37 protein-coding genes (1 of these 37 running past the window's edge) are annotated in these 57,671 nt (G+C 56.1%); 16 read left to right on the forward strand and 21 right to left on the reverse strand.

All coding sequences use genetic code 11. The annotated features are described in order from the left end of the window. Positions 1 to 1,102 precede the first annotated feature (1,102 nt). From ABEA92_RS29295 to ABEA92_RS29340, 10 genes are all read right to left on the reverse strand, one after another. On the reverse strand, positions 1,103 to 3,079 hold the full coding sequence (locus ABEA92_RS29295; RefSeq protein ID WP_345689069.1) for a glycoside hydrolase family 127 protein: 1,977 nt from the start codon (positions 3,077 to 3,079) through the stop codon (positions 1,103 to 1,105). 48 nt (positions 3,080 to 3,127) lie between these two features. After that, a complete protein-coding gene (locus tag ABEA92_RS29300; protein WP_345689071.1) occupies positions 3,128 to 4,747 on the reverse strand; it encodes an MFS transporter in 1,620 nt (539 codons plus the stop codon). A 120-nt stretch (positions 4,748 to 4,867) separates the two neighbouring features. Then, the gene (locus ABEA92_RS29305) at positions 4,868 to 6,061 is read right to left on the reverse strand and encodes a kappa-carrageenase (RefSeq protein WP_345689073.1); all 1,194 of its coding nucleotides are present in this window, start codon (positions 6,059 to 6,061) and stop codon (positions 4,868 to 4,870) included. 56 nt (positions 6,062 to 6,117) lie between these two features. Further along, positions 6,118 to 7,620, reverse strand: coding sequence for a family 16 glycosylhydrolase (locus ABEA92_RS29310; protein ID WP_345689074.1), 1,503 nt, complete (start codon positions 7,618 to 7,620; stop codon positions 6,118 to 6,120). A gap of 164 nt (positions 7,621 to 7,784) precedes the next feature. Then, positions 7,785 to 9,185, reverse strand: coding sequence for a sulfatase-like hydrolase/transferase (locus tag ABEA92_RS29315; protein ID WP_345689076.1), 1,401 nt, complete (start codon positions 9,183 to 9,185; stop codon positions 7,785 to 7,787). A gap of 11 nt (positions 9,186 to 9,196) precedes the next feature. Further along, a complete protein-coding gene (locus ABEA92_RS29320; protein ID WP_345689078.1) occupies positions 9,197 to 10,288 on the reverse strand; it encodes a sugar kinase in 1,092 nt (363 codons plus the stop codon). After that, entirely contained in the window at positions 10,285 to 10,941 is a 657-nt protein-coding gene (locus tag ABEA92_RS29325; RefSeq protein WP_345689080.1) for a bifunctional 4-hydroxy-2-oxoglutarate aldolase/2-dehydro-3-deoxy-phosphogluconate aldolase, read from the reverse strand. The genes ABEA92_RS29320 and ABEA92_RS29325 overlap by 4 nt, the downstream gene beginning before the upstream one ends. A gap of 21 nt (positions 10,942 to 10,962) precedes the next feature. Then, a complete protein-coding gene (locus ABEA92_RS29330) occupies positions 10,963 to 12,390 on the reverse strand; it encodes an NAD-dependent succinate-semialdehyde dehydrogenase (protein WP_345689082.1) in 1,428 nt (475 codons plus the stop codon). 6 nt (positions 12,391 to 12,396) lie between these two features. Then, positions 12,397 to 13,662, reverse strand: coding sequence for a mandelate racemase/muconate lactonizing enzyme family protein (locus ABEA92_RS29335; protein WP_345689084.1), 1,266 nt, complete (start codon positions 13,660 to 13,662; stop codon positions 12,397 to 12,399). A gap of 330 nt (positions 13,663 to 13,992) precedes the next feature. Beyond that, positions 13,993 to 15,327: a DUF1559 family PulG-like putative transporter gene (locus ABEA92_RS29340; protein ID WP_345689086.1), complete on the reverse strand. Its 1,335-nt coding sequence runs from the start codon at positions 15,325 to 15,327 to the stop codon at positions 13,993 to 13,995. Between the two features lie 355 nt (positions 15,328 to 15,682). Between ABEA92_RS29340 and ABEA92_RS29345 the strand changes: the two genes are divergently transcribed. After that, complete coding sequence (locus ABEA92_RS29345; RefSeq protein ID WP_345689088.1) at positions 15,683 to 16,393, forward strand: FadR/GntR family transcriptional regulator; 711 nt, start codon at positions 15,683 to 15,685, stop codon at positions 16,391 to 16,393. A gap of 764 nt (positions 16,394 to 17,157) precedes the next feature. Here the strand turns inward: ABEA92_RS29345 and ABEA92_RS29350 are convergent. From ABEA92_RS29350 to ABEA92_RS29360, 3 genes are all read right to left on the reverse strand, one after another. Then, positions 17,158 to 21,531 (reverse strand): hypothetical protein, encoded by a 4,374-nt coding sequence (locus ABEA92_RS29350; RefSeq protein WP_345689090.1) that lies wholly within the window; start codon positions 21,529 to 21,531, stop codon positions 17,158 to 17,160. 394 nt (positions 21,532 to 21,925) lie between these two features. Next, the gene (locus tag ABEA92_RS29355; RefSeq protein ID WP_345689092.1) at positions 21,926 to 22,504 is read right to left on the reverse strand and encodes a pyroglutamyl-peptidase I; all 579 of its coding nucleotides are present in this window, start codon (positions 22,502 to 22,504) and stop codon (positions 21,926 to 21,928) included. Positions 22,505 to 22,600: 96 nt separating this feature from the next. After that, the gene (locus tag ABEA92_RS29360) at positions 22,601 to 23,653 is read right to left on the reverse strand and encodes an exonuclease domain-containing protein (protein WP_345689094.1); all 1,053 of its coding nucleotides are present in this window, start codon (positions 23,651 to 23,653) and stop codon (positions 22,601 to 22,603) included. Between the two features lie 392 nt (positions 23,654 to 24,045). Here ABEA92_RS29360 and ABEA92_RS29365 point away from each other — a divergent pair, with 392 nt between their 5' ends. Both ABEA92_RS29365 and ABEA92_RS29370 read left to right on the forward strand, forming a co-directional pair. After that, the gene (locus ABEA92_RS29365) at positions 24,046 to 30,129 is read left to right on the forward strand and encodes a cadherin domain-containing protein (protein WP_345689096.1); all 6,084 of its coding nucleotides are present in this window, start codon (positions 24,046 to 24,048) and stop codon (positions 30,127 to 30,129) included. A gap of 76 nt (positions 30,130 to 30,205) precedes the next feature. Then, positions 30,206 to 32,176: a RecQ family ATP-dependent DNA helicase gene (locus ABEA92_RS29370; protein WP_345689098.1), complete on the forward strand. Its 1,971-nt coding sequence runs from the start codon at positions 30,206 to 30,208 to the stop codon at positions 32,174 to 32,176. Here ABEA92_RS29370 and miaA read toward each other — a convergent pair. The 3 genes from miaA to hisI form a co-directional block, all read right to left on the reverse strand. Next, a complete protein-coding gene (gene miaA / locus ABEA92_RS29375) occupies positions 32,173 to 33,159 on the reverse strand; it encodes a tRNA (adenosine(37)-N6)-dimethylallyltransferase MiaA (RefSeq protein ID WP_345689100.1) in 987 nt (328 codons plus the stop codon). The two genes, ABEA92_RS29370 and miaA, sit on opposite strands and share 4 nt — an antisense overlap. A gap of 285 nt (positions 33,160 to 33,444) precedes the next feature. After that, complete coding sequence (locus ABEA92_RS29380) at positions 33,445 to 33,909, reverse strand: RidA family protein (protein WP_345689102.1); 465 nt, start codon at positions 33,907 to 33,909, stop codon at positions 33,445 to 33,447. Between the two features lie 142 nt (positions 33,910 to 34,051). Beyond that, positions 34,052 to 34,456, reverse strand: a complete 405-nt coding sequence (hisI, locus tag ABEA92_RS29385) for a phosphoribosyl-AMP cyclohydrolase (RefSeq protein WP_345689104.1) — start codon at positions 34,454 to 34,456, stop codon at positions 34,052 to 34,054. Between the two features lie 407 nt (positions 34,457 to 34,863). On the opposite strand from hisI, the gene ABEA92_RS29390 reads away from it, so the two are divergent. After that, a complete protein-coding gene (locus tag ABEA92_RS29390) occupies positions 34,864 to 35,451 on the forward strand; it encodes a glycosyltransferase family 2 protein (RefSeq protein ID WP_345689106.1) in 588 nt (195 codons plus the stop codon). Positions 35,452 to 35,530: 79 nt separating this feature from the next. Here ABEA92_RS29390 and ABEA92_RS29395 read toward each other — a convergent pair whose 3' ends face one another. Beyond that, positions 35,531 to 36,538 (reverse strand): extracellular solute-binding protein, encoded by a 1,008-nt coding sequence (locus ABEA92_RS29395; protein WP_345689163.1) that lies wholly within the window; start codon positions 36,536 to 36,538, stop codon positions 35,531 to 35,533. 20 nt (positions 36,539 to 36,558) lie between these two features. Between ABEA92_RS29395 and ABEA92_RS29400 the strand changes: the two genes are divergently transcribed. Further along, positions 36,559 to 37,833, forward strand: coding sequence for a hypothetical protein (locus tag ABEA92_RS29400; RefSeq protein WP_345689108.1), 1,275 nt, complete (start codon positions 36,559 to 36,561; stop codon positions 37,831 to 37,833). Between the two features lie 151 nt (positions 37,834 to 37,984). On the opposite strand, the gene ABEA92_RS29405 is transcribed toward ABEA92_RS29400, so the two are convergent. Then, a complete protein-coding gene (locus ABEA92_RS29405) occupies positions 37,985 to 38,269 on the reverse strand; it encodes an STAS domain-containing protein (protein ID WP_345689110.1) in 285 nt (94 codons plus the stop codon). A 757-nt stretch (positions 38,270 to 39,026) separates the two neighbouring features. Here ABEA92_RS29405 and ABEA92_RS29410 point away from each other — a divergent pair. After that, on the forward strand, positions 39,027 to 41,393 hold the full coding sequence (locus tag ABEA92_RS29410) for a DUF1588 domain-containing protein (RefSeq protein ID WP_345689112.1): 2,367 nt from the start codon (positions 39,027 to 39,029) through the stop codon (positions 41,391 to 41,393). 8 nt (positions 41,394 to 41,401) lie between these two features. Further along, positions 41,402 to 42,742 carry a DUF1552 domain-containing protein gene (locus ABEA92_RS29415; RefSeq protein WP_345689114.1) on the forward strand — a complete coding sequence of 447 codons (1,341 nt, stop codon included), beginning with the start codon at positions 41,402 to 41,404 and terminating at the stop codon, positions 42,740 to 42,742. A gap of 3 nt (positions 42,743 to 42,745) precedes the next feature. Here the strand turns inward: ABEA92_RS29415 and ABEA92_RS29420 are convergent, their stop codons facing one another. Then, entirely contained in the window at positions 42,746 to 43,462 is a 717-nt protein-coding gene (locus ABEA92_RS29420) for a hypothetical protein (protein ID WP_345689116.1), read from the reverse strand. Between the two features lie 117 nt (positions 43,463 to 43,579). On the opposite strand from ABEA92_RS29420, the gene ABEA92_RS29425 reads away from it, so the two are divergent. From ABEA92_RS29425 to ABEA92_RS29445, 5 genes are all read left to right on the forward strand, one after another. Continuing rightward, positions 43,580 to 44,245 (forward strand): phosphoribosylanthranilate isomerase, encoded by a 666-nt coding sequence (locus tag ABEA92_RS29425; RefSeq protein ID WP_345689118.1) that lies wholly within the window; start codon positions 43,580 to 43,582, stop codon positions 44,243 to 44,245. A 215-nt stretch (positions 44,246 to 44,460) separates the two neighbouring features. Next, positions 44,461 to 45,801: an adenosylhomocysteinase gene (gene ahcY / locus ABEA92_RS29430; protein ID WP_425572522.1), complete on the forward strand. Its 1,341-nt coding sequence runs from the start codon at positions 44,461 to 44,463 to the stop codon at positions 45,799 to 45,801. A gap of 360 nt (positions 45,802 to 46,161) precedes the next feature. Next, complete coding sequence (locus ABEA92_RS29435) at positions 46,162 to 47,574, forward strand: DUF1015 domain-containing protein (RefSeq protein ID WP_345689122.1); 1,413 nt, start codon at positions 46,162 to 46,164, stop codon at positions 47,572 to 47,574. A gap of 1,235 nt (positions 47,575 to 48,809) precedes the next feature. Continuing rightward, positions 48,810 to 49,610 carry a DUF3592 domain-containing protein gene (locus ABEA92_RS29440; protein ID WP_345689124.1) on the forward strand — a complete coding sequence of 267 codons (801 nt, stop codon included), beginning with the start codon at positions 48,810 to 48,812 and terminating at the stop codon, positions 49,608 to 49,610. Between the two features lie 160 nt (positions 49,611 to 49,770). Continuing rightward, positions 49,771 to 51,084 carry a hypothetical protein gene (locus tag ABEA92_RS29445; RefSeq protein WP_345689126.1) on the forward strand — a complete coding sequence of 438 codons (1,314 nt, stop codon included), beginning with the start codon at positions 49,771 to 49,773 and terminating at the stop codon, positions 51,082 to 51,084. Between the two features lie 86 nt (positions 51,085 to 51,170). Here the strand turns inward: ABEA92_RS29445 and ABEA92_RS29450 are convergent, their stop codons facing one another. Then, positions 51,171 to 51,737, reverse strand: coding sequence for a hypothetical protein (locus tag ABEA92_RS29450; protein WP_345689128.1), 567 nt, complete (start codon positions 51,735 to 51,737; stop codon positions 51,171 to 51,173). 619 nt (positions 51,738 to 52,356) lie between these two features. Between ABEA92_RS29450 and ABEA92_RS29455 the strand changes: the two genes are divergently transcribed. Both ABEA92_RS29455 and folK read left to right on the forward strand, forming a co-directional pair. After that, positions 52,357 to 52,701 (forward strand): ArsR/SmtB family transcription factor, encoded by a 345-nt coding sequence (locus ABEA92_RS29455; protein WP_345689130.1) that lies wholly within the window; start codon positions 52,357 to 52,359, stop codon positions 52,699 to 52,701. 74 nt (positions 52,702 to 52,775) lie between these two features. Further along, on the forward strand, positions 52,776 to 53,873 hold the full coding sequence (gene folK / locus ABEA92_RS29460) for a 2-amino-4-hydroxy-6-hydroxymethyldihydropteridine diphosphokinase (RefSeq protein WP_345689132.1): 1,098 nt from the start codon (positions 52,776 to 52,778) through the stop codon (positions 53,871 to 53,873). A gap of 23 nt (positions 53,874 to 53,896) precedes the next feature. On the opposite strand, the gene ABEA92_RS29465 is transcribed toward folK, so the two are convergent. Beyond that, positions 53,897 to 54,112: a hypothetical protein gene (locus ABEA92_RS29465; protein ID WP_345689134.1), complete on the reverse strand. Its 216-nt coding sequence runs from the start codon at positions 54,110 to 54,112 to the stop codon at positions 53,897 to 53,899. Positions 54,113 to 54,235: 123 nt separating this feature from the next. Here ABEA92_RS29465 and ABEA92_RS29470 point away from each other — a divergent pair, with 123 nt between their 5' ends. Both ABEA92_RS29470 and ABEA92_RS29475 read left to right on the forward strand, forming a co-directional pair. After that, positions 54,236 to 54,931 carry a cytochrome c3 family protein gene (locus tag ABEA92_RS29470; protein WP_345689136.1) on the forward strand — a complete coding sequence of 232 codons (696 nt, stop codon included), beginning with the start codon at positions 54,236 to 54,238 and terminating at the stop codon, positions 54,929 to 54,931. A 123-nt stretch (positions 54,932 to 55,054) separates the two neighbouring features. Then, positions 55,055 to 57,671, forward strand: the 5' portion of a protein-coding gene (locus ABEA92_RS29475; RefSeq protein ID WP_345689138.1) for a TAT-variant-translocated molybdopterin oxidoreductase. Its footprint extends 845 nt past the window's final position; the window shows 2,617 of its 3,462 coding nt (coding positions 1-2,617); it begins with the start codon at positions 55,055 to 55,057; its stop codon lies off the right edge, out of view.

Raw genomic sequence — 57,671 nt, forward strand, 5'->3', positions numbered from 1 at the left:
CCAGAGTGCGACACAATCTCTGCAAGTGTGCCGGCCTCCGGCCTTGCGGTGTAGGTCGCCTCTAAACCGTTGGCTAACGCCAACGGCAGTTCATGTGTCGGCCTCCGGCCTAGTTCGCTCGCGATGACTTCGGCAGTCTTGTTTCGTTGACGTGACCGAAAGACCAAGTCAGCAGCGGCTCGCCGTGACCAAGTTTGGACGTGCCTGCGTTCCCCATTTTTTAACCTTCCATGTTTTAACCTTCCTGCGAATCTCCGACTTAAGCCACTTCGCGGATGGCCAAAATGTCATGCAAACCTCGAGTTAAGATCTTCGAAACTCGCGAGTTCCAATGCGTTCGATGCGTTCGCCATCAGTTGCTTCGAGTAGATTTGTTTTGACAAACGGGTTGGCCTTAAAAAAGGTTAAAAGATGAAGAGTTAGAAAATGGGGAAGCACGAATGCTCCGTCGTGGTCGCCAGCCTCTGCGGCTTCTTCATCTTCCTGTCACCCATTTTCCTGTATACCCCCGTTACGCGGGTCTGCAGGAGTCTTTCCGGTCTATTTGCCGCTTTGGCTAACGTTGAGATGCCACCATCCACGCTCGGGCGAGCGTAGCTACCCAGCGGCAAACGTCGGGCAAAAACATAGCCCAGAGTGCGACACACTCTCTGCAAGTGTGCCGGCCTCCGGCCTAGTGCGCTTGCGATGATCGAACCAATGTTGGGCAAGAAAATGTCATACCCCATGATTCGAAGTGTCACCTCGTCAGCGATATGGTCTTGAGCTGATTAGTTCAGACAAACGGGTTGGCCTTAAAAAAAGGTTAAAAGATGAAGGGTTAGAAAATGGGGAAGCACGAATGCTCCGTCGTGCTCGCGAGTCCTTACGGCATGTTCATCTTCCTGTCACCCATTTTCCTGTCTACCCTTGTGCGCAGGTCTGCAGGAGTCTTTCCGGTCTATTTGCCGCATTGGCTAACGCGGTGATGCACCATCCACGCTCTGGCGAGCATAGCTACCCAGCGGAAAAGGTGTCGGCCTCCGGCCTTCTATGCTCGCGATGACATCGGCAATCTTGTTTCGTCGAGGGGAGAGTGCCAGCGACGCTGACGCTTGCTCTTCTAACAGGGCTGTCCAACGTGAGGATGTTTCCACACCAGGGGTAGCCACACCGTCATCTCGGCTTCGCCGCGATTCGACCAAGCATAATAGGGGACGAAGCGTACGCGGGCACTTGTCCACTCGGGCGTGCCCATGGGTGCATACATCGAGTCGCGTGAGTCGGACTTCAGCAGTACCTCGCCGGTAAGTGTGGTTGCCCCGTCGAGCAAACTGGGATCCTGCTGTTTCTCGAACTGAATATCGCTCGGCAAATAGACATCCAATGTACTTGCGTCCTCGGGTAGATCCGGCGATTCAACACAGTACACTAGCGGCCCGACTTTGACCGCAGTTTGATTGCGAGTTTCTTCGATCAACGGATGCCCCTTCATCAGCCGCACTTCCATCGGAAGTTTTAGCTCGATCGTATCGCCGGACTGCCAAGATCGCTCGATCCGTGCGTATGTGCTGGCGATGATCGGTACCCCGGCGTCTTCGCCGTTGACCCGCAGCGTGCACTCGTCCGCCCATCCCGGAATCCGCACAAGAATCTCAAACGGCGAATCCTTGCACGAATCGATGGTGATTTTAACGTTGCCGTTCCATGGATAAGCCGAATCTTGATGAAGTATCAAATCCGATCCATCCGCTAGCTTCGTTTCCAGTCGGTTGCCGCCATACAAATTCACAGCGACGCCGTTTTTTGCGATGCTGTAGGCCCAACACGACAGCTTGGCGATGGTGCGTACCAAGTTCGGTGGACAGCAAAAGCACTCGATGTAGGGTTTGCGACAGGCCGACTCGGTACAATCCCGATGGTCTTGATATTCGCGTTGCCCCTTGTTCATTCGCAGCGGATTGGCATAAAAGTAGTGCTTGCCGTCGGCGCTAATGCCGACCAACGCGCTGTTGTAGGCAACCAATTCCATGACGTCCGCGTACTTCGCCTCGCCTTTGATTCCCAGCATTCGGAAATTGAACATCGCGTTGGCAATGTTGGCGCAGGTTTCATTGTAGGCCGTCGAATTCGGCATCAGGTATTGCTCGAGGAAACCTTCCTCAATCTTGTCGCGACGTGTCGAAGCGCCAAAGTGAGCCTGTCCCACCGCGCCGGTCACATACATTTTCTTGTTGCACACATTGTCCCATAGTCGATCCAGTGCATCGATCAACGCTTGCTCGCCGGTTTCGGCGTAGACATCGGCAGCGCCAGCGTAGTAGTACAAGGCCAATACCGCATGGCCCACGGCCTCGGTCTCTTCACGCAACGGCACGCGTTCTTGGACCATGTCGCCGATCGGGTATCCCTCGGTGCTCGAATCCTCGACGACCTCGTACTTGCCCCGATTGTTGATAAAGATTTCCGCCAACTCCAAATAGCGACGATCGCGGGTTGTGCGGTAAAGTTCGGTCAATCCCATGATCTGAGATTGATTGAACCCAAACCGCCCTAGTTCTCTGGGTTGCGGCTGAAACCGTTTGTAAAGCAGATCCGCATTCCGAATGGCAATCTCTAAAAAGTTCGTCTTGCCGGTGACACGGTGATGAACACAGGCACTTGTGTACAAATGGCCGCAATTGTACATCTCGTGGTACTTGCGATTCGAAAAATGCTTGATCCCATCGATCTGGATATTGGTGTGCAGGTATCCATCGGCCTGCTGAGCCTTGCCGATGATCTCGATCACTTGGTCTAGTTCGTCAACGATCGCTTGGTCTTTGTTGACCGCATAAACATAGACGGCTGCTTCCATCCATTTAAAAAAATCACCGTCATGCCAAGCAAATCCTTGGTGTTTCCCCTGTTTCAGCCCGGCTGCGATTTTGAAGTTGTTCAATCCGTGGCCGATATCGCCTTTCAACAGCGATCCCATGTGGGGCACCATCACCTCGGTGCATTGTTGGAACTTTTCCGCCCAAAATCCTTCGGTCCAACGGCACTGGCCGATACCAATACTTCGGAGTTTGATGTGGGGACTTTGTGATGTGTCAATCATGATGGAACTATTTCTCTCTTAAGATTTTGGTTGCGGCTTTGTGATCCATCACGCCGATGCCCTGGACTGCAAAGCATCCTGGATCTCTTCGATGCTCATGTTCTTGGTTTCTTTGAGAGTGAAGAACAGAACCATCAATCCGGCGAATACGGTTGCAGCATAAAACAGAAAGACCGCCGACATCCCCCAGCTTTCGAGTTGCCGAGGAAAAATGAACGAGATCAGCCAACTGGTCAAACTGGTGATGATCGTAAAAAAGGGAATCGCGATGCCGCGAACCGACACTGGAAAGATCTCTGAGAAGAGCACCCACATCACCGGCCCGACGGAAAAGTGAAAGGCGGCAATAAAACTCAGGATGCCTAGCAACACCATCTTCGCATTGATCTTGATCGATGCATCAAGCAATCGCCCTTCGCGTTTCGCAGCACCATCCTTGCCAAGTGCATCTCGGATCGCCTGTTTGAACGCAACATCGCTTTCGTATTCGATGCCTACCAAAGGTCCCAGACGTTCGGCGTCCGTCGATACCGCTCGCGACGCCAGATCCGAATTCGCTTCGTTCGGTTCTTCCGCTGCCATTGCAGCGACGGTGGCTTCATCGACGACATAGCGTGCTTGGTGAAACGCGTACGAGCAGAGCCCCAGGCTTGCGATGATCCAAATCATTCCCCAAATGATCAACGGACGGCGTCCAAGACGGTCGACCAATAACAATCCTAAAACCGTGAAGACGATACTGGTCAAACCAACCCAAATGGCCTGTTGAAACGCCGCGTTGGAACCGATCCCGAGCTGCTTGAAAATCGTCTGGGCATAGAACAGCACCGCGTTGATACCGCTGGATTGCTGAGCGATCGCAATTGCCATGGCAATGATAAAGGTAAGCCGCATCGGCTTCCCCAAAATCTCACGCAATTGTGCCGTGATCGAATGATCCTCGGTGCTCTTGTGGATACTTTCGCGAACCTCGGCAACATGTGCATCGATTGCGTCGTTGGGCATCAGTTTTCGCAGCGTCCGCTTTGCATCCTCGTCACGGTGTTGGTAGATAAACCACGCTGGGCTTTCAGGAATCACCAACAGCAGAAAAAACCAAGCGATGGCAAATGGAATTTCCGAACCAAGCATCCAACGCCATGTGTGATCCGCAAGCCCGAGATCGAGCGTCCACGAAGCACCGGAGGTGGCCCAATGGTTAATCAGATAGTTAACAAAGTAGGCACCGGAGAGTCCGATGACGATATTGATCTGTGTCATCGAGACGAGTTTGCCTCGCAGTTTTGGTGGAGCAATTTCACCGATATACATCGACGCCAGAGCGATCGAACTAAACGCGAGTCCGCCTAGGAATCGGGCGGCGACCAACGACCAATAGTTTGGAGCCAGTGCCGATGAAACAGCGGAGATTAAATAGAGCGCCGCGATCAGAAGAATGGCCTTCTTGCGGCCAAAGCGATTGCAGATCCAACCGGCAAATGGAAGTGCAATCAGCACGCCTAACAGCGGCGCGCTAACGGCAGCCCCCAATCGTTCGGGTGAGAGAGAAAATTCTTCACTGATATAGTCGATCGTTCCAGAGATCAACGCCGCATCCAAACCGAACAAAAATCCGCCCATGGCGACGATCGTTGAGTAAACCAGAGCGTTTCTCGTAGGGGAATCCATCGGCTGACTTTTTGGCTGTTGGGACTTGGGGGGCGGCTCGCGATCGTGGAATTCGCCATCATTCGACGAAAACAGAGGAAAACGGCAGAATTCCACTACGCTGCATTTCAAAACGGGTGACTAATTCCCGGCCTTCTTTTTGGCAAACCAAGTTTGCCGTTCCAATCCAGACGCAATGCCGTCCTGGTTGGTGTCGAGCTCAGCGAAATTGGCTTCGACTTTTGCTTGATTCCAGGTCCATCCACTCTTTTCCCATTTTGCTTTTTCCATGGCGATAAACTCGTCTTTGCTCATGTCAAATTCTCCGCTCGGTTTCTTCGCAACCGGTTTTGTAGCGGCGGCTGAGTTTTTCTTTTTTGCCGTGGAGACTTGTTTTCCGGAAGTCGAACGGGGCTGCGTTAGGCTGGTATTTCGCCACACACGCACATAGTCGACGCTCATGGTGGTCGGGAAACCTTCTTCAGTGGTTTTTTCGAGAACCGCAACCCGCTGACCATTGACGTAGTTTTCAAACGGCCGCCGCAAACCAAGCGAAAGCGTTACGTGCATCGGAAGATGCCAATAGAGGTTAGGTTTCCTCGCAATTTCCTTTCCGTCGATGTACCACACCACAAAATCTTTGTTGTTTTCAACGGAATACACGTGGTAGTCGTCTCGCGGATCAAACGATGCGTGGTATTCGTTCTTGTTTGTTTGAGGGTGCGTATTGGGACGCATCCACTGTCGCTGGCCGTTTTTGATCAATACGTTATGAAGATTGCAATCGATCATGTCGACGCCGTTGTCTTCTTTTGTTTCCGCGTTCCATTCGCCTTGTTGCAATTCAATGATATCGATCTCGGAATAAGCCACCGTTTCACCGTCTTTGGCAGTGTAACGATTGTCCTCGCCTTTGCTGTGCAACCAGAAAGCGGGCGAAGCACCGGGGAACAATTCGCAGCCTTTCACGCGAGCTTCGAAGTATCCATAGGTGATCGTTTGATGCGTTCGGGCGATTCCTGATTTGTAGGCCAGCTTTGTATTGCCACGTTGATGGTACTGCTGCACCATTTGCAGTTTCAGCGAGCCATCGCTCAGGAATGCGTTCTCTGGTTCCCAGCTCCATGTGCCCCAGTCTTCGGTATCGATATTCCATTTTCGCGTGTCGACTTGATCGCCATCAAATTCGTCCGAGAACTCTGATGCAAAGGCCCAGCTATCCGGATTCGATGCAAACACGTCTCCGACAGGCGATGGAGTTTCCGCGAGCGACAAAGCAGCGGTGCTTGCCAACGTGAACACCACCGAGGCAATAAGGAAGAAGTTGTTTTTCATTTTCAGAGATCTTTCGTTTACAGGATGAGGAGAGGGACGCCGAACTGACTTACGCGTCAGCGAGACTTCGAAGCACGTTGCACAGCGACGTCATCGACATAGATCAAATTGGGTCCGGCTGGGACATCTGATTTATCAAATGAAATCGTGAGTTGATCATTGGCCGAGGCGGGTTGCTGCAACGTGAATCGCCGCGTCACATTGACCCATTGGTCTCGGGGAAGACTCGAAAGATCGATCTCGGCAAGCAACACGTCCGAATCGATCAGGGATAACCGCATCGTTTTGGCGGTACTCTTTGCATCGACTTGGACCTTCACCGCCAATTCGAAATTGCCAGCATCCAAATCGACCGTGCCCTTGGGGCTGGTTGCTACGACGGAGTCGGCCGCCAATTGGCCGTCGGTGCGAAACTTTAGGCTACGTGTGCCTGAGGCAAAGTTCTCGTGCCGAACGATCGACAAATGTTTGGCAGACTGCTCATCGATCTTCCAGAACTGTTGATAGTCATTGTTTTCCGAACTCTCCGGCACAAGATCCAATGGTCGAGGTTGGTCTTGAAACAAGAAGGGGCCCTCAAAGCCAAAGAAAGCACGGTCGAGCAGGTTCGTCCGTGGTTTCTGCCACACTCGCATGTATTCGACTTCGAAGTCGGTCGGCAATTCATCCTGGGTCGGCAATCCGAGCCACACAAAGATTTCCGAGTCCAACCAGATCTCCAGCGGGTTCGTCAACACCCAGTGTTTGCCCTCCTTTGCCTGAGTTGTCTCGTAAACCAATTCGCCATCGATGAAGCACTTCAAGTAATCTTCGCCCCACTCGCACCCGTAGACATGAAAATCATCCGCGGTACGGAAGGGCAGTTTTTTGGTGTAACCAAATTTACGTGTTGGTCGCTTGGCGGGTGGTTGCCAATCGTGGACACTCATCTTGGTGCTGTCGGCGGTGATATCGAGCCCGGGATCAACGACGCCATCGCCATTTGTATCTTTGTTTGGTCGGCCCATTTGCTCGAAAACATCGAGTTCTGATTCGTAGCCGATGGCCCAGAACGCGGCGGTCATTGCCGAATCGCCCGCCTTCGATTTCACCTCCATGTACCCGTTCAGAAACCGTTTGCGGCTGACAACCGCGCCGGTTGTGACCGGAACATCCTTGCCTTTGTGCGTGCGATAGGTATTCCCCTCGTGCCCTTCATCCTTTGCAAAATCAAAATCGGGTTCCCACTGCGAACGAATCTTCAGTTTGCCATCCTCGACGATCACATTGTGGGGGGCAAACTGCGATGGGGCACGGCCTTTCCAAATGTAATAATCGCCTCCTGCACCTTCGACGAACCATTTTGACGAATCGATTTCGTCGCCTTCGAATTCATCACTGATGTCTTTCCTGAGCACCCAGTTCCCCATGTTGGTTGGATCAGAAAACGGCAGCACGTCCTCGCTCGAACCCGCCGCGCTGCTTGGCAACGAGCCGACCTTGGCATCCTGAGCCATACTCGCGCTCGACAGTAGCGACAACACTGCGAGCAATATGAATGGGGGCTGATTGATTTTCATTGGATTGCATCGGTTGGTGAAACGGGCTGGTTTTAATTGCCGGTGGCCATCAGGGTCGAATCATCAAGATTCCGAAGTTCGGTTGGTTTATCCGTTCACGAGTAGCCTTCTCTCGCCGCGCTGCGTGAGCAAGCGGCGAGGCGGATTCGTTTTCGGGACGACGCTTAGTAATCCTTGGTGGGCGGTTTGCGGAATTCGGTCGCTCGCCGCGCCGACCATCCTTCCTCGGCTCGTCGTAACATGAAAAGTGGACGTTGCAGTTCAAGTTCCCAAGCAAAGTGTTTCTTGAATAGCTCTCGCACCAACTCGGGGTGCACGGCCGCCAAATCATTCTGTTCGGCCGGATCCTTGGCCAAATCAAACAGTTCGGCAGGTCGATCGGGGTACCGCAATAGTTTCCAGTCCCCATGACGTATTGCACCGCGAGTTTCCATTTTCCAGTGCAACGTTTGGTGTGGCCGCCCCGACTTTTCGCCGCGCAGATAAGGAAGCAGGTTGACTCCGTCGAGCCCTTCTAGCGCCGCCGGATCACCACCACCGGCCGCCACGAAAGTCGGGATCAAATCCAACGTGATAGTGGGTGCGTCGTAGACGGCGTCCGCTTTTAACGCCCCCGGCCACGAGATGATGCCCGGCACACGGATTCCACCTTCGAGCTGAGTCGCTTTCACGCCGGCGAGCGGGTAATTGCTCGATCCGTTTTTGTCCATGGGCCCGCCATTGTCGTTTGAAAAGACCACCATGGTGTTCTCGCGAAGTCCAAGTTTTTCGATCTTGTCCATGATTTGGCCGCAAGCTCGGTCCATCGACAGCATCATTTGAGCGGCGATGCGACGATCCCCTTGAAGATGCGGAAACGTATCCTTGTCCTGTGGATCAGCTTCCATCGGAGTGTGAACCGCGTTAAACGACACATAAGCAAAGAATGGATTGTCTTTATTGCGTTGGATGAACTCGCACGTTTCGTCGGCTAGCACGTTGGTCAAATACCCTTCGTGTTCTTGGTAGTTCTCAAATCCTCGCTCCATCCAATTCTCGTGCGCAGTGCGACTAGGGTCGGGATAGGCGAAAAAGCTACGAGCCCCGCCACGAAAACCATAAAATTCGTCAAAACCTCGCCGCAACGGATGGTATCGATCGGCGACCCCCATGTGCCATTTGCCAAAGACCGCAGTGCGATAGCCAAGGTCCTGCAGGTAATTGCCCATCATCTTGATGTCGGTCGGCAACCCCATCTCGTCGTCCAACAGTTTGCTGTGCGGACTCATGATTCCGGGCACATTGATTTCTTCGTAACCAAACCGTTGTTGGTAGCGGCCCGACAGCATGCCCGCCCGCGATGGTCCACAGGTCGCTCCGGTCACATAAAACTGCGAGAGCCGGATGCCGGATTTGGCTAGTTTGTCCAAGTGGGGCGTTTTGAAATGATGGCTGCCGTGAAACCCAAAATCGCCATAGCCGGCATCGTCTGCAAACAGCAACACGATGTTTGGCTTCGCTGGCGTGTCGGCCAACGCCGCCACCGATCCCAGCACCACGAAGAACATTGCAATGATCATTTTCATGTTTAAAATCCTTACCGAATCACACGGCCCGAAGCCGAACCGCCCATCAAGGCTTCGACTTCGCTTCGCGTCGAGTAATTAAAATCGCCTTTGATCGAATGCTTCAAACAGGATGCCGCAACGGCAAAGCGAAGCGCCGTCGGCGCCTCACTAAGCTCCGGTGTCGTGAGGGCAAAAATGAGCCCTCCGGCAAAGGAGTCACCGCCGCCAACGCGATCGACGATGTTTTTGATCTCGTAGGATTGGTAATTCCCACTCGCATCGAGTGGCGCGAAATAAGGTCGATCGTCGGCAGCGTCAAACAACATCGCGCCCCAGTTGTTATGGGTCGCCGAGATGCTTTCTCGCAGAGTGATCGCCACCTTGCGAACGTTTGGAAATTGTTTCACCACTTGCTTTGCCACATCGGGATAATGTGACGTGTCTAATGATCCCGCATGAACGTCGGTGTCCCCGGCTTGGATGCCCAACACGTCGTGGCAATCTTCCTCGTTGGCAATCACCACATCGACAAAGGGCAGAATGCCCTTCATCGTCTCTTGGGCGAGTTGTCGTGCCGACTTTGATGTGTCCCAGTTCCACAACTTTGCCCGAAAATTCAAATCGATCGAGACGGTCGCACCGGCCGCTTTGGCCTTTTTCGCAGCAACCCGTGTCGCCTCGGCAGAGTTCTCTGACAGCGCCGGCGTGATCCCGCTTAGATGCAACCAATCGGCCCCTGCAAAGATCGAATCCCAATCGTACGCTTCGGCCGGCGTGATCGCGATTGCCGAATCGGATCGGTCGTAAATCACCTTGCTGGGACGCTGATTGGCACCCGTCTCTAGAAAATACAGTCCTAATCGCCCCTTCGCGGTTCTTAGCACATAGCGAGTGTCAATACCAACGGCGCGAAGCGAATCCATCGTTGCGTCCGCTAAATCGTGCTGCGGCAACGCGGTGACATAACGTGCTCGCCCACCGAAGTTACAAATTGACGCAGCCACGTTCGCTTCGGCCCCCGCATAGGTCACCTCGAGCGACCGCGTTTGCCGCAAACGCAGATGCTCGGGCGAAGCCAACCGGCACATGATTTCTCCGAAGGCAACCACAATCCCACTCATCGCTTGACACTCTCCTTAACTCGTTTGATGACGTCCGCAGCGCGAGCGCTAATGCCCGTCCAAGCTTGGCTTTCCACCAGCTGTTTATTGACGATCCACGATCCACCAATGGCCAACACGTTGGGTTCCTGCAGGTACAGCAACATGTTGTCGGCATTGATTCCGCCGAGTGGAAAGTATTCGATATTCAAATGCTTGTAGGGCGCTGACATGCTTCGCAGGTACTCGATGCCGCCACAGGGTTCGGCAGGAAAAAACTTGACAAAGCGGCATCCCAACTCGATTGCCAATTCGAGATCCGTCGGCGTCGCGATCCCCGGAGCAAAAGGCAGCCCCGCTTGTTGTGCCGCACGAACGACGCGTGGATTCGTCCCAGGCGCCACTCCGAATGCCGCTCCGGCCGCGTGAACTTGTTTCGCCGTCTCAGGGGTCAAGATGGTGCCGACACCGACTAGCATTTCTGGGAACTCGGCGCAGATCGCACGCACTGATTCGATGCCTGCGTCGGTACGCAAAGTCAGCTCGATCGCGTCAATCCCGCCATCGAGCAAGGCTCGTGCAATGGGCACCGCATCGGCAACACGCTCTACCGAAAATCCGGCGACGACGCCCGAAGTGCGAAGGCGTGAAAGAATTGCTTGGGGAAATTCCATGGAAAGTCTTCATCAAAAAAACTACGGGTTGACCAATACCGAGACTCGTTTGAGAGTCAGGTATTCTTGCAGCGAGTATCGCGAACAATCTTTCCCCACTCCGCTCTGCTTCAATCCACCGTGCGGTAGATGGACGGCGTAGTGGACCTCGTTGACACACACGCTGCCGGCTTCGATTTCCGCAGCGGCTCGAAGTCCTCGTTGCAGATTGGTGGTGTAAACGTAGGCCGCCAATCCAAATTCGCTGTCATTGGCCAATGCGATTTCGTCGTCCGCGCTGCTGAACTTGATCACCGGCAAAATAGGGCCGAAGATTTCATCACAGGTGACATCCATCTCGCGGCTGACATCTCGCAAAATGGTGGGTTCGAGAAAGTACCCTTTGCGGTTGGGTTTGTTGCCGCCACAAACGACCGACGCACCGGATTGTTTCGCGGTTTCGATCAAGGCCAACATGCGGTCACGTGCTTTTTCGGTCAACACAGGGCCCATCAGGGATTCGTCGCCGCGACCGGCGCCTAGCGTAATCTTCGATGTTCGCTTAGCCGCCGCGTCGATGAACCGCTCGTAAACCGACTCGTGTACGAAACAGCGGTTCGGTGACACGCAAACTTGTCCGGAATTCGCAAACTTCAAATCGACAACACTATTGGCTGCGGCTTCGACATCGGCATCGGCATAAACCAGCACCGGTGCGTTGCCCCCGAGTTCGACTGAGAAATGTTTGACGTTGCTGCACGCGGTCTTCATCGCTGCAACGCCAGCCCGTGTCGAACCGATCATCGTGAACATCGACGGGATTTTGCTTTCCAAGAACGGTCGGCTGATTTCATAGTCCGTTCCGCTGAAAACGTTCACCACGCCGTCTGGGATTCCCGCTTCCGATAACAACTGGGCACACCGCAGTGACGCCAGCGGCGTTAGCTGAGACGGTTTGACGATCGCCGTGCAGCCGGACGCCAGTACCGGGCCCAATTTGTAGCCGAGGTTCAACAGCGGGAAATTCCAGGCCAAGTAGCCGACCACGACCCCTAACGGTTGCCGCAGCGTGTAATGTAGGAATCGACCATCGGGATCAGTAATGACTTGTTGATCAATCCGAGCAGCCTCTTCGCAAAAGTATCGCAAACAGGTCGTCAGCATGCCGAAATCGTATTCGGCATTGCCGATCGGTTTGCCGGTTTCTGCGATCAGCAAATCGAGAATCTCGTCGCGATGCTGTTCCAACAACTCGGCGTACTTCAAGATCAACGGCTGACGTTTCGATAGCGGCATACGTGACCACGTCTTGAACGCTCGTTGTGCCGCAGCCAGGGCAAGCTCGACCGCATCGGCGTCGATTTCGGGAACCTGGCCGATGACTTCTTCGCTCGCCGGGTTGACGACCTCAAACACCTTGTCCGACGTGACGGCACGGCCATCAATTAGCAATGGGAACAAGTTTGCCATGACTACCTATGCCTTCACTTCCGTTGAACTGACCACAAACGATTTCATTGCGTCCTGATTGACCTTAACGCCAAGCCCCGGTCCCGTCGGAACCTTTGCGATCCCCTTGTCAATCTCGACCGGAATCTCAAACAACTCGTCACGCAACGCGTTCTCGGTGCGATCGTATTCCAGCAGCGGTGCCGCCGCTTCCTTGCGGCCTGGCTCGCGATATCCCGAGGCAAGGAAATGCGTGGCCGCGGCAAGATTCAGCATCGTGCCCCAGCAGTGTGGCACCACATTGATCCCCATTGATGAAGCCAAATTTCGAATCTTCAGTGCCTCGGACGGACCGCCACAATACGCCAAATCGGGCTGCGCGATCTGCACACCGCCGGTCGACAACAGCCGCTGGAACCCGTAGCGTGTTTGCTCACATTCCCCCGTTGCGATTGGAACATCGACTTTGTCTTGCAACTGGCGAAATTGCTGTTCAAACTCGGGCGACAGCGGTTCTTCGAACCAAGCAAAGTCATGCTCACTAAGCACACGGCCAATTTTGATCGCCTCACTTAAATCGTAGGCGTGATTCGAATCGGCCATCATCGTCATCTTTGGCAAAGCAGCACGCATCGCTTCGATTTGACGAATATCGAACGCGATGTTTTTGCCCACTTTGATTTTCAGTGCTTGAAACCCTTGCGATTCGTAACGGCAGGCTTCGTCGACAATCGATGCGATCAGTTCTTCTTCGGGCATTTCCTTGAAATACATCCCCGTTGCATAACAGGGAATTTCGTCAAAATAACGTCCGCCCATCAAATCCGAGACCGATTGCCCCAAAATCTTGCCGCGGAGATCCCACAGTGCCATGTCGATCCCCGACATCGCTCCCATCATCACGCCGCCACGAGCAAAGTCGAGTGACGCCCGCCACATCGTGTGCCATAGCACATCGGTCGCCATGGCATTCTGGTTCATCAAGCGAGGAGCGTAGAAGTTGGTAATCGCCGCCTGGTAAACCTCTGAGGGTCCGTAGCATTCACCCCATCCGGTCGTGCCATCCGCGGCAACGATTTCGACCCATAGGGTGTTTCGTGTGCTGTAAAACCACTGAGAAAATCCGAAGGGCACCTCGAGGTGGTCTCGCAAATGGTAGGTGCGGATGGCAACGATCCGAGTCGCAGATTGTTTGTCCCCGCTGCTACTGCTTTGATGCGCCGGAGCGTGCACGCGATCCGCCGAATTGGCGGGAGCCGAAAACATGGCCGTTGAAAGATGCTGAGTGTTCATGGCTACTGATCGCTATTTTTTCAAGCGATGAATTGGATTGAGATCGCAGCGAAAGTCGTCGGGAACTTCGGTCGTTTGGCGACACCAAGAAGCCCTCGTTCGACGAGCTCCACGCTGCTGATAAATTGAATCTTCTGAAAAGGCAACGCGAGGCGGCGGCCGCAAAAGACATTTGAAATCTCAGCGGCCAATCCATTCCGCAGTGGCGACACTCAGGTCTCTCCCAAACCAACGGGCCTCACAGGTGAGCCCGAGTTCATTGTATGGGATCCGCGAGCTACCACTGCGGAAAAACCATTGGACGAAGAAACGATCGAGTCCAAGCAGAGTCTACAAGGCCTCTTGGATCGTTTCCTTGGCACCACGAGTCCCCAAGGCGCCCCACAGACCGTAGGGGCTTTGTTGACCAGGTGCACGTGCACCCGTGCCATTGTGTCGAACGAACAATTGGTCCGCATTTCCTGCTTCGATCGAGTCGGTGATGAACTTCACCGCTCCATCGCCCATCAACACATGACATCCACCTTGGTGGCGGCTGCTGGGGGCCAGGTAACCAGGGCACTGTTCGGCTCGCAGATTCGCTTGCGTTGTGATCCCACTATCCGCGTTAGGAGCGAGCAGCGCGGTCGCCGAGTTGGGTGGCAAAATCGTCACCACCGATGTGAAAACAGGATTCCCATCCGCCCAACGATAGCCTCGCAAGTATGCTGCGTTACCCACAAGCGCAACTCCCGACGCCGACCAAAACTGTGGACGATTCGGATCTCGCCCCGTGAAGGCGCCACTTGGCGGGATGGTACTGCCCAATCCTTGTCGTGGTTGCGTGCGTGTATCACGATCACCTATGTCGGTTGCAATTTCACCCGCGATGATGGTGTTTGCCAAACCATCCAAAATGTCACGGAAAGCCGTCTTTTGCTTCGGCACGAACGCTCCACGCTGTCCCGAACGTGTCCACTCGGCTGTATTGGAATTGGATGAATTGTCATCCCGAGCTTGGCCAGCCGAACCGCGAGCCGGGCTGTCGCCAAGACAAGCGGCATAGTTGGTGCGGCCGAAGGCGGGAAGCCCCACACCTGGATCGCTTGGGCAACGAAGCATGGGGATTTCGGTAAACCAAGGACCGTAGTCGCCATCGCCTGGGCCCGAATCGCTAGGGGTCGGTCCCATGGCTTGCCAAACGCCCGCACTGCCATCACTGTCGGGTGCATTGGGATTCGAGATCTGTTCCCACAAAGCTTGTCCTTCGACAAATGGCGTGATCGCAACCAGAAAACTCAGTTCCGACTGATTCGTCCCCGTCGGACCGTTTCCGCCAATTGCGGGGTCAACAAAACTGAACGCGGCACTCGTTGCTCCTGAACTGTTTCGTGTCAGACCACTAAAGCCCGATGTCCCCGACTTGTGAGTGGGCAACTGATTGTAAGCACTATGATAGTTATGAATCCCCAATCCAATTTGCTTGAAATTATTGCTACAGCTCATCCGTCGAGCCGCCTCCCGCGCGGCCTGGACCGCTGGCAACAACAACCCGACCAGGACCCCGATGATTGCGATCACGACCAGCAGTTCCACCAAAGTGAAACCGCTGCGTGCTTTCCCACAATTGCCTACCACCGCCTGCGTTTCCACGTCACTCTTGTTCACAACGTCTCCCTTTCCCATTTGAAACCCTCCGCTCAAAAAGATTTGTTTGGTGGAAACCGATCAACGAGAACCAAGATTCGCCGATCCACCGAATGAATATCACACGCAACCCCACTTAACTCGGCCGGTTAAGCAAAAGCGAATTCCCTTCGAAGCGGCACAATGCTGACGTGCCCGCCACTCGCCATCGGTATTATTGTATGACAATTAGAACGCGTCTAGAGTTTGTTTCCAGAATTCCTCAATATTTTCTTTTTTCCCGACGATCACGCAGTGGCCGCGTTTGGATTGCGCTCGTAAGGTCATAGGGCGGGAAGTTGTCAATTGCGGGTCAAAATCAACACGGCGATCGTAACGCGATGGGTAGTGCAAAATGAAGAAATCGGGGCTTCGCAGAAACCTATGTGGCCAAGTCGTTCACGATTTAGGGCAACGCATTTTGGCCGGCCAATGGGAGCCTGGAACCGCATTGCCTCAGGAGGTGTCGCTTTGTGAGAGCATGGGGGTTAGCCGCACCGTGATCCGTGAAGCGATCAAGTCGCTGGCGGCCAAGGGGTTAGTCGAATCGAAGGCCAAACGCGGAACGATTGTGCAGCCGCCGAACTGTTGGAACTACCTCGATCCCGAAGTTCTCGCGTGGCAGACCCGCGCCGATGGTGATGGCAAACTGCTTTCCTATCTGACCGAATTTCGTCAAACGATCGAGCCAGCTGCTGCTTCGTTTGCGGCCACGCGAGGCAGCGATGAGCACCTGGACCACATCAAGGAAGCATTTGAGCAAATGGAACGGTCGACCGAAGATGTCGAGGCGTTTCTTGCGGCGGACACTGAATTTCATACATCAATTTTGCGCGCGACGGGCAATCCATTCTTTGCCCCGGTGGCGAATCTGATCAGCGTTGCGTTACAAGGAAGTCTACGCGTGACCAATCGTCAGCCCTCTGACAATCGCGTTTCGATTCCCGTGCACGAAAAAGTCATGAAGGCCATTATCGAGAGGAAGCCACGTGCCGCTCGAGCCGCCATGAAAGCACATCTAGACGAAGCAGCGGAGCGAATCGCGGCATCCACTGAACAGCCGTAGGACACCATCGCAATCGTTTACTGCACTCGATCGCACCCGAACGATCATTGACAATCCAGCTTGGTGGAAGGGCGGACCGAAGATAGCGTGAGGCAGTGGCTCGCCGTGACCAAGTTTGGACGTGCCGACGCTCCCTCATTTTCTAACCTTCATCTTTTAACCTTCCTGCAAAACTCCGACTCAAGCCACTCCGCGGATAGCCAAAACGTTGTGCAGGCTTCGATTCAAGATCTTCAGAAGTCGCGAGTTTCAATGCGTTCGATGCGTTCGCCATCAGTTGCTTCGAGCAGATTTGTTTTGACAAACAGGTTGGGCCTGAATAAGGTTAAAAGATGAAGGGTTAGAAAATGGGAACAAATCATTGGTCCGTCGTGGTCGTCAGCCTCCACGGCCTCTTCATCTTCCTGTCACCCATTTTCCGGTATAACCCTTTTAAAGTACTGCTTGGAAATAACTTCGTCATTCGAGTTTGGCTACAAATCACGCGGGTGAAGTGTTTTCTCTGTAGTGGACGAGGCAACGAGTCCTGTCGTGCCACTCAGTCGCTGGGACTCGTTGCCTCGTCCACTACTTCTAAAGCCGGGACTCGTTGCCTCGTCCACTACCTTTAAAGCTGGGTGACCTACGCCGATTCCAGTAACGCTCTAGCGGAACGGCCCGAACGCCACCGGAGGGTTCATGGCATTCGGGAAATATTTTGAAATGACGATGACGACAAACGGAGGCAGCCACCCCCTTTGCGTCAAGTCGATCGCGTCCGAGCGTCATTCACCCACGACTTCCCATCGGCCCCACAACTTGGGTGTTAGTTCTGCTTCGCTCGGTACATCGGCGGTGATCGCGGTGGCTTTATTGGACCAGTAAACTCGCTGATTCGTCTGACCGCCGTTGCCACGCAGCACGCCGAGATCGGCGTGATAGGTTTCGCCGAGCGTAGGCTGCCACTCGAGCACACTCAGCGGCACCTGCACTTCATAATTGCCAGAGCCGTCGCTCGCCAATTTCAGCTTGTCGCTGACATCTTGGACGCTATCCAGATAGATCGTTCGCCATGGACTGCTGAACGCAACCGGTTGTTGGGTCCCAGGAACACTCGCTCGATACAGCAGTGCTCGAGTCTTGCCTTTGACCTGAGTCACCAGCAGTCGCAAGTCGCCGGGGGCCGGTTCCGCACGATCGGCTTTCGCCGCGAGGTCGGTGCCGAGCATGATGTCAAGCGCGCCTCCGGTTTTGAACAACGCTTGCGGCGTTTCACCGCTGTTGGTGAGAAGGTCTTTCTCGTTGGTGCGCCAGGCGGCGAAGAGTTGATCGCCGACAATGGTTACCGCGGCGCTCGCGTCATAAGGACGTGAATCGCTATTGAAGTTTGCCTTGGTACCACGTCGGTCGATGGGTGCCCAGTCGGTTGTCGGCGACCAATCCTCCAGACGACCATCGACCTGCGGCGCGGTGGATCGCAGGGTGACCTTGAGGGTGCCGCTGCCGAGGACCGCTTGACGCGTTGCTTCGGTTTGCACGAACCACTCGCGAGCCTTTGCCAAATCGTCGGTGGTAACCGTCAACGGTTGTGCGGAAATACGACGGATGGAATCGAGACCCGACACTCGCACCAAGCTGACGCGGCCGCCATCGACGACAAAAATTTTCCCATCGACGGTTTGGGTGATGCTGGGCCAAAAGTTTTCATCGTGCAGTGATACGTTGCTGACATCCATGCCACGTACGGCTTGCGGCATCGCCCAATTAGGCCGCAAGCGAATGTCGTGAAATAGCGTCGCCACGAACAAACCATCGGCAGTAAACAAGTACATATTTCCCATGTTGCCGTTGATGGCAAAGATCGAACCTGCGTCGCCGCCCGGGCGGATCCAGCCACCGAGCAATCGCGTGGTGCCAATCACCATGCCGGGCTGGCCCGGAATCGCCGCTTCATGACTGGCGTGCAGACCAGGCCACACATTGGGATAGGTCCAGCGTGCTTGACCGCCCAACGATCCACCCAATCCATAAGGTGAGAATGGTGCCGGAGCAACGGTGTGAATTGTCCAGCCGCCAGGTTCGGTAAGGGCTTGGTCGCCACCGGACGATTGCGGTCGCTGCGAACCGGTCAATAGCACTTGCGGTGCAGCAAGATCGTAAAGCGGAGCTCCGTGTTCATTGAACTTCACGGGAAAAAATTGAACGGTTTGGTTTCCCCAACGAGCAACCACCATCGACAGATCCGACTGGGTGGTGACGCCAGAGCAAGAGATTTGGCTGATCTGAACTTCGCTGGGCTGCGGCAATCCATCACCGTTGGCATCGGACCACGCAAACGCCGCCGGATTACGATTTTCATCTCCTTGTGGGTCCGCCCCCTCGGGCCAACATTCATCAAATGGCTCGGTCTTGAGAATCGGCCACGCGTGAGCATTACCTACCGCCGCAACTAAGTCGACGGTCGCGCCGGCATCTCGCCAAACAAAACTGACGCCGTCTCCATTGGTCGGATTGTGAGTGAAGCAACTTGTGAAATAACGCTCACCGCGACGTGCGTCAGGGTACAACGGCGTATCCGGCGAATACGGACCGTAATGCGCTTCCATCAGAGGCGAAGGCCGATAGAAAACACGGACCAACGTGTCGGTACCGGATTGCCAGTTGAGGTGAAACTCTTGTCCCTTGTAAAAGAAACGAGTCTTGTCGTGCGGATCAAGCACGCCACCGCCACCATATTCGCCGGGACCATAGAACGCCCGCAGCAACTCGGACTGGGGCGACCAAAGTGAGACTCGCTTGGGATGAAAGTCGTTCTCGGCAACCCACAGACGACCTTGGCTATCGATACCGAGGCCGTTGGGATGATTCATGTGCAGCGGATCATACAGACCTGTTTTCGGCTCGCCCGATTTACCAAGCGTGCGTAACAATCTGCCGTCCGGTGAGAAAACCTTGACTTGATGCGAGTGCCCTTGATCGCTGATGTAGTAGTTTGCTTCATCATCCAGGGCGATATGGCGAGGATCATCCAACCCCGTGGCAATGATCGTCTCCGCAGGCGAATCCTGTTTGCCAAAACGCACCAGCTTGGTCCCGCTCAGTGCGAGCAATCGTCCTTGTTGGTCATAGGCCAGCCCGCGTGGGTTTTCGATCGATTGGGTGCGAATCGTCTTTCCGCTGGCAGTTTCGATGAACCGAATTTCATTTTGGCGAATGAGCGAACATGCAATGACACCGTCGTGTGCCGCGATACCCGCCAACACAAACTTTCGGTCGCCGCCATCAAAGTTGACCAGCCTTGGCAGAGGCTGCGTGCCACGCGGACGCTTGTCAGGACGTGGATCATCTCCTAGTTGCAGCTTCAGAATCGGCTTGTCTTGGAAGTCACGCGACTTCGCCGTGATGCGAAGCTCACCTTCCCAGATCGAGGCGATGTAGCAGAGGTGATCCGCGACCGCGCGAGGGCCAAGATCGACGGTCAACGTCGTCGCACCGGTCCAATTTCCCCCGACCCAACCTTGGCCGCCAATCTTTGTGCCGTCTTCGGCCAACCATTGCAAACCATGCCCTCCTTCGGCAACGAAGGCGCCCATAAAGACGAGCGGTTGGCCATCGCGTGTGCGTCGGCCGGGGACACAAGCGATGCTGGTCGGCGGCGTGTAGTTGGTCATCCAGCAACCGGTCTTGTCAGCGGTCTCCCAGGCGGGATGCCCCGCGCTATAAACGCTTTGCTCGTAAGTCAGTTCCAGTGGTTTGCGAGTCAGTCCGCGTACCGTGTAGGTGCCCGGCGAGACAAACCGTGTCGGCAGATGATAGAGCCCATGCTGAGCGGCTTCGGGATCACGCAACAAATCGTCGCTGCCGTCCCACCAAACGACATTCTCACCGGCCGGAAACTCCGTCTCGCTGACAAGATTGCGGACGCGGCGTCCCTGTTCGTCTTCAATCACCAGCGTGACGACGCTTGGCTCGGCAAGCGTGAACTTAACGGGGATGGGAGGCGGAATCTCCTCGCGGATCGCGGGCAAGTCGACCGAAGTGAGCGGTGCGGTATGAAGCGACGTCAGCGCCACGATTTCACCGAGCCAAACACCGCGTCCGTCTTTGATCTTGTTGACCAAATGCGAGTGCGTTGCGGTTGAGCCGCCGGTAATCCGCAAGCGAATGGCACGTGTTTCAATCTCTTGGTCGAACCCGATCCAATTCGCCCCCAACCCCATTGGATAGTAGGGATCGATGGTGTCCGAGGCTGCGACCTTCCGCCAATCGGTCTCCGCAGCCGATCGAATGGCGGTCTCAGGGGAACCAGCAAAGGCATCCACTTCGACAGTTGAAAACTCAGCCCACAATAGACACAGTCCTTCCAGTTTCACCGCGCGCGGCCAAACCATCGTGATGATTTCGGGATGATCCGGCGAAACACGCAGCGCGGCTCCGGACTCACCGTTGTCCCACGGGTGCCATTGCCGATTGTTCGACTGGTCGTTGAGCCGCTCTGCCGCTTCGGGCCGAGCCGTGGCGGTGAGGATACTTTGCGGGGCGAGGTTGGCGAAGCGATCCGAAAGCACCCATGCGCCTCCGAGCCATCCTGCGGGATTTTGATCGGCGGCCTCCGCGACATGCGTGAATCGAATCGCCCGCGTCTTCGTATCAGCAGGGAGCGTCCAAACGTCATAGTCCTCGCGACTGTGGGGACGTTCCGGCGACAAGCGATCCGCCGATTGCCAGTGCGTCTCGTTTCCCAGATCACCGGGGTACGGCGCGTCGGGCTTGAGGACGCTTAGCGTCGCACCGCCACGTACAAGTAGGGTGCCGATACCGATGGACTCGGTGAATGCAATTCGCAAATGTCGCGGGCCGGGGGCACGGTTGGTGCCAAACTGGACACCACGCCAATCGGGGCGTTTGTCGCTTGTCCATAGAATATCGCTCGGCCCATTCTTCGCCGCTTCCATGGGAATCGCCGATTCACGCCCCTCGGCCCACTGCGTGAACGCATCGCGATCGAGCTGCGTGCTATGAATCGGAGTCGCGAACGCCGTGGACTCTGCCGAGTGCACCTCGACTTGGCCCAGCGACAACAGACAAATCAACATTGCCTGTAGGGAGACGAACGCAATCGACCAACGGTGGAATCTCGAGACAGGAATCTCAGACATGATGCTTTGCAATGGGGTGGGAGCCAACGGCGAGAAAGAGATCGCCATAGTTTAGCCAACTTTGAACCCACTTTGGCATCTCGAGCTAAGTTTGTGGACGAGTCCAAAACGACACACAACTCGCTGTTTCCCACTGACAAACCACTGCGGTTGAGCAATTCATGGAGTCAATTTTTTTGCTGAGACCTTTTTCAAATGCACCAAGGTCCGTTGCCGATTTGATGATTTAATCCAATTGCAAATTGCAACAGTGAGTCGTGGGCCGTAAGGCACCGGGTAGCGCATGGACCCCGGCCGCTGACGCGTCGCGGCTCAGCAAATCAACAAGCCGTTGCCGATTTTCGCCACGCTGTGGCTGGCCCGAAGGAAGCTACAACCCGAATCGCAAGCAGCTTTACTGGCCGCTCATCTCTTTGATGATCATGGCCAGTGCGGCGCTGACCATGGGGGTGCTCATGCTGGGCAAGCGATCGACGTCGCGAGCGGCTTGCGCGGGTGAGAGCGGTAGATGCACAAAGACACTTTGCGTCTTCATCGCAAACGAGTGCGAGTAGTGTTGGCTCAAGTACAACGCGGCGTTACACAAGTAGGTGCCTGCGTGATGCGAGACTTCGCACGGGATGCCGGCTTCGACCAATGCGTCACGGCACCGCGGCAAGGGCAGAGCGGATTGGTAGGCGGCTGGCGCGTCTTTTAGTAGCGGGGTTCCATCGCTGCGAACGTTCAATCCGATCGCTTCAAGCTTGATCAGCGTCGCACCGGGCGCTTGGCCAAGGTGGATGGCGATGTCGTAGTCGTCTTGCAAATCCTTTTTTAATTGCACGCTCATCTGCGTTAGATCGACGGGATAACGCCGCGTCGTTAAATCCGCCTGGCCGTCATACCACTGAGTCAGTTCGATCAGCGCCAACCAACTCGAGTTTTCAGTCCATCGATCGTAGGGCTCGAATGCCGTCAGGAGTACACGGGTCACAAATTCATTCCAAGGTGATAACGCTTTGGGCTGGAAATACAGTCACTCGAAAGCATAGGTCACCTGTAAAGATAGTCGGCAAAAACCCCAAAATGTTTATGTCGGAGCGACGACAAAGCCCAAAAATTCATGTTCGCTGACGATCCGAATCCCTCCTCCGGCAGCCTGGACCTCACGTGCCGCCTGTTCCTTAGTGCTAATTGTACGGCCTGATTGGATTGTCCGTTGGTCGGTCTGGCCGACGACCAGCAGGTCGGTTTCGCGAGTCACCGAGCTTTGGCAGGTGCCGCCCAAACGAATCGCCAGCGACTCGGCATCCTCGCGAGAGAGTTGGCGGAGATGGCCGGTGAAGACCACTCGCTGTCCGGCCAGCGGCCGAATGAACTCGGCTCGCACGAACAAACGCTGCAAATCCCACTGCTGTTTCAATTGAGCCTGGACCGCAGTGTTTTCAGCGATGCGGGATTCGGTTCGCGAGGCCGAACCCGTCGAACTGCGTTTGGGGCGGCGAAAATGAGATTTCGATGGGCCGCGTTTTCCCCACGCCCCAGCGACGCCGCGAGAAAGCTTGGTCCGCTGTTCGAGTTCCTCGAGCGTCCCAGCGCCGGCTTGGATCCCGGCCGCCAGCAAAATTTTGGCACAGACCTGCGAATCTTCGAGCGCATCGTGGTGCCGAAACCGGATCCCCAACCAATCGGCCAACGGTTTGAGCCCAAATCGCGGTCGACTAGGCCAAACTTGGCGAGCGATTGCTCGGGTACAGGTGTACTGAAGATCAGGCACCGGAATGCGATGCGTATGCAAACATCCCATCAACACCCCGATATCAAAGCTGGCATTGTGGGCGACAAGGCATTCGGGACCGCTGGCCGATTCGTCGTCGTGATCATCCGCAGTGAGTTTCAGGAACGCGGCGACCTCGGGCCAAAGCTCGCCGAACTCGGGTTGATCACGGACCTGGTCCGGAGAAATCCCGTGAATCTGAATGTTCGCCGGGCTAAAGTAAAACGGCTTGGGGCGGATCAGCCAGACTTTGGAATCGACCACGACACCGTCCCGAACCACGACGCCGGCAAGTTGACAGGCACTGTCGGATCGGTGGGTCGCCGTTTCAAAATCGATGGCAGTGAAATTCGCTGCAAAGTTCATCCCGACCCCGATTCCATGACTTCAAAAACACAATGCCAAAAACTGCAGACACCACAAGATCGCGATAAGATAGAGAGCCAAATCCCGGCGTGGTGATTCGAAGAGGGAATTCCCGCTCTGCCCTTCTCTTACCGATTCCTCATGATTTTAGTTGTTCCCAACGACGGGCATACTTATTCTAAGGGGTCGTTCTCGTTTCGAGAACGACCCTCGCTCCGTTCCTCCTAGCTCGCGATGGCCACACAATCACCTCGCTGAATTGGTGATACACTCTCCTTCTATTCATCCCTTTCTACTTAACGTTCATTGCCATGCCTAATCCTCGAAATCGATTTGCTCGCAGTAATCAACGATCACAGCGGCCCCGACGTCGCCGACGAATTTTAGAAAGATTGGAATCCCGGCAACTGCTGGCGGTTCTGGCGGGCGAGGTTTTCCAGGACGATAACGGCGATGGTATCCACGACGCGGCCGAAGTCGCTGTGCCCAATGTTCGCGTTTACGTCGATGCGAACGACAACAGCCAATTCGATGCGACGGAAGTCGCGGTACAAACCGATGCTCTGGGGCAATACCAATTCGACAACCTTGCTGCGGGGACGCACTCGATTCGGATCGACTCGGGCAACGTACGGCAAACCAGCCCGGGTGCCTATTTCGGCACCACGTTTTCCAACACGCCACTGGGAACGACTCAGCTGTATCAGATGAGCGACAACGGCGACGTGTTTTTGCTCGGGGCTCCACAATCGACGTCGATGCGAGCGTTGATCCGCACCAATGACGGCGAGTTCTATGGAGCGGGATTCCAAGGCGGTGCCGGCTTCTATCGCATTGACCCGCAAACCGGCAGCGAAACGTTGATCTCGCCCGCGGGGTCGGCCGGTTCCGCCGGACTTGCCTACGACCCTTTGACCGACACGATCTACACGCTGTCGCTTACCTCGGGGTCCACCAGCATTCGCACGCTGCATACACTGGACCGCGTCAATGGTACGCTGACCGAGGTTTCGACCAGCGGTCTTGATTTGCCGGGCGGCGTAAGCGATTTGACCTTCGACACCGTCAATCGCCGCGTGGTCGGCTTTGACAACGCAAATGATCGATTCCTGGCGTTTGATCTCAGTGGCACTGGACAACTGTTTGCCACGGCGCAGCAACCGATTGACAGTTTCTCGTTGGCTTTCAACGGGACCGAGTTTGTCATGTTTGACAATGCCGATGCCAACAAGCAGGCGGTGTTGATCGTCAATCCCGATACCGGCGCGGTTTCCAGTGGCTTTAATGCCTCCACCACGCTTGGGTCCGAAGCGTTGATGTATTCCCGGGGAGGCAACATTGCTCACCGCGTGAATTTGGCGGCAGCCGACAGTGTTTCGGGATTTGACTTCGGTCTCGCTCCGCCGCCGCCACCACCACCGGCAGGCACGATCGAAGGCCAAGTGTGGTTTGATGCCAACGAAAATGGGATTCAAGAAACCAGTGAGGACAATTTAGGTGGCATCGAGATCTACATTGATGCAAACAACAATGGCCAATTCGATCTAGGTGAACTCACACAAACCACCGACGATGTCGGGCGTTATGCGTTCACAGATATTCCGGTCGGCGAATACGCGATTCGCCAAGTGATTCCGCGTGGTTTTTACCAATCGTCGCCGAACGCGTACTTTGGCACCGCGTATCCGGCCAACAGCGACAAGACTCAACTATTTGAGATGTCCTTGGATGGGACCGTCCATCGAATTGGGACCCCATCGACTCGGTCGATCTACGGTTTGATTCGGACCAACGACGGCACGTTCTACGGGTCTAATTTTGTCACCGATTCGATCTATACAATCGACCCGATTACCGGCCAAGAGCGGCTGGTCGCGGCGTTGGCCAACCAGATTGCCGCTGGGCTTGCCTACGATGCATCGAGCGACACGATCTACACGGTCACTCGCAGCGTGACCGCCCCGAGTGAACAGCAACTCGCCATTTTTGATCGCACCAACGGCGTGTTGGTCCCGGTCGGCAACTCGCTTGCCGGACTGGGAAACGTCAGCGATTTGACCTTCGACTCGGTCAAGAATCGCATTGTGGGATTCGATAATACAAACGATCGTTTCTTTGCATTCGATTTGCTCGGCAATGGTCAACTGCTTGGCACCACCTCACGAGCGCTTGACAGTTTTTCGTTGTCGTTCAACGGCACTCAATTTGTGATGTTCGATCAAAGCAGCGCAGGGCAACGTGCCGCCGTGTTTGTCAATCCCGACACCGGGCAAGTCACTGCTGGTTTCTCGGCATCCGAAGCGGTGCCGTCCGAGGCGTTGTTCTACTCGCGACTTGGCGATGTTGCCCATCGTGTCACGGTCACCGATCGCGCCGCAATCACCGCTGATTTCGCGTTGACCAACGCGATCATCGGCGTGACGGTGACCGAAACCGATTTCGAAACGGTGTTTTCATCGTCGGTCCGGCGTGACGAATTTCTGGTCACACTGGACACGCGGCCTGCGACCGATGTGGTGATCAACATCACCACCAACCCGCTGCAGCTATCGCCGGTCACGCCCAGCTTGGTGTTTACGCCTGATAATTGGCAAACCCCGCAAACGGTCGCACTGGATTTGGTCGATTCCGCTCCGCTGGGGGCGACCGATATCGTGATCTCGGTCGATGCGACGCTTTCGGATCCCGCTTGGGTCAATTTGCCTGCGTCAACCATTACGGCTCGGATCGAGCCCGAGGTCCGCCCTGGCGAATTGGTGATCAACGAATTCTATGGCGGCACGAATCCCTACATCGAGTTACGAGGCCCCAAGGGGGGCCGAATTGGTGACAACACCTACTTTGTGATTGTCCAAGAGGATTTCTTGGATGAGGGTGAAGTGGCTCAAGTTTTCGATCTGAGCAATCAGCCGCTCGGTGACAACGGTTTCCTCACGATTATCACGTCAGGCAATAACTACGACATCGATCCTGATTCGGCGGTGTTGCAATCGACTACAACCAATTTTTCGGGACTGCCCGGAGGGATTCACACCAGTGACTCGGCTGCATTTTCATCAATCGGCGGCTGGACATACATGCTGGTCCAAAGCGACGTCGCTCCGACGATCGCGGATGATATCGATTTAAACGACGATGGCTTCATTGATGATGACGGTGTCGCGGCCGGGTGGAGAACATTTGACTCGATTTCGATCCACAATTTTGTCGGCGGCCCCGACCTTGCTTACGGAAATATCGTGTTTGTGGACCGAGGTGTGGGGACCTCGCGAATCACCACACGACCAGGTGTTCCCATTGTGTTCAGCAGTGGCGCTGGATACGCAGGCCGAATTGGCGATTCGATTGGCAGCGAAATTGACGACTGGGTTTCAGGCCCAACCCAAGGCTCTTCAACCAACCTAAGCCTCGTCTCGGGCTTCTTTGGCCCTCCGTCGCCGGTGCAGTTCCAAGGTTTGCCACTTGACCATCTGGGCACCAGCAACTTTGTCGGCGGGGTTCGCGGAACCTTGTTCGAAACTCCTCCGCAAGGCGATGGTCCGTCACGCGATCCGGTCCCTGCGGCGGGCTTGACCGTATTTGCCGATACCAACCAAAACGGCACGCTTGATGTATTAACCCATGTCGTTGAACCCGATGACTTGATCACGCGTGATCCGATCACTGGGGTCGTGACCGAAAAGAATCTGCTGCACGCGGCCCCTGGTGTTTCGATCAGCGAAGTGACTTTTGGCGACAACTTTGACGACAACGTAACCTCGGAAAACCAATACAATTTCCCGATTACGCTACAAAACCGTATTTTTGCTCGCGGTGGGATTGATTGGTTCACCAGCAGCAGCCGTCTTCGTTTCGATTTCTTTCGCCCTGCTTCCGCCATCGCCATTGATGCAATTGCAAACGATTCGTCCTTGAGCGTGACGTACGGCCGGCTCGAAGCCTACAACGCGGCAGGACAGTTACTTGGTTTCGTCCGCAGCGACCGGCTGATCAGCAGCGCGCGGCAGACGATTTCGTTATCGTTCCCGACCGAAGAGATTGCCTACGCACTTGCTTACAGCGATAACTTCCAAGGCGGCACCTCCTTTGGACGTTTCGACCGTTTCGTCTACACCCAAAGCGAACCGTTTGACGTGACCGATGAAAACGGGGTTTACGAGATCACCAATCTGTTCCCCGGCTCTTACGACGTCACGGTCGCCGGCACTTCGGGAACCACACCGTTGGTCGGCGCGGCGCCCAAACCGATCGAAGTGACTCGGTACGAGAACTTTGAATTCATCGATGACGTCCGTGGCAATTCTGCGCCAACGGTGCAAAACGAAACCCGATTCACCATCCAAGAGGACATCGCATCCGGAGAAGTCTTCGGTACGATCGTCGCCAGCGACATCGATGGCCAGGAACTTCGATATTCGCTTCTGAACAACACCAATGCCAACGGCGAGGACATTGGTGTGGTCATTCACCCGTTGACCGGCGAGCTGAGCTTTGCCGCGGGGGCTCACCCCGATTTTGAAACCAACCCCGAAGTCCGCTTCAGCGTCTTGGTCACCGATTCGTTAAACGCATCGGCGATCACACGTGTGGTGTTGACCGTTGAGGATGTCAACGAACCACCGGTCGTGAATCGCGAACCACTGTTGATCCCCGAAGGCTCGACCCCAGGCGAGGAGGTCGGTGTGATCGAAGCGGTCGAACCGGACACGGCACGCAATCAAACGTTGACGTTTACGGTTACCGGAGGCACCGCCGCATCGATCCTTGACGTGCATCCCACCACCGGAGTCGTCCGGCTCAAAGACTCGGCAGTACTCGACTTTGAAACCGCCAGTGTGCTGACGTTGGATCTCGAGGTCAGTGACAGCGCGGTCCCACCCGCGGTGACGACCTTCACCAAGCAGATTGTCATCGAGGACGAAAACGACGCCCCGCAGCTTCGCACCACGTCGCTTTCGATTCCAGAAAACACGACAGGCCAAATCGCGAGGTTGCTTGTCAACGATTCGGACATTGGCCAAACGCACCGATTCGAAATCACGGGTGGATCGGGATCAGGGTTGTTCCGGTTGACTCGCGGTGGCGAACTGTTTGTGCTCGAATCGACGAAACTCGATTTCGAGACGAATCCCAGCTACACGCTCGATATCCTTGTCGCCGACAACGGCACTCCGCCGCTGTCGACACGAACCACGATGAATATCGAGATCACCGACACCAACGAATCGGCCACGCTGAACCTCAATAGCGTGGACCTGCCTGAGGACGCCGAAGCGAACGCACTGGTAACCGTTTTGTCGGTGGTCGATCCCGAAGGGGCTGCCGAGATTCACGAGATCGCGATGGTTCCTTCGGATGCTGCGGCGAACTTTGTGTTTGATCCCGCAAGTGGCGAACTGCGTGTCGCGGAAAATGCGAACCTCGACTACGAAACGCGGCGAGTGCTGGAAGTGCAATTCGATATCACCGACACCAGTGGCGAAAGCGCAACGCTTCGTCAAACGCTTCGAGTCCGAGTTTTGGACCGCAATGATGCCCCGGTGATTCTGACGAATCAGTTCAATGTTTCCGAAGCGGCCCAACCAGGCGACGAGGTCGCTGTGATTCGTTTCAGTGACGCCGACCGAGGCGATTCTGTCACGCTGTCGATCAGCGGCGGAACCGCGGAGGGATTGTTTGTCATTAACCCTAATACCGGGACCCTAAGCGTAGCGGCGGGTGCTGAATTTGACGCCGAAACCACGCCCGATCTGACACTCGAAATTCGTGCCGTCGACACCCAAGGCGGCGTGCAGACCAAGACCATCGAGGTGCATGTCAATAACGTCAATGAGCCTCCGGTATTCACGACCACGCTGAATATTCCCAACGCCGAAAGCGGTAAACGGTTCCACTTCCAATTGCCTCCTGATTTTGTCTCGGATCCCGAGGGAGGTTCGTTCACGGTCACCGTATTCGACAACGATGGATTCCTGCCACCTTGGTTGCGATTCGATGCGGCCACGCAAACCTTTAGCGGAACTCCATCGCCGGCGATGGTGGGAAGTTACCCGCTTACGATCCGCGCTTTCGAAGCCGGTTTGATTAACTTGTTCAGCACGTTCTCGTTCACCATCGACGTCGGATTGGGACAAACGCCGTTTAACAAACAAGCTGATCCACTGGATGTGGACGACAACGGCAATGTCACCACCAATGACGCGCTTCGCGTTATCAACTTTATCAATCTCAACGGTACCGGCCCGATCACCACGATCCCAAGTTCGTTCAACGGTTTTGTCGATGTCAACGGCGACAACTTCGTTACCGCGTTGGATGCGCTGCTAGTGATCAATGGACTAAAACTGCGAACGGCTTCGGCTCAACCCGAATTCATCGCATCGCCATCGGTGGCGGCCCAAGGTGAGTTTGATGATCGAGACAAGGCGAACGATTTGGCGCTGGTGGATCTGTTGTCCGAATCGACGCTGTTCTGATCAAGCCCCCTGTTTCTGCTACGATCACCACGATTACGATACCCGTGATTGACGGGGATCGAACGTGGAAGAGGGAATGGAAACTGAGGACTTAGCGACGAACGCTTCCAAATCGTTGGATTTGGAAGCAATCGACCCACGCGAAGTGCTGCGTGAACGTTTCCAACTTCGCTCGTTTCGACGTGGGCAACGGGCGGTCATTCAGCGGCTGCTGCAAGGCCGCAGCGTGGCGGCGGTGTTTCCCACCGGCGGCGGCAAAAGTCTGTGCTATCAATTACCAAGCCTGCTGTTTCCTGGCATCACGGTGGTGGTATCACCGCTGATCGCGTTGATGAAGGACCAGTGTGATTCGCTGGAAAAACGAGGGATTGGCGCGATTCGGCTCGATTCGACACAAACGCCAACCGAGTTTCGTGATTGCATGCGACGCATCCGCGACGGGCATTTCAAATTGTTGTACGTCGCCCCCGAGCGTTTTTTCAACGAGCAATTCATTGCGTCGTTATCCACGCTCGACATCTCGCTATTTGCCATCGACGAGGCGCACTGCATCAGCCAATGGGGGCACAATTTTCGCCCCGACTATCTGAAATTGGCGGATTTGACGCGGCGATTTTCGGCGCAACGCGTGCTCGCGTTGACCGCCACCGCAACGCCGACGGTCTTGGCCGATATCCGCAAAGCGTTCGGGATCGCCCGCAAGGATGCGATTCGAACGCCGTTCCACCGCCGGAACCTGCATTTGCGAAGCATCGTTTTGAGCAGCCAAGAGCAATACCCCCATCTGCGTTCGCAGATCGCTTCGCGGCCCGCCGGCGCCACGTTGGTCTATGTCACCACCCAACGCGCCGCCGAAGACATCGCTCAGCGGCTTTGCGATGACGGCATCACCGCCACCGCCTACCACGCCGGCATGGAGATCAACCGGCGAATGGAGGTGCAACATGCGTTTCAAAAGTCGAAGAAGGACGTGGTGGTTGCCACAATCGCGTTCGGGATGGGCATCGACAAGTCGAACATTCGCTACGTCTATCACTTCCATCCGCCCAAATCGCTAGAGGCCTACGCGCAAGAGATCGGGCGTGCCGGCCGCGATGGAAAAGAATCACTGTGTGAATTGATCCTCGTCCCCGAGGACCGAGTGACGATCGATAACTTTGTCTACGGCGATACGCCTTCGCGATCCGGCGTGCGGCAAATGATCGAGCTGCTGCGAGGCAATCGCGACGAATTCTTTGTCTCACAATATCGCTTGTCCGCCGAGTCTGACATTCGAATTTCAGTCGTCCGTACGTTGCTGACGTACTTAGAACTGGATGGCTATTTACAAGCGACGTCACCTCGCTATGAAAAGTACAAGATCCATCCGATTCTCGATTTCAAATCGATCTTGAAACAGGTTGATGCTCCGCAGCGGCCCTTCATTTCCGCGGTGTTGTCGCAATTAACCAAAGGCCGAACATGGTTCTTGTTAAATGTCACCTTGGCGGCCGATCGCTTGCAAACCGATCGCAAATCGATTGTATCGGCAATCCAGTGGATGGCCGAACAAGGTTGGATCGAGGTCAAAGCCAGCGATCTGGTTCACGGTTACCGATGGATCAAAGAGCCCAAGAATGCGAAGCGGCTAGCCGACAAATTGACCGAGCAAATGGTGCAGCGTGAAACCAGCGAGGTGAACCGGCTTGACGCAGTGTTGCAATTGGCTGCTGCGAGGTCCTGCCAAGCCGCGACGTTGGCGGCCCACTTTGGCGACGAGATGAAACAGGATTGCGGCCACTGCAGCTATTGTCTTGGCGAAGGACCGTTTGAGATCCCGCAGCCATCCTCGCGATCGCTGGGCGGTTCGGCCGCGAGGATCGTTGACGAGATGATCGCTAAATATCCAGACCGCATGGTCACCGCACGACAACGAGCAAAATTCTTGTGCGGGCTATCGACTCCTGCGATGATTCGGTCACGGATGACGCGTGAACCGCATTTTGGAGTCTGTAGCGAAATGCCATTTGCCGACGTGTTGCAAGCGGTGGGCGGCGAACCGGACTAGCGACGCGGCGGTTCGACCAATTGGCGATGGATCTGCTGGGCGATGGATGTTGGATCAAGCGGTTCGCCGACTTCGACCGTGCGAATTTCGGCAAACGACCGGAACCATGTTTCTTGGCGCCGCGCCATTTGACGCGTGTGGGCGGCGATCTCTTGTTTTGTCGTCTCCAGGTCGCCGTGCTGCGACAAACACTCGAGCAGCTCGCGATAGCCGACCGCCTGGGCTGCGGTGCGAGAGAGTTCTCCGTATTTTTCGATCAAACCAGCGACTTCGTCCACCAAACCACTGGCGAACATCTGCTCGACCCGGCGGTTGATCCGGTCGTGCAACTGTTTACGATCCCAGCCCAACCGGAACACGTTGCAGTCGGATGCGTCACGCACCTGATCAAATTGAAGCTGTCGATGGCTCAGCGGTTGCCCGGTATGGTAAGCCACTTCGAGTGCGCGGATCATTCGCCGCACGTCTCCCGGATCAATGCGATGGGCGGCCAACGGGTCCACTTGCTGCAACCGTTTTCGCAGCGCTGCAACTCCAAATCGCTCGACGTCTTCGGCGACCGATTGGCGAAACGCCTCGTCGGCGGGCGGGCCTGGATCGAATCCTCGTAGCACGCCTTTGAGGAACATCGGAGTGCCTCCGACAAAGATCGCAGGCTTCCCCTCGGCCGCGAGCCGGTCGACGATCGCGTGGGCGGACTGCAAGTAGCAAGCCACGCTGAACTCATCCGAGGGATCGACCAAATCAATCAGGTGATGCGGCACCGTCTCGCGATCTTCACGCGTCGGTTTCGCGCTGCCGATGTCCATGTCGCGGTACACGGCCACCGAATCGAGCGACAACACTTCGCCGCCGGTGATCCGAGCCAATTGAATCGCGACCGAACTTTTGCCTGATGCCGTGGGTCCGGTGATCACGATGGCACGATCAACCAGCGGAGGGAACGTGGACGGTTGCGATTGTACGTTCGTCCGCTCAGTCATTTTGCCACAAGCATTGGATCACGAGGCCAGCCTAATCTCATGTTGCTAAGGGGCATCCACGGTGTGTGTGCCCTGGGTCCATTATAAACCGATGTCAAACCGGTTGCGAAATCACGGGACCAATCACGGGACCAATCACGGGACCAATCACGGGACCACCGCCCAGTGCATCACTCAGGCTTGACCCTTGAGGTAGTGGACGAGGCAACGAGTCCCCCTGAGCTGACGAATGAACGGACTCGTTGCCTCGTCCACTATCCTTCGCTGTTTCGTCTTGGATGTCGCTTAGACTTGGACTTCGAAGATGGCTTCGATTTCCACGGCGATTCCACCAGGCAATGCGTTAGTCCCCAGGGCGCTTCGCGCGGCCACGCCGGCGTCTTCGCCGAACACGTCGCGGAACAGTTCGCTACAACCGTTGATCACCGCAGGCTGCTTGTCGAACCCATCGGTACAGCGAACCAATCCGAGCAATTTGACCAACCGAGTGACCTTATCAAGGCTACCCAGATGAGTTTTCAGGGTTGCCAACATACCCAGCCCGGTCAAACGAGCTGCGTCGTAACCGGCTTCGACATCCATATCCAACCCGAGCCGTCCGGTGATCAACGATTTGTTGGGCTTCAGCGGTCCATGTCCTGACAAATAGGCCATGTTTCCTGCGATCACGATTGGCTTGTAGACACCAACAGGTTTGGGAGGTGTGGGCAGTTCGATTCCGAGTTCTTTTAGTTTTACTTCGGCACTCATCTGATTGAAAACTCCGGGTGTTGGTTCGGGAAGGGGCTGGATCGAAAGATGGATTGGGAATGGCGAATCGACATGACGTCGTTCAAATAGCAAAGCGTACCCGGTTCGCGTACGCTTTCCAACGCGTCTGCGGCTCGCATTTTCAAGAAGGCTTTTTTCCGTAAACCGAGTCGGGGTCGACCAGACGCTCGTCAGCGACCACCGCGGTCCCGTCAGCCGCGACCGTGCGAAAGAAACAGCTTTGGAAACCTTCGTGACACGCTGCCCCCTTCTGCTGCACTTTCAAAAGGATCGTATCGGCGTCGCAATCCACGCGAATTTCGACAACCCGTTGCTGGTGACCGCTGGTTTCGCCTTTTCGCCACAGTTGATTGCGACTGCGGCTGAAATAGACCGCGCAGCCCGTTTGCAGCGTTTCCTGCCAAGCTTCTTCATTCATCCATGCCATCATCAACACACGATTGCTGGCAGCGTCTTGGGCGATCGCCGGCAACAGCCCGTTGGCACCACGGCTGAAATCGGGAATCACAGAATCGTCGGTGGACATGGCGAATCGGTATCGTTTTTAAAAAAAGGCGTAAGCGGTGAGCCGTTTGACAAAATAGCCAGTCGGCATGAGGCAGCAAAGACAATGGGCATTATAGAGCGAACCCGCAGCAGCGGAACGACTGGAAAATTCGGATTAATGCCCGCTCACTTGTATTCCGCTGCAGTGGGCTGCCGAAAATCACTAGGACAGCGGAAGCCAGGATCGACATTGTCGGCGACCACCCCGTCACCCCCCAGCGGTAAAGGGGCCTCAACGGCGTGAGCCGTCGACGGTGATTCAGTGCCTAGTGCAGTCGCTCGATCGTGTCAGGTCGCAATCTTGCGGATTGCCAATTCGCTGGCAGCCAATTCGTTGGCGGTGGCTTTCCCCGCACACCGATTTACAGGACCGGAGTTTGATGCATCATGCCTACCCCCTCCAAGCTATCCGTCGTCCTTGTGGTCCGCGATGGTGAAAATCGGATCGTCACCCGAGTCGAACACGTGATCGCTGGATTAGCGAAACTAACGTGTGAAGTGGTGGAGATTGTGGTTGTCGATGATGGCAGCCGCGATGCGACCCCCGAGGTGCTCGACAAATTGCAACGGGCATGCCCGATCGTCCGCGTGGTGCGTCATTGTCGGCCGCGTGGCTTGGAAGCGGCCGGGCAAACCGGACTCGAACGAGCCACGGGCGAATTGGTGTTCATCCAGGAATCCGATGCATCGATTCGCATCGAGGACATGCAGCGATTGTTGGAACTGAGCGAAGATCACTCGGTTGTTGCAGCACGGGCCGAGAGCAAGTCGGAACCGATCGCAGCCGAGTTGCTGCGTCGTCTGCGAGCTTGGGGAACGTCGGCAGACCTGCAGATGGAAAACGCAGCGGATGCCAGCGAAACGTCCTGCCTGCAAATGGTCCGCCGCCCTCATTTGCAGCGGCTGGCGGGCCCGAGCGGAGACCGAATTCGGCTCGAGGGCGAAACGCTACGGACCGCTTCGCTGGTCCATTGAACCGCCATCCGCTAGGCCAAGGCCATCTACTTTGGCCCCAACCGAGTGGCTTTTGTTGCGTAGCGAAATGCTTATCTGATTATTTGCCCAAACCTAATTCGTTCAGCTCGCTGGCCCACGATTCCCAATCGTCTGCGGCGGTCTCGAAATTCGCCTGCATCCACCGCACCGGTGTCTCAGGCAACACCCGTGGCGGAAATTTGCTGTCGCGAAACAGGGGCAATTGGCTGCTGTCGCCCATCGCCAAGCGATCTTCGGTTTCGGGGCGAACCAAATAATCCGCAAGCATTCCGGCGGCGACCGCGTGCGGCGCGTTCTTTAGCACCGCGATCGTATTGGGGATTCGCAGCGTCCCAGGCTGGTCCGAGGCTTGATCGGGATAAACGATTGCCACCGAGCGGCCCAAGTCGCGTTCGATCACCGCATCATCGGTATCGGTTAACCCCCAAGCGACCGTGCCTGCCGAGACGGCTTGGGCAACTTGCTTATTGCCCGAAACGATCACTGCATTGTCACGAATTTGAGTCAACTGCTCGAGCGTCGCTTCACGCCCCTGAATTTCACGCAGCACCGCAAAATGGGTTGCCGTGGTGCCGAACAACGGCCGGGCCATCGCACATCGCCCCTTCCATTTTGGGTCGGCCAGATCGGCAACCGAATCAGGATACTCACTCGGATCTTTGATCTGATCGGTGTTCACCAGCAACACTCGAGCCCGAGCGGCGAATCCACACCACGTCCCATCGCTGGCGATCATGTCCGAGGGCCACTGGGAATCGACATTCCAAGATCGTTTCTCGAGCAGCCCTAACTTCTGCAGTCGCACGGTATGCATGATTTCATTGTTCCAAAACAAATCACACACCGGCGCGTCTTTCTCGGCAATGATCCGGCTGACCAGCCCCACCGTCTTGGTGGACTCGACATCGAACTTGCGAATCACCGTGGTCTCGTGATCCGTCGAACGCTCGAACGCATCCAAGATTGGGGCGGCAAACTCTTCATCAAGTGCCGAATAAACCACCACATCGCTTTCGGCGCGTTGGACACAACCGCTCGCCCCCAGCAGTGCTGAACAAAGAACCAGAAACGAAGTAAACTGAGCGTATGAATGGAACACTATTTCAAATCGGGTTGGCGGTAGGGGTGCTTTTCAGCGGGATGGCTGACGCCACCGGCGCAGACGACTTTCGTAAAGCGAGAGGTCAACATATCGAAATCACCTCGGATGTCGCGTCCGAATCCGAGATCGACCAATGGGTCCGATCGTTTGATACGGCGGTTGACCAATGGCGTGCGTTTTGGGGACTGCCCGAACACGCCCTCGATTCATGGAGTGTGAAGGCGTTTGTGATGCAAGACAAGACGCCTTTCTTGCGTGCAGGTCTGATCGATCCTCGAGTTCCCGATTTCAATCAGGGTTATGCGTTAGGGAATTCGCTGTGGATCATGAAACAGCCAAGCGATTACTACACCCGGCATCTGCTGCTGCACGAGGGGGTCCACGCGTTGGCTGCTGAACAATTTGGCGGGGCCGGCCCTTCGTGGTTCATGGAAGGAACGGCGGAATTACTCTCCACGCACTCCGGTTCCGGCGCGACCACCCAAATCAACCAGCTTCCCGTGGACCGCGAATCGGTTCCTTATTGGGGGCGGCTGAAATTGATCCGACAACGACGCGAAGAAGGCAGCATCCCCACACTCGAAACGGTGATGCGATACCCCGTCAATTTAAACGGCGACGCCGAGCGTTACGGTTGGTGCTGGGCGGCCGCGATGTTGTTGTCCGAGTACGATGAATATCGTGACGTGTTTATCGCCGCGGCACGCAGCGGCCGCGACAGCAGCACCCATTTCACTCGCCAAATCTACCAGCGACTGCTGCCCCAGTGGCCTGCGGTGATCGCCCGTTGGCGATTGATGTGTCACGAATTGGACTACGGATTCGATTGGGAACGTGAACGCGTCGAGTTGGCAGTGGATGATCCGCAATGGAACGGACAACCGATTTTGCAGGACATCGCTGCCGCCAAAGGTTGGCAATCACTCGGTGTCCGCGTTCCCGCCGGAACTCGTTTCAACATTTCAGCCCAAGGGCGATGCGTGATCGCAAAACGCGACAAAGACTGGCAAAGCGAAGCCAACGGGGTCACGATCCAATACGTCAACGGACGCCCGCTTGGACAGCTACTCGCTTGCTTGGTGCCGCTTCGACAGACAAGCCAACCCCGCTGCGATCCGCTCGAAGTCGTTCCGGTCAACGACGCCATCGAACTGCAAACCACGGTTGAAAGCTGGATCGTGCTACAAATCAACGATGACGTGGCCCAGCGAAGCGACAATTCGGGCAGCTACTCCATCAAGCTTTCTGCGGCGAACTAACCAACCTGACCGGGGCCATGCGAATCCTTGCAACGACCCGATCAGGGTGGCGGCGAATAGGTATTTGGCGTGAACGATGTTTTCAGCGAGCACTATGTTCGAGTGAGAACCGAGATGCTTTAGCGAGAACCGAGATGCGTCTCGCCGCCCCTTATCGCATCTCGATCAATCGAGTTAAGCGGGTCAATTCAAAAATGCTACGCAGATTTTCGTCGGCATTTTCGAGCACCAATTTCCGGCCACCTTTGCGGACCAGCAATTGCAAGCGGATCAGCTCGGACAGCTCTTGGCTGGTGATTCGCTCGACCTGAGAAAGATCGACCAGGATTTCTTCGCCGCCCCCCTCTTCCGCCAACTGTCCTGCGACAACGAGCCAATGGACTCGAATTTCCGCACTCGCGGTCGATCGGTGTTGTTGATCCAGTCCGACATTCATTGGTTTCAATCCCGCTTGAATGGGTGAGAAGTGCGACCCGCCATTTCAAAGCATCCCGCATGCCGCTAGGGACAATTCCGACCAGAACGTGAACAACAGCCCACCACCTTCCTGTAACACTAAATAAAGGCACTGAACCAACCACTAAGTTTATCCTTCGGTTTTACGAATACCGCTATCGTGCCTAGGAACGGGGCACACAAGCCTAGATAGCGGGCAAGCAGGGAGATTCCGAGCATTTACAATAAAAGTAACTCGGTTCCGACAGGCGAACACAACACCCCCAAACGGGCCGCAAACCTACACGTTTAGGTCCAGAACGGCGGATCGCAGTGCGAAACTAACCTCCACTACAGCGAGGCCCTGCCAAAACCGCGTTCGGCGGGCAGGTAAGGCGTTTGGGCGGTCAAGAAAAAACTTATCGTGTGCTTTTTGCCTTGCCTTGCTATAATAAAACTCCTACCTGAAATCCCCCCACCCTCAACTTCCACGCACTGAGCTCGGGAAAAACTCCCGTCCCCTGGAACCTGTCCCCCTAGTTCGGTTTGCGATGGCATGAAGTTTGTTGATCTCCACCCTGTTGTTGACTGACCGGTCGTCGTATCCCTGGTTTTCGTCGCATCCCTGGTTTTAGGTGATCACACCCCTGACTTTGCAAACGGACACTGCGGTCGACCTCGCTTGCACTACCAGCGATCAATCCGGTGTCTCCCATACCCGCAACCAACCCCACATTCCCCCCTCTCTGCCCATCACCGTGACTGCTTCCTCTACGATCTGCCGCCTTGTCGTTGCCGCCCTGTGGGGCGTGGTTGGGTATTGCGCTAACGCATCGGCCGCCGAGTCGGCTGATGCGGTGGCATCGCATGGAGCTCGCATTTACGCAGCACAGTGTGCCGGGTGCCACGGCAGCGAGGGTCAGGGTGTCGAGTCAGAATATGCCGCCGCGTTGACCGGCGATTCTTCGATCGGCCAATTGACCGAAATCATCTCGGAAACCATGCCCGAGGACGATCCCGAGTTATGCCAAGGAGAAGATGCCGAGGCGGTTGCGAAGTACATTTTCGAAACCTTCTATAGCGAAGCGGCGCGATTGCGGAACCGCCCGCCTGAAACCACCTTGTCGCGTCTGACGGGCGACCAATTGCGTCAGAGTTTGGCCGACGTGTATGCACGGATTTCCGGCGGCAGTTGGCAGCACGAGGAACGAGGAATCCGCGGCACTTACTTTGACACCCCCAACTGGAAAAACGAGGCCAAGAAGATTGAGCGAACCGATGCGGTTCTCGATTTCGATTTCGGTCACGAAGGTCCAGGCGAAGGGATCGACCCGGCCGAGTATTACATTCATTGGGCCGGTTCGCTGATGGCCGACCGTAGTGGCGAATATGAAATCGTGCTGCGAAGCACTTGCTCATGCAAACTGTACCTCGGCAGCCCGGATCGTATTTTCATCGACAACCATGTGCAATCCGCTGGCCGCACCGAGTTCCGCAAACGGATCCATTTGACCGCCGGTCGCGGCTACCCCATCAAACTCGATTACACCCAGCGTAAACGCAAAACGGAACAACCGCCTGCGTCGGTGTCACTGTCTTGGGTCCCGCCTGGCGGAGTCGAAACCGTCATTCCCCAGCGGCAGCTGATCTCGGCAAGCTTTCCAGCGGCGTTTTCGCTGCAAACCAAGTTGCCACCGGATGACCGCAGTTACGGCTACGAACGAGGCACAGAAATCAGTCGCATCTGGGACGATTCGACGACACAAGCGGCCGTCGAGTTCTCGAAACTTGTCGCCGAAGAACTTTGGCCTCACTACGAGCGAAAGAACCGAAAGAAGCCGAACGAGAATCGCGCTCGTCTGAGAAGTTTTCTCGAGGAAATCGTCAGTACGGCCTTTCGTGGTCCGCTCGACGATGTCACCCGCAAGGTCTACATCGACAAACAGCTTGATGCGACTGACGATGATGCTGAAGCGATTCGCCGCGTGATGTTGCTGTCACTGAAATCACCTCGCTTTCTGTACCCCTTGCTCGATTCCAATCGGTCACCTTCTCAACGGGCGGCGAACCGTTTGGCATTAGTGCTATTCGATTCGCTTCCGGCAGATGAATGGCTACTGAAACAGATCCAAAAGAATGAACTCGAGGATTCTCGAGCGATCGAGCAAGCCGCATGGAAGATGGTCAACGACTACCGCACCCAAGCCAAGACTCGCGACTTTCTAACGCATTGGTTTGAAGTCGCCGACAGCGATGACATCAGCAAAGACGAAGCAAAACATCCAGGTTTTAACGAAGCGGTCCTCAGCGACCTGCGTGCTTCGTTTCATGCCATGATCGACGAAATTGTGTGGAGCGAGACAAGCGATTACCGACAACTGTTTCAAGCGGACTGGGCCTACACGACCCCGCGAATTGCCGCGGTCTACGGCGACGCATGGAAGCCCAAAAGTGCCATCACCGACGCGGCCGACGACCAAGCCAAAGGGCACGAAACGAACCCGCTTGTGCCCAGCGCCGGTGTCCCCGATTCGCATCTTGGACTACTCAATCACCCGCTTTTGATGAGCAAGTTGGCGTACTACCAAACGACATCGCCGATTCACCGAGGCGTTTTCTTGTACCGCCACTTGTTTGGCCGCGTGCTGCGACCACCGAACGCGGCGTTTTCGCCACTGAACGCGGACCTGCATCCGCAATTAACAACGCGTCAACGAGTCGAACTGCAAACCAATGAAGTGAATTGCCAGGTCTGTCACGAAAAGATCAATGGGCTTGGTTTCACGCTAGAAAACTTTGATGCGATCGGTCGTTTTCGCGAAACCGAGAACGACCGTCCGATCGACGCCAGCGGCAGCTACGAAGATCGCAACGGAAACAAGGTCACGTTCAAGGACGCTCGTGATTTAGCAAACTACTTGGCGAAGAGCGAGGATGCTCACCGCGCTTTCGTGGAAGCCGCATTTGAGTACTTCGTCAAACAACCAATCGGAGCCTACGGCCCGGACAAACTTTCCGAACTGACCGAGCGATTCCGAAACAGCGGCTTTAAAGTCCGAGATTTGATTGTGTGGATCGCCGCGACTGCGGCAACGGAACCTGTAACAAGCAACCAAGAAACCTGAGCAGAATCATGATGAACCCGACTCTATCTCGCCGCGATTTTTTGACCAAGCTAGGTGTCAGCGCTGCGGCGGCCAATTTTCTGTTTATCTTGCCAAGCCTTGGTTGGGCTGCGTCGACCTCGGCTCGGAAGCAACGCATTGTTTTTCTGTTCAGCCCGAACGGGGTGATCCCAGCGCACTTTTGGCCTGAGAAGGAAGGCCGCGATTACGACATCAAACGCATCCTCCAGCCGTTGGCGGGATTCAAGGATCAAATGATGACGCTGCACGGCGTGTGCAACAAGATCCAGGGCGACGGCGACGGTCACATGCGAGGCATCGGATGTCTGTTGACCGGCGTCGAATTGTTTCCCGGTGACATCCAAGGCGGTTCGGACACGCCGGCGGGTTGGTCCCAAGGCATCTCGATCGACCAATACCTGAAAAACCAAATGCAGGCGGTCCCCGAGAAACGAACCCGTTTTGGTTCGCTTGAATTCGGCGTCATGGTTCCAGACCGCGCCGACACTTGGACGCGAATGTCCTATGCCGGGCCGAACCAACCGGTCGCGCCGATCAGCGACCCTTACCAAATGTTCGACAAACTGTACGGACAGAGCAAAAATCGCGAATTGCTGGCCAGCGTGCTGGACGATTTGAGCGAAGATTTTCGCCGGGTGGAAAAGTGGATCAGCAGCGAAGACCGGCGGATCCTCGAAGAACATGTCGCGATGGTCCGTTCGGTGGAAAAGGAACTACAAACTGAACTCGAGCAATCGAAAAAGAACGCTGGCGTTGAGCACGCGATTCCTGAGATGCCCGCGAATGTCGAAACCGAAAACGACAACATGCCGCAAATTGCCAAAATGCAAATCGAACTGCTGGTCAACAGCTTTGCAGCCGATTTCGCCCGCGTGGCGACTTACCAAATCACCAACAGCGTCGGCAATGCAAAGATGCGTTGGTTGGGCATCGACGAAGGCCATCACGGGTTGTCACACGAGCCCGACAAGAACGAAACCGCGTATGAAAAACTGATCAAAATCAACACGTGGTACGCCGAACAAGTCGCCTTCCTGGCCAAACGATTGGCGGAAACTCCGGAACCGGATGGAAGCGGATCGCTGCTGGACAACACCACCATTGTGTGGACCAACGAACTCGGCAAAGGCAACTCGCACACGCGGGACAACATCCCGTTTGTAATGATCGGCGGAGGACTCGGGTTTGATACCGGTCGGTCGCTGAAATTCAATCGCGTACCGCACAACCGATTGCTAATGAGCATCGCCGAAGCAATGGGACATCCCACGGACACCTTTGGCAACCCCGATTACTGCGGCGAGGGCAGTTTGACGGGATTGGTTTAGCCGCTAGCTGACGCAGACCCACATCGCGGCGCCGACCAGCATGGCAAAGCAACATTGCCTTGCTCGCACAAGCAGCGGCTGGCTGACACGGAACCAGCTCGGATCGAGCTGGACGACGCAGGATTGACTTGCCCCGCCGCCGCCCGCCGCCCCAAATCGGCTCCCCCACATCGCGGGCGAGATTTGACGCTTCGGAAACGCCACACACCAAGCGGCAAAAACAATCGACACGACCGCGGTAAAAACACAGGCGAAAACAATCGACTGGCCCTGAAAAGCCACCCCTTCGGCCTGGCTTGCGGAATTCGGCAGCCGCGAACCAGAAGGCAATGCTGAAGCGTCTTGCTGATGTGGCAGAGCGACGGCACTGGATGATGAGGGCTGTTCCGTCGTCGGGGTGACGAACGATGTCCGAGCAATCTTGCCAAGCTCGTTCGGATCGCCTACCTGATGCAGCTCGTCTGCTTGTTGCCGCCCGCTAGCTTGCGATTGTGAGGCATAGAACTGGGCGACTTCGGCTTGCCAGCGGGCGACCGCCGCATCGGCTGAAACCGGGACAATCACCGCAGGAATCGACTGGACCACAACCGGCGCGGTCGTGTTGTCGGCCGATTCCGCTTGTCCGCCGACCGGCATCACTTCCATGGCAAGCACAAACGAGGAAATCCCCACCAAAAGGAGGTCGCGGCCTGCGACACGTCGAACCTTCGTTGTCAGCATTCCAATCTCCAAAGCGTGCCGCCAACCTTCCAAAACGAACGAGCTGCGGTGTAGTATCTATCGGTCAGTCGACCTCGGCTGGCCCAGTCATTTGTTCCGGATCGATGTTGGCTTTCTGTGTTTCACATTAAAATTTGCGGCGTTCTACTCAAGACGGACATCGATGCAGTCCATCGAGCGGGGGGCGACGCGGTAGGATTAAACTTTTTCCCCCCTAGCGTTCGCTATCTCGATCCCCAGTCCCCCAGCACCCGCGAACTATCCGCTCACGCCGCGCATCGCCTACTGTTCCGCGTCGGAGTCTTTGTCAATCAACCTGCGGACGCGATACGCGAGGTGATCGACCGAGTCGGACTCGACGCGATCCAGCTTCATGGCGACGAAATGGTTTCCGACGTCGCCGCTTGGGCCAATTTGGGGCTGCCGCTGATCCGAGCGGTAAAAATTCCTGGGGGCAAATTGACCGCAGCGGAAATCGAAGCCCGCGTCCGTCCCTGGATTGATGCCGGGTGCGAGGTTTTGCTCGATGCCGACGCAGGATCGGCACACGGAGGAATCGGCCGATCATTGGATTGGGACTCTCTCAGCGACTGGTCCGCGAAATTTGCCGCCGTCCGCTGGGTCTTAGCGGGCGGTTTGCAGCCCGAGAACGTAGCCGAGGCGATCCGCGTTTCGGGGGCTCGCCGCGTCGATGTCGCCAGTGGAGTCGAGTCACCACGAGGGCAAAAATCGGCCGCGCTGATTGCCGCGTTCTGCGAACAGGCGAGAAATGCTTGGGGCTGATTTGCCTTCTGCGATTTGAAACCCCCACTTTGCCCCGTGCGAAAACCAGACTTTCTGTTTATCATGCGGGCTTGCGTGCGGTTTAGATGACCTGCACCCACCCTGAGAGCCTAAGTGCGTTCGGGGGATTGCGAACCAGCGGGAGTCCCTGTGTTCGGTCCGCAACCCCTCTGACGCGCTTATTCCATCCCCTTTCCCAACATTGGAGTATGCCTGTGTCCCAAGTCGAAACCAACCGACTTCCTTACAAAGTCAAAGACATCAAGCTGGCTGAATTTGGCCGCAAAGAAATCCAGCTTGCCGAAAACGAAATGCCTGGTCTGATGGCACTTCGTGAAAAGTACGGCAAAACGAAGCCACTTTCGGGTGCTCGCATTGCGGGTTGCTTGCACATGACCATCCAAACGGCGGTTCTGATCGAAACGCTGGTCGAACTTGGTGCCGAGGTGACTTGGAGCAGCTGCAATATTTTCAGCACCCAAGATCACGCTGCTGCGGCGATTGCTGCCGCCGGTATCCCCGTTTACGCCTGGAAAGGCATGAACGAGCAAGAGTTCGAATGGTGCATCGAACAAACCCTGCATTTCCCGTCGGGCAAACCGATCAACATGATCCTGGACGACGGCGGTGACTTGACCGCCATGGTTCACGACAAGTTCCCTGAACTGCTGAGCGAAATTCGCGGCATCAGCGAAGAAACCACCGCCGGCGTGCATCGCTTGGAAGTCCTGAATCGTTCGGGCAAACTGCAAGTTCCTGCGATCAACGTCAACGACTCGGCCACCAAGAGCAAGTTCGACAATCTGTACGGTTGCCGTGAATCGCTCGCCGACGGCGTCAAACGAGCCACCGACGTGATGTTGGCGGGCAAGGTTGCCGTGGTTTGTGGCTACGGCGATGTCGGCAAGGGCTGTGCTCACTCGCTGCAACGTTACGGCTGCCGCGTGATCGTGACCGAAATCGATCCGATCAATGCACTGCAAGCCGCAATGGAAGGCTTCGAAGTCACCACGATGGAAGAAGCTTGCAAAGAAGGCAACCTGTACGTCACCACGACTGGCAACAAGGACATCATCCTTGGCAAGCACATGGTGGAAATGCCCGAAGACGCCATCCTTTGCAACATCGGTCACTTCGATACCGAAATCGACGTTGCTTGGTTGGAAGCCGAAGTGGCTGCCGGACGTGCGACCAAAGACGAAATCAAACCATCGGACATCGGTGCCGTTGATCGTTACAGCTTCAAAGAAAGCGGTCGCAGCATCCTGGTCCTCGCCAAAGGCCGCTTGGTTAACCTTGGCTGCGCCACCGGACATCCTAGCTTCGTGATGAGCACCTCGTTCACGAACCAAGTTTTGGCACAAATCGAATTGTGGACTAAACACGGCGAGTACGAAACCAAAGTCTACATGTTGCCCAAAGCACTTGACGAAGAAGTCGCACGATTGCACCTGGGCAAACTCGGTGTCAAGCTAACCACGCTGACGCCAGAGCAAGCTGAGTACATGGGCGTGCCTGTGGAAGGTCCTTACAAACCCGACCACTACCGCTACTAGGTCACCCGACCGCTGCGAAGATCAACATCGAACTCGGCCGTGTTCCTATCGGCCGAGTTTTTTTATGTCTCTGCGGTACGCAGCCGGCGTCTGGGGTAACCTGTTTGCGTGCGGTAACATCAACGCTACACGCCGTAGCGTCCGACGGCGTGTAGCGTTTTTGCAGCGGAACTCGTTGATGAAACGAAAGCATTGACGGCTTATTGATTTAATCCAAATGCAAATCGCAACGGTGAGCCGTGGGCCGTAAGGCACCGGGTCGTGCGTGGGACCCGGCCGCTGACGCGTCGCGGCTCAATAAATCAACAAGCCGTTGACGACTTCCGCTACGCTAGATTAGCACCAACGGCACCCGAAGAAATGTTTCACAGCGTTGCGCCGCAGCGGCGGCGGACGGATGTTTCCCCCGATCTGTTTTCCTCTTCAAACGCGAGTCACACGATGCCACAAATCGCTCCTTTTGCTGCCCTGCGTTACAACCTGGACCACATCGGTTCGCTCTCGGACGTGATCGCGCCTCCCTACGACGTGATCGATCCACAATTGCAAGACCAGCTCTACAAGAAACATGCTGCCAATGTGATCCGCATCATTCTAAATCGCACCGAACCAGGCGATTCAGAGGACGACAAGTACGAACGGGCCGCCAAGTTCGTCAGCCAGTGGAAGAGCGAAGGGGTTTTGAAACAAGACGAAGTCCCTTCCTATTACGTGTACCATCAAGAGTTCACGATTGACGGCCATCAATACACCCGGCGTGGCTTTATGGCACGGGTTCGCATCGAGCCCTTTGGCGAAGGCAACATCTACCCGCACGAAGAAACCCACCCCAAGGCAAAGGTCGACCGACTGAAACTGACCCAAGCCACCAAGCAAAACAATAGCCAAATCTTTGGTCTGTACCCTGATCCTGAAAACGCGATCATCACGCTGCTTGATGAAGCGACCACCGCGATCACGCCGATCGAAACCGTGGATCATCTCGGGGTCAAACACCAGCTCTGGCCCGTTTCGGATCCGAACGTGATTGCGAAAGTCAGCGAGCTGATGCAGGACAAACCAATGTTTGTTGCCGATGGTCACCATCGCTACGAAACCGCAGCAAACTATCGCGATCTGGTCAGCAAGGAACTCGGATCACTCCCCAGCGATCATCCCGCCAACTTTGTGATGACCATGTTGGTAGGCATGAGCGATCCAGGGATGATTGTATTGCCCACCCACCGACTGCTGCGCGGGACCGAGCGATTTTCGTCTGCCGAAATCATGGCACGACTTGCCGGCAGCTTTGACTGCGAGATCGTCGCCGGTGGGCTCGATGCCGCCAACACCGTGTGGTCCAACATGGAATCGGCGGACGACCAAGGGCTGATCGGATTGTACGCCTGCAACGATGACACCTGGGTGTTATGCAAAGCAAATCCGGGAGCCGCTGCGAAAATGGAGACACTCGCGGCCAATCAAAGCAAAGATTGGCGAGAACTTGGCGTCAGCCTGCTGCACCGTCTCGTGATCGACGAACTGCTTCAATCCAAAGGCCACCCCAAACCAACCTACGTTCACGATGCCGACGAATTGGTCGCTGCGATGCGAGGCGAAGGCAGCCAAGCGGAAAGCGATAGCGACGAACCCTATACGCTGGCGGCGCTGGTAATGCCAGCAAAACTGAGTCACGTCGAAGCAATCAGCCTGCACAAAGAGCGAATGCCCGCTAAAAGCACCTACTTCTACCCCAAACTGCTCAGCGGACTGACATTCAACCCACTTTGCTAATCGCAAACCCTATAGAGTCTGCCTGAGCACCCTAAACGCCCTGCAAGGGCGGCATCACCAACGCTTCGGGCGCACCATCGCGAACACCCCCGCAATGCGCTAGTGAGCCGATTGCGACCGTGTGGCGGGCATGAGGGCAGACCTTGAAAAACTAGGCAACCAGAGCTGACTCTGCCGGTTGCAGCGACTAGCCCGACTAGGCATGATTGTACGGTCTGGGAGAACAACTTTGTATTCGCGTCTTCCCAAGAGAAACCCACAAGTCCACGACTACTTAGGAAAGAAACCAATGAAACGACTTTCAATTGCGATTTGCGCTGTTGCTCTATCGAGCATGCTGGTTCCAAGCATCGCACAAGCAGGCCTTTTCGGCTGCAAGCACAAGAACGACTGCTGCGAAGTGGCCCCCGTTTGCGAACCTGTCTGCGAAGCAGAACCGGTATGCTGCGAGCCAGCTCCTGTTTGCGAACCCGCCCCAGTTTGCTGCGAGCCAGCACCTGTATGCGAGCCAGCTCCTGTTTGCTGCCCCGCTCCTCCAGTGGAAGTAACTTGGTGTGTCATCGATCCACGCACATGCTGCCCTGTTGAAGTCACCGCATGCGTTCCCGCCGAATGTGCTGGACAAGTTCCAACCTTGGTCAACTGCCGCAAGGGATTCTTGCACCGCAGCATTTTGACCTACAAGTTCGAGTGCTGCGGCCACTGCGTCGACGTGGTTGTCACCAAGCACGGTCGTGCAATCGTCCGCGGCTAATTCCCGCCACGGCAGGAATTTGAACACGCGAAACACCACCCAGCTCGTTTCGCCGCCCAAACAAAGAGTCGAACCGCCACCGGTTCGGCTCTTTTTTTTTTGCGACTCCTTCCTAAGGCCCCAAAAGGTGCATGGCACCAATCGCTATGGCACCAATCGCTCAAAGATGGCTGGTACCTAATTTCCAGCATCGATATCCTTAATATCCCTGTCATCCCCAGGGGCGGAAACGACTTGACCGCATTTTGCAACGGGAACGAAAGTTGCTTGCCCTGTCTCGCTATCGGTCTCGCTATCGACGGAGCGTCCAATGACAACACTACGCTGCACGTGCGGGCAGACATTTAAGGCCAAACCAGAACTGGCTGGCCAGATCATCACAACGCCTTGTTGCAACACGCGCGTCCGCGTCCCTGCACGCCAGAACGCTCCTGCTGCAACCCCCACGGACCGCATTAACGTCAAATGCAGTTGTGGGCAAATGCTGGCGGTTGCCCGCCCTAAAGGGCCGGTCGAAGTGACGTGCCCGTCCTGCAAGAAGCGTCTGCGTCTGGGCGGGACTGCAACAACGCCTCGAACTCAACCGCCCCCTGAAAACGACAATGTATTCGGCGATCTTCCACCCGCTGGAACACCCCAAGGCTGGACTCCACCAGCGGCACCGCAGGCTCGTCCACCGTCAAGCAGCTTTGCCACAGCACCGCAGCGGACAAAAAGCAATCCGCAGAAGCGATTGCCAAGACTTGGGGTCCTCGAAGATGGTTTCGGGACGCCGATCCTGATCGTTGCCGCCCTCACGTTCTTAGGCATCTTTGTCACGCTGGGAGTCTATTTACTCAGTCAAGCAAGCGACAATATGGCCTTGGCCGCGGCCTCGGAAGACTGGCAGCCAACCGAGGGCAAGATCTTAGAATCCGGATTTACCGTTCGCGGTATCCAAAAGCGGAAACAGGCTGCCACCACGCATGTTCGCTACGAATACAAAGTTGACAATGCCACCTATACCGGAACGACGCTGTCGTTCGAGAAGCAGGATTCGTTCTCGCCTGCGGTGGCCGAAGCAAAGCTGCAGCCGTATCCACCCGGGGCCGATTGCACGGTCTACTACGATCCCCAATCCCCGTCAAACAGCGTGCTAATCAAAGGGGTGCAAAGCAGCAATCAACTCTATTTTTGGTTAGGGCTTGCTTCGATCTTGTGCGGGGTCGTGATGGCGATCGACTGCGGTCTCGGTGCCATCAATGCTCACCGCTTTCCGCCTCCCAAGGTTCCCCTATTCTAAATTTTGGGCACCCCAAATTGGCGTCTTCGATTTGCAACTGGACACTCCACGTGATGGCCTGCGGAGTTTAAGATAGGGGGGTGGGAAGACAATCACCCTGTTCGCCCTCGCGTTTTCTCCTTCCCTTCCAAATCCTGCCTTTCCGCAATAGACGCACACTGTGAACGACTTGGGCGACAAGAATTGGCGAATCCGCGTCGACAACGAGACGCTGGGTCCGTTTTCGGAAGTCGAGATGCGTCATTGGCTGGCAGAGCATCGCGGCAAGAAAGCCGAGGTTCAGCAGGGCCGCAGTGATTGGTACCCGTCTTCGGTGATCTTGCAACGGTTCAAGGAACTGGCACGGACCGGAATCTACCTGCGGGTCAACGGCCAAGTCGAAGGCCCATTCACTCGCCCGCGTTTTGTCCAACGCATGGAACAACTTGGCAACGCCGAGGTGGATGCCAAAGAGGGCAATGACGGATTCTGGGTTTCCGCAAAAGTCATCTTGCGTGAACTCAACCCCAGCCCCATCGTGGTTCCGCAGCGGAGCACCCCGCAGACCAAATCACCGTCGCCTTCACCGACCACCCCGCCGCCGACAGCCACGCCGCCGACAATCACGCCGCCAAAAACGCCAAACGAATCCCAGCGTCCGGCGACCTCCGCTGCCCCCAAAACCTCCGAACCGGCTGCCGAAAACGCACTGACTCCGGTTCGCGCCCATTGCCCGGTGTGCAAAGCGACGCTGCAGATCCCGGCCAACCAATTGGGAAAACCCATTCGCTGCGCGTCCTGTAAAAAACAGATCCGCGTGGTGGGCAAATCGAGCAGCACCGACGCTCCGGCACACCCCACCCCACGTAAAACCACGAATCCAGCAGACGAAGTGGTGACACTTGGAGACGACGATTTCGCCGCGTCGATTCCGGTGCCGACAGTGTCATCGCCATCGGTGCCATCGGTATTCGCGCCACTGGAAAACGTCACTCCGTCCCGTCCGGTTGCCACCCCACGGCCTTACACGCCACCGCAACCTCGCCCCGCTCCCAACCCCTACGTATCGCCAGGGCCTTCGCACACACCTTACTACGCCGGAGCCCAGTATCACACGGCGCCGCCTCACCCAGCGCTATACATCATCCCGGGTGCGCTGATCGCAATTTTCTCACTCGGGATGCTCGCGCTGTCGTGCTTTGGGATTGTGCTTCACATCATAGCGACCACGCAAAGGGACGCCGAGAACTACAGGATGGCAATGACGACGATCAACATCGGGCTTTCGCTGGTGTGGGTGATCGTCTACGGAATGATGATGGTTGGCGCAGGCCACATGATCTTCCGTCGCAATCTAGTCCTCGCAAGAACGTCAGCTATCTTAGCCGCAATCCCTTGCATCGGATTTCCGTTCGGCTGTCTGCTGTTTCCCGTCGGGGTGATGAGCTGCGTCGTCGTGTTTATGAACGACGCCAAACGTGCGTTCCGGTCCTAGCCCAGGATCTCTTCGAAGCAGCCGACGAACATGCGACGGACCAGTCGATCACTCGCCGCGATTGGCGGACGCTGCAACGTCCGGGGCTAGTTCAAAATGGACTTGACGTCCGCCATGATCGCTTCGACATCGATCTCGTTAGTGGCGTACGTCCGCGCCGAGACGACTTGGCTATCGCTAGCAACAACAATGGTGACCGGAGCCTCGGCGGACAATCGATAATTCAGCGGTCCTGTTTCAGATTCCTTTGCCACGACAAACGGAATGTGCTTGGCCGCCGTTTCTTTAGCCAACTCGTTCGCGGAATCCTTTAACTTGCCTGCATCTTCGCCAAGCAGCGTGACAAAGCTGCTGAGGTGCGAAGCTTCGTTTTCCGCCACGGCGGCATCAAGTTTCTGGACCAACTTAGCCAGCTTGCCATCGGTTTGTCGTGCAAACACGATCACCATCGGCCGTGATCCATAACGGCAGCGATAACAAATCTCTTGCTCGACATCGACTCCGTCCTCTTCGGCACCCGCGATTTTGGTGACGTAGAAAACGCCGATCGGATCTCCTTGCTTGAGCCCCCCATCGCGAGAAGCATCGGCAGCAAATGCGTTTGACAGCGACGCCGCAAACAACAGAACCGAACAGATAAGCAAACGCGACATTGAACTTTCTCCGAGATAGAGAATTTGAATTTTAGATTTCAATTGGAATTAGGAAGGATCGCAGCAACGGAATCGCTGCGAATAACGTGTCCCCGCAACGCAATCCGGGGCAAACCACCGAGCTATCAAGCTATCGAGCTGTCCTTGGAAAACCGAGCAACCAACCGCGAGGACTCAAGCCCACGGTTTTCCACTTAGCAATGACCGACGAAACCGGACTCCCGCCGCAACGCGGCGACCGCCACCGAGCTGACGCAAAGGGGTGGATAGCCAGCCGGCCAAGTGCTTCGTGGCGCCACGAACGGCGCCCCGTCACTCGCCCCCATTATTGCCACGTCCGATACCCGTCACACCCCTAAGTGGTGCCAAATCTTGGTTTCTACCCGCATTCGACAGGACCAACACCAAAACGGACATTGGCGATTTTAGAGACTTGATTGTTTGTTCTCCCGCATTTTATGCGACAATGACGCCGTTTTAGTGCCAACGAGCTTGAGATTAATGGGGCCGCGTTTTGATAGCGACGAACCTTGATCGGTCGTGGGCGACGAAAACCGCATCGACGAACTGGCCGATTGCGCTCTAGTGAAGCTGGCAGGCCACTTATAAATTAGAAGGCATGGACCCAACTGTGACCCAATTGAGCGATGATCAAGCTCATCGCATCTCCAAAGCGATCGCGGACCCTCAGCGATTTGCGATTCTGACCTGCATCGCCAGCGAACAAGAAATCGCCTGCAAATCGCTTGTGGACGAGTTCCCAATCACGCAAGCCACGATCTCGCACCACCTAAAAGAACTGGTTGCAGCCGAATTGATTTGTTCACGCCGGCAGGGGCAGATGGCGATCCTGTCGTGCCGCCGCGACATTTGCGAGAGCTACACTCGGTATTTGGCAGAGCATCTGGTGAAACCGCAACGGAACCCGCTCGCCTCGGCAGCCAGTCCGACGCTTCCCAAATAGCCGCACCGCCGCCGGCATTTTCCTGTGTGCCGAGTCAATTCCCGCAAAACCACCCAACGTTGAAATCGGTCGTCATGAGCTCGAAGCCCCCACGTGCCCAGTGCCTGGTCAGCTTTGGCAGCAACCTTGGCGACCGGGACACGGTGATTGCCGAAGCGGCGCGGAAGGTAACGGCGTCGGCGATGGTGGAAAACTTTACCGCCAGCCGACTGTTTGAAACGCCACCGATTGGCGGCCCCTCGGGCCAGGAACCCTTTCTGAATGCCGTTGCCGCGTTTGAAACGACTCACTCGGCACGCGACATCCTGAAATTGCTGCAGTCGATCGAAAACGAACTTGGACGCCAGCGGCGGCGGCGCTGGGATGCCCGATCGATCGATTTGGACGTGGTCCTGCATGGCAACTTGGTCGGGGGCAGTGCGGCACTGATCGTCCCCCACCCTCGCTACACCGCGCGACAATTCGTGCTGCAACCGGCCTGTGATGTCGCAGCCCACTACCGCGACCCCCGATTTGGATGGACGCTTGGCGAATTGAGTGCGCATTTATCCGCAGGCAATGCCTCGCTGGCATTGGTCGGAGCCGACGAGTCGATCCGGCAAGAACTTTGCGACCGACTGAGCTCCGAACATGGGATCCGCACCTTCGCCGCCACGCAGCCGACTCAATCCGGCGCGGCACTGGACGAGGCGATCTCGGGACGCTGGACAAGTAGACACCGAGCCGAGAACACGTCCGCGGAAGGCCCTGGATCGGAATCACGCTCACGCCCGGGCAGCGAAGCGTCGACCTCAGCGGATGCATCCGCTGGACGGGGCGAGCCGATCGTGGTCCGCCCCGACGAGCCTTGGGTGTCCGCCTACGTCCCCCCGCTACCAGTCCCCCCATTGCCAGATTCCCCATTGCCAACTGCCCCGTTGCCGACCGGGCCTCGCGCCGAAGCAGCGGGCAGCGACGCGACCATTCCGCGATTGGTCGCACGGATGCAGTGGGCCACGGCCGACACACGTTGGCCGGCCCCCCATCAAATGTGGCCATCGGGAGGTCGTTGGCCTGAATACCGACTGGAGATCGACAACCTCGACTGGGCGGTCACCGAAATCGCCTCGGCCTTGGTTTCGATGCGATGCCCGGTCCGCCCGCTGTCGGCGGATCGACATTGGTGGCAATGAGCCGCATTGACGCTCTCACCCACCTAAGGACGCTTCAGTGCGAAGCCGGCACCCCAAAGCGGCAGCGACGGTCGGGCTGGCGGATCCTCGACGTTACCCTCGTCCATCTTGCTCACCACAGGGCCTTCGGCACGCTCGCGTCCTAACTTTTCGGATCCGCTGGATGATGACGGCAGATCCCCGCTCTTTTCGTGCGACACAATGTCGCTTTGTTGCTGGCTGGTATTGCCTTGGTGCATGTTCGCACACAATACTGTCTCGCTCTCGCTGTATGATTACGGCGATTCTCTGAACCACTCGGTGTCCAATTTCTCTATCCCTGCGAATACTGGTCGCGTTTTCACGCGCGGCGACCATCAATTATGCAACGGTTTCTCTTTCCACGCTGGGTCAATCGTTTTCTTATGGTTCTGGCTGCTGCCATCGTTGGAGGCGGCATTTATGCCGGTGCCATGGGCGGGCTGATCACCGATCCAAAGACGCTGAATATTGGCTACCAACCTGAACAACCGGTCCCGTTTAGCCATGCGATTCACGCGGGCCAACTGAAGATGGATTGTCGCTATTGCCACAACACCGTCTTCGAGTCGGCTCACGCTGCAGTCCCACCGACGGCCACTTGTATCAATTGTCACAGTCCTGCGAATGACCAAGGCGTTACCGCATTGGCAGCCGTACGAACAGAAAGCGACAAGCTAAAGCCGATCCACAAGAGCTGGGAAACGGGCCGCAGTATGGCTTGGAAACGAGTCCACAACCTGCCCGAATTCGTCTACTTTAACCACGCGGCCCACGTCAATTCAGGCGTCAGTTGCAAGAGTTGCCACGGCCGAATCGACCAAATGGACGTGGTTTCCCAGCACGAAGAATTGTCGATGGCATGGTGTATCACCTGTCACCGAAACCCTGATCCCCATTTGCGTCCCAAAGAATTCGTGACCAAGCTCGACTGGGAGCCGCCAGCGGATTGGGACCAAGAAGCGTTCGCCAAGCAGAAGCGTGATCCTGAAGGCGAGAACATCAACCCACAGGTCCATTGTGCGGTTTGTCACCGTTAGTTCCGCATCGCTCGGGTGTGCTCGCGACAAGGTGACCATGGTTCCCGCGTCCAAATCGCCCAACCGCTGCTGAAACTCGTTTTTTACAGATAATTTCGTATCGCCTAATCGCAAATCTTTGCAATGACCTCCATCCACTCACCACGTAAATCCAACAACGGTTCGCGAATGCTTGTTGACCTGCCCCAGGCCGGTGTTTCGCAAGAATCCAACCTAGCTGCGGTTGGCCCAGCGGCGCGCGATTCGGCCCCTCGTGACTCCGCCAATCAGGATGGGTTTGGCGGATCCTCGGCATCGCCACGCACACGTTACTGGCGAAGTCTGTCGGAGATGCAGGACAGCCAGGACTTTCAACAGTTCATCGATCGCGAATTCCCGATCGCCGCTTCGGAGTACCCCGAAGGCGTTTCGCGACGTCGATGGATGCAATTGATGGGTGCATCGTTGGCGGTTGCCGGCGTCGGCGGATGCCGTTACTCCGAAGAGTCGATCGCTCCGTTTGTGATTCGTCCCGAAGGCCGATTGCCCGGCGAATCGTACAGCCGCGCGACCAACTTTGAACTTGCTGGCCGCGTCTACAACCTGCTGATCAGCTGCGTTGATGGTCGTCCGCTGAAGATCGAACCCAACACCGAACATCCCTCGGGCACCGGTACCGACGTCTTCTCGCAAGCTTCGATCCTCGGTTTGTACGACCCCGATCGTGCTCGTGGCGACGAAAGCTTCCTGGTTCGCAAAGGCCCCAAGCGACGCGAAAACGCAACCTGGGAAGATTTCCAACCGTACGGCCAAGGCGTGATTCGCGCCGCCGCTGCGAACAACAACGGTGCAGGGTTGGCTGTGTTGATGCCGCCCACTTCGTCGCCATCGCTCGTCCGCATGTTGTCGGCATTAAAGAAGAAATGCCCATCGGCAACGCTCGTTCGCTATGACGGTGTTCATGGCACCGCGATGCGGGACGCCACCAAGACTGTCTTTGGCAAACCAGCCAAACAGGTCCTCGATCTTTCGGACGCCAAGGTCATTTTGACACTGCAAGCGGACATCCTCGGAAACGATCCGAGCATGATCTCCAACGCTCGCACCTTCGCCAAGAATCGCGACCCGATCGAAGGCGAAATGAGCCGACTGTACGTCGTCGAAGGCGGATACACATCCACCGGCGTGATGGCCGATTCGCGATTGGCACTACGTCCAAGCCAAATGCCTGCGTTCTTGAGTGAATTAGGCCGCCGCGTTGAAAAACTGGCTGCTGGTGAATCGCACACGCACGCCGAAGAAACCAAAGCCTACGACGAATTGACTCATCCCGAGCGACTCGAGCGATTCCTCGATGTGCTTTCGCATGACATTGCCGAAGCCGGCGATGGCGCCGTCGTGGTCGTTGGCGAGCATCTTGGTGCCGAAGCGATCGCCGCCGGCATTGCCCTGAACAAGAAATTGGGTTCGCTTGGCAAGATCCAAAAATTTGCCGCCGAAGTGGACGGCGAACTCGCCGACACGACCTCGCTTGGCGATTTGGTCGACAAGATCAACGAAGGCGGAATTGAGTCGCTGTTGATCCTGGGTGGCAACCCGGTCGCGACCGCACCTGGCGACGTGGATCTGCTAACCGCGATCGGCAAGGTCGAAAACACGATCTATCTTGGCGAATACGACGACGAAACTGGCGTGGCCTGTGCGTGGTCACTGCCGCTGGCTCATCCGCTCGAATCGTGGGGCGATGTGGTCAACAACGAAGGGTTCTATGGCGTTTGCCAACCTCAGATCCTGCCGCTTTTGGGCGGTCGTGCCGCGATCGAAGTCCTTGCATCGATGTTGGGCGAGAAAGAGATCGAAGGTTCGGAAATTGTTCGCCGCACCGCTGATGGCATCTCTGGCTCGGCACTCAGCTCTCGCCAATGGCGTGGCTTGCTGCACGACGGCTTCGCAAACGAGCTAACACTCAGCGAAGAGCTCAGCGCCAACGTCCAAGACAAACCGTTGACCGACGCTGCTCCCGTGGCGATCTCGGTGGACGAGCTGGACAACGACGATTTTGAAGTCCTGTTTGTTCCGGCCGATGGAATCTATGACGGTCGCTTTGCCAACAATGGCTGGTTGCAAGAATTGCCTCAAGCCCTGACCAAGTTGACTTGGGACAACGCCGCACTGATCAGCCCGTCGACCGCGAAAAAGCTTGGCGTTCACCACGGACTGATGATCGCACTGAACCAAGGCGATGGCATGATCGAAATGCCGGTTTACGAATTGCCGGGCTGTGCACCAGGCGTCGTGACCGTGGCAATTGGCTATGGCCGCAAACGAGCGGGCATGGTCGGTGGATTCACCGAAGAGGACGTCGACGCCGTCGGAACCGATGTTTCGCCGCTGCGAACGAGCGATCAGATGTTGACCTCTTACAAGGTCGCAGCTCGCCCACGATTCAACGAATACGAATTGGCGACCACCCAGGACCACTGGGCAATTGACGAACGTGGCCGCGAAGAAACCGAGCGACGCAGTTTCTCGCTGATCCGCGAAGGCACCGTCCAACTACTCGATAAAGTGCCCGAGTTTGCCGAAGTCCGCGGCCCTCACGTCCCCAAGGTGGGCAAAGAAGGCAGCGGATCGATGTGGCAAGAACCGATCCAAAAGATCGAAATGGAAAAGCCGTTCCTGCCTCAATGGGGCATGGCAATCGACTTGTCCAAGTGCATCGGCTGTAACGCGTGCGTGGTCGCTTGCCAAAGCGAAAACA

The sequence above is a fragment of the Novipirellula caenicola genome (genome assembly GCF_039545035.1).
Lineage (GTDB): Bacteria > Planctomycetota > Planctomycetia > Pirellulales > Pirellulaceae > Novipirellula > Novipirellula caenicola.

Excerpts from the sequence above, each read along its gene's own strand:
- ABEA92_RS29455 (WP_345689130.1), top strand. The coding sequence starts at position 52,357 with ATGGACCCAACTGTGACCCAATTGAGCGATGATCAAGCTCATCGCATC.
- ABEA92_RS29300 (WP_345689071.1), bottom strand. The coding sequence starts at position 4,747 with ATGGATTCCCCTACGAGAAACGCTCTGGTTTACTCAACGATCGTCGCC.
- ABEA92_RS29450 (WP_345689128.1), bottom strand. The coding sequence starts at position 51,737 with ATGTCGCGTTTGCTTATCTGTTCGGTTCTGTTGTTTGCGGCGTCGCTG.
- ABEA92_RS29360 (WP_345689094.1), bottom strand. The coding sequence starts at position 23,653 with ATGAACTTTGCAGCGAATTTCACTGCCATCGATTTTGAAACGGCGACC.
- ABEA92_RS29325 (WP_345689080.1), bottom strand. The coding sequence starts at position 10,941 with ATGGAATTTCCCCAAGCAATTCTTTCACGCCTTCGCACTTCGGGCGTC.
- hisI (WP_345689104.1), bottom strand. The coding sequence starts at position 34,456 with ATGTCCACCGACGATTCTGTGATTCCCGATTTCAGCCGTGGTGCCAAC.
- ABEA92_RS29380 (WP_345689102.1), bottom strand. The coding sequence starts at position 33,909 with ATGAGTGCCGAAGTAAAACTAAAAGAACTCGGAATCGAACTGCCCACA.
- ABEA92_RS29440 (WP_345689124.1), top strand. The coding sequence starts at position 48,810 with ATGCTGGCGGTTGCCCGCCCTAAAGGGCCGGTCGAAGTGACGTGCCCG.
- ABEA92_RS29370 (WP_345689098.1), top strand. The coding sequence starts at position 30,206 with ATGGAAACTGAGGACTTAGCGACGAACGCTTCCAAATCGTTGGATTTG.
- folK (WP_345689132.1), top strand. The coding sequence starts at position 52,776 with ATGAGCTCGAAGCCCCCACGTGCCCAGTGCCTGGTCAGCTTTGGCAGC.
- ABEA92_RS29405 (WP_345689110.1), bottom strand. The coding sequence starts at position 38,269 with ATGAATGTCGGACTGGATCAACAACACCGATCGACCGCGAGTGCGGAA.
- ABEA92_RS29465 (WP_345689134.1), bottom strand. The coding sequence starts at position 54,112 with ATGCACCAAGGCAATACCAGCCAGCAACAAAGCGACATTGTGTCGCAC.
- ABEA92_RS29320 (WP_345689078.1), bottom strand. The coding sequence starts at position 10,288 with ATGAGTGGGATTGTGGTTGCCTTCGGAGAAATCATGTGCCGGTTGGCT.
- ABEA92_RS29330 (WP_345689082.1), bottom strand. The coding sequence starts at position 12,390 with ATGGCAAACTTGTTCCCATTGCTAATTGATGGCCGTGCCGTCACGTCG.
- ABEA92_RS29415 (WP_345689114.1), top strand. The coding sequence starts at position 41,402 with ATGATGAACCCGACTCTATCTCGCCGCGATTTTTTGACCAAGCTAGGT.
- ABEA92_RS29470 (WP_345689136.1), top strand. The coding sequence starts at position 54,236 with ATGCAACGGTTTCTCTTTCCACGCTGGGTCAATCGTTTTCTTATGGTT.
- ABEA92_RS29315 (WP_345689076.1), bottom strand. The coding sequence starts at position 9,185 with ATGAAAATGATCATTGCAATGTTCTTCGTGGTGCTGGGATCGGTGGCG.
- ABEA92_RS29420 (WP_345689116.1), bottom strand. The coding sequence starts at position 43,462 with ATGCTGACAACGAAGGTTCGACGTGTCGCAGGCCGCGACCTCCTTTTG.
- ABEA92_RS29310 (WP_345689074.1), bottom strand. The coding sequence starts at position 7,620 with ATGAAAATCAATCAGCCCCCATTCATATTGCTCGCAGTGTTGTCGCTA.
- ABEA92_RS29340 (WP_345689086.1), bottom strand. The coding sequence starts at position 15,327 with ATGGGAAAGGGAGACGTTGTGAACAAGAGTGACGTGGAAACGCAGGCG.
- ABEA92_RS29345 (WP_345689088.1), top strand. The coding sequence starts at position 15,683 with ATGAAGAAATCGGGGCTTCGCAGAAACCTATGTGGCCAAGTCGTTCAC.
- ABEA92_RS29390 (WP_345689106.1), top strand. The coding sequence starts at position 34,864 with ATGCCTACCCCCTCCAAGCTATCCGTCGTCCTTGTGGTCCGCGATGGT.
- ABEA92_RS29350 (WP_345689090.1), bottom strand. The coding sequence starts at position 21,531 with ATGTCTGAGATTCCTGTCTCGAGATTCCACCGTTGGTCGATTGCGTTC.
- ABEA92_RS29435 (WP_345689122.1), top strand. The coding sequence starts at position 46,162 with ATGTTTCACAGCGTTGCGCCGCAGCGGCGGCGGACGGATGTTTCCCCC.
- ABEA92_RS29400 (WP_345689108.1), top strand. The coding sequence starts at position 36,559 with ATGAATGGAACACTATTTCAAATCGGGTTGGCGGTAGGGGTGCTTTTC.
- ABEA92_RS29295 (WP_345689069.1), bottom strand. The coding sequence starts at position 3,079 with ATGATTGACACATCACAAAGTCCCCACATCAAACTCCGAAGTATTGGT.
- miaA (WP_345689100.1), bottom strand. The coding sequence starts at position 33,159 with ATGACTGAGCGGACGAACGTACAATCGCAACCGTCCACGTTCCCTCCG.
- ABEA92_RS29335 (WP_345689084.1), bottom strand. The coding sequence starts at position 13,662 with ATGAACACTCAGCATCTTTCAACGGCCATGTTTTCGGCTCCCGCCAAT.
- ABEA92_RS29305 (WP_345689073.1), bottom strand. The coding sequence starts at position 6,061 with ATGAAAAACAACTTCTTCCTTATTGCCTCGGTGGTGTTCACGTTGGCA.